Raw genomic sequence first — 57,671 nt, forward strand, 5'->3', positions numbered from 1 at the left:
TATATGGTGGAGGATGACGGGATCGAACCGCCGACCCCCTGCTTGTAAGGCAGGTGCTCTCCCAGCTGAGCTAATCCTCCGAAGTGGTGACCCGTACGGGATTCGAACCCGTGTTACCGCCGTGAAAGGGCGGTGTCTTAACCACTTGACCAACGGGCCAATATGTATGGCAGAGAAGAAGGGATTCGAACCCTCGCACCGCGTTAGCGATCTACTCCCTTAGCAGGGGAGCCCCTTGAGCCACTTGGGTACTTCTCTGTATGGCTCCGCAGGTAGGACTCGAACCTACGACCGATCGGTTAACAGCCGATAGCTCTACCACTGAGCTACTGCGGAATAATGAAGACAATTTGTATCTTATAAAAATTCTCATCGTAAGTCAAGAAGTTTTTTCACAACATCTTGCGCAAACGTGACATGTTTATAATATACTGGATTGCGTTTTCACTGTCAAGATGTTTTCACTACCAGTTTTAGTTGTCCTTTACACTTTCCACATACATATCTTTGCGTATTTATTTGACGTCTTCTTACATATTGAAACGAACACCCCATACATTCATACATAGAAACTTTCGTTTCCTCCTCACTAATCATTCGTTTACAAAAACGTGGTGCACCTACCTTCTTTAATAACTCACGAAAATCTCTATCTCGATGCTTATACCCTTTTCCTGTGATATGTAAGTGATAATGACAAAGTTCATGTTTAACAATCCCGACTAACTCTTCTTTACCATATATTTCGTAATATCGATAATTCAATTCTATATTATGATTCTTCAATAGATAGCGCCCACCAGTTGTACGTAGCCTACTATTAAACATCGCTTTATGTAAAAACGGCATTCCAAAGTATTGTAACGATACCTCTTCCACTAACCGCTGGATTTCTTTCTCATCCATTCTCATTCCTCCTAAACTAAAAAATATTTTTACACTTTTCTCCCTTCTTATACATATAGTAAATAGTACATATACCCATCCTCATTCAAGAAGCGTGATTTCTAAAAATGCAGCATTGCTAGAAATCCACTCACCAACCTCTCATCAAAGTTACCTTAACTAAAAGGTGCTACTTTTTTGAGAGCAGGATTAAACAAGGAGGGATTCCTATGCCCACGTGGCTAAAGAAACAAATGCAACGTGCATATTTTGAGAAAAACCGGTATCAAATCAAGTTACTAAATGAATGCTGGTTTTATTATAGTAAAATACATCAAAGCTCATAATCAATTAAACTTTCCAGTTCATAAAAAAAGAGCAGTTTCATCTGCTCTCTTTTCTTACTATTCAATCGGTAACATCGATAATGCAACACGACCTTTTTTCGTATCAATATCATCTACCCATACCTTTACAATTTGTCCCACGGATACAATATCTAATGGATGCTTTACAAATTGTTTGCTTAGTTTAGAAATATGTACTAAACCATCTTGCTTCACACCAATATCAACAAAGGCACCGAAATCAACAACATTGCGGATCGTTCCCTCTAATTCCATACCACGCTTTAAATCTTCTAATTTTAAAATTCCCTTTTTCAAAAGTGGCTTTGGCAACTCGTCCCTCATATCTCGTTCCGGGCTAATTAAAGCATCCATAATATCAACTAATGTTGGCTCACCAATCTCCGTCTCTTGAGATAATTTAGAAATATCTACTCCTTCTAAACTCTTTTGCAAGTTTGGTTTCCCCACATCATTCTTTGATAACCCCAGGCTCTTTAATAGCAATTCAACATTTTTATATTGTTCTGGATGAATCCCTGTACGATCTAACGGATTCGCTCCTTCTAATATACGTAAAAACCCAATACATTGTTCATACGTTTTTGCACCTAAACGCGGGATTTTCTTTAATTCAGTACGCTTCGTGAATTTTCCATCTTCCTCACGCTTAGCTACAATATTTTTCGCAACTGTTTTTGATAACCCCGAAACATATTGCAACAATGCAACTGAAGCTGTATTTACATTAACACCAACTCGGTTAACTGCCGTCTCTACTACAAATGTTAATGATTCATTTAATCGCTTTTGAGATACATCATGTTGATATTGCCCCACTCCAACAGATTTAGGGTCAATTTTCACAAGCTCTGCAAGTGGATCTTGTAGGCGTCTCCCAATTGAAACAGCACTTCTTTCTTCAACCTGTAAATTCGGAAACTCCTCACGAGCTACATCAGATGCTGAGTACACACTAGCACCCGCTTCATTTACAATAATGTAAAATACATCTCGTTCTACATTTTGTAATACATCTACTATAAATTCTTCCGTTTCCCTCGAAGCTGTACCATTTCCAATCGCTATCATTTCAACTTCATATTTATCTATAATTGAAATGATTTTCGTTTTTGCATCCTCATATTTACGAGCAGGCGGATGCGGATAAATAACATCTATGTGAAGAACTTTTCCTGTATCATCTACTACAGCTAATTTACAACCGGTTCTATATGCTGGATCTACCGCTAACACAACTTTCCCTTTCATCGGAGGTTGTAATAATAAATTACGTAAATTCTCAGAGAAAATATGAATCGCTTGTTCTTCGGCCGTTTCCATTAATTCTTTACGAATTTCTCTTTCTATTGAAGGTTGAATTAATCGCTTATATCCATCTTCCATCGCTAATTGTACATAATGCGCACTTTTAGACGCTTCATCAAGAATCATTTTTTTATGTAAAAACTGAAGAATTTCTTCAATTGGCGTGATAACAGAAACTCTTAATACGTCTTCCTTTTCACCACGATTCATAGCTAGTACACGATGCGGCACTACTTTTTGCAACGGTTCTTCATAGCCATAATACATTTCATATATATTCTTTTCATCTTTTTCTTTATCTTTTACAGATGAAGACATAATCCCTTTTCGGAAAGTAGTATTGCGAATCCAACTACGATATGCCGCATTATCCGAAACAAGTTCCGCAATAATATCTTGCGCACCTTGCAACGCATCTTCTGCAGACTCCACTTCTTTTTCTGCATTAACAAATTCCATAGCCTTCTCTGCTGGATTTTCTTTTTTATATAACAATAGCCACTCAGCTAATGGTTCTAATCCCTTTTCTTTAGCAATTGTAGCTTTCGTTCTTCTTTTTTCTTTATATGGACGATATAAATCTTCTACTTCCTGAAGTTTTGTTGCAGCAACAATATGACGACGCAACTCTTCGGTTAGTTTACCCTTTTCACCAATAAGACGAAGAACCTCTTCTTTCCTATCTTCTAGTTGCATCATATATTGCCATCTTTCTAAGATTGCACGAATTTGCACCTCATCTAGGGATCCTGTCCATTCTTTTCGGTAACGAGCGATAAATGGAACTGTGTTACCTTCTTCTGTTAATTGAATAACATGACGAACTTGCTTTTCTGCAAAGCCTAATTCTTTCACTAACATTTTCATTAACCCTTGTCGATTACCTACCATTTCCATATCCAACCGTAACCTCCTCTATAATAAAAAAAAGTTGCCCTGTAAAGAGAGCAACTTAAACTGCCGATTTAAAAATCTATTAGTCCTAAACTAATTTGTAACGCTTCATCTACACGACTCATCATCACTTCATCCAAATGAGTGATTTTGTCCGTTAAGCGTTGCTTATCGATTGTTCGAATCTGCTCAAGTAAAATAACAGAATCCCTCTCAAAACCGTACTTTTTCGCATCAATTTCCACATGAGTGGGTAATTTCGCTTTTTGAATCTGTGCAGTAATAGCCGCTACAATCACAGTCGGACTAAAACGATTTCCGATGTCATTTTGAATGACAAGAACCGGACGAACGCCTCCTTGCTCAGAACCAACAACTGGGGAAAGGTCTGCAAAATACACGTCGCCGCGTTTTACAATCAAAATATTACCCCCCGCTAACTAAGCGTTCTACTGTATGAGCTGCTTCATACTCTGCTAAGAAAGCTTCAGATGCAATACCAAGATTAATTTTTCCCATTTCAATGTACCCACGTCGCATTGATTCATGTTGGTAGCGTTTCTTCGTCTTATGTTGACGCAATAACAGTTGTGTTGCCTGGCAAATTAGTTCATGGCGATTCTTATTCTCTTGTTTTCCAATTCCGTCCAATTCCGTTACCATTTGCTTTGGCAACCGAACCACGATTTCAGTAGTTACACTTGATTCGGACACAAAAATACACCTCCACCGTCAACTACACACCCAAATATATATATGACACCTATTTTAATAATACCATTGTATGGAGCCTGTTGCAAAGACTTCCTTATTCCTTGCTTATGTTTTCCAATTCATAAACAAAACATTCATCTTCTTTTACTTTTTATCTCTTTCAAACAAGAAATAAAGCAATCCTTTCCGCAACATTTCATTGTAACTTATATTAATAACAATTATAAAAAGAAGCTCCCTAGCAAAAAAGAGCTTATTTTCCATTAGCGAAAATCCCTTAAATGACGAGATGCTGAGCAATAATACCTTCTTCTATATATCGTTCAAATAATTGATTACTTCTACAACTTTACCATGTCGTATAAATATTCTCGGTACACGAAAGCTTATCGTTGCAATAATTTCATAATTAATAGTCCCGGAATATTCAGCAACCTCGGTAGCACTAATATACTCATCACCTTGTCTCCCAATGAGTGTAACTTTTGTACCAAGTGGCACTTCACAAGGAAGATGTATCATGCATTGATCCATTGTCACTCGCCCTACAATCGGTACTCTTTCACCGTTTACAAGTACTTTAAACCCTTGCAATCTTCTAAGCCAGCCATCTGCATATCCAATTGCAACTGTCGCAATCCATTCTTCAGTTCTCGTTCGGTATGTGACATTATAACTAATCCCATCCCCTTTAATCACTTGCTTAATATGAGCAACTTTCGTATGAAGTGACAACGCCGGTTCCAATTTAAATGGTAAAAAAGGACGTATTTCTACAGATGGGGATAATCCATACATCGCAATACCAACTCGCACCGCATTAAATGTAATCCCTTGAAACCTTAACGTTGCAGCGCTATTGGCTGTATGGACAAATTTAGGATTCACTCCAAATTCTTTCAACCAACTTAACTGCTGCAAGAATGTATTATATTGCTTATCAAAGTAAGAAGTCTCAACCTCATCCGCTGTTGCAAAATGCGTATATACTCCTTCTAACTCTAAAAATGGTGCACCTTCTAAACTCTTTAAGAACCCTTTTAATTCTTTGCGTTCACGTATTCCGATTCTCCCCATACCACTATCAAAATTAATATGGAATTTCATTATTGATGAACCATCCCAGAGCTTTATCGCTTCTTCCACCCATTCTTTTTGAAAAACAGTTAATGCTACATCATTTTCAGCAGCTACATTTACATCACAGGGCGGGGAAGGGCCTAATACTAAAATCGGTGCAGTAATACCAGCCCTCCGAAGCACTAAAGCTTCATCTAAAAAAGCAACTGCTAATCTTGTTGCTCCTGCTTCTAATGCAGTTTTAGCCACCGGTACATAATCGTGCCCATATGCATTCGCTTTAACTACAGCAAAAATCTCTACATCACTTGGAATGAACTCTTTAATATGCGTAACATTGTTATAGATCGCATCTAAATCCACTTCCACCCAAGTGTCACGGTAAAACGGTGCTTCTTCCATAAATACACTTCCTTATACACAATATGCGAAGCTTATTCTTTTATATGCTTCTTTTATGAAATCCACCTTCAAACTAAGAAAAGACGCGGTGCACATATATCACCACGTCTAAGAAGTTTACTTCACCTGCTTCGCTGTAACCGAACGAGCAACCATCAACAACTCATTCGGCTCTAAACCTTTAGACACGAGCATATATTCCACTCCGTTATGCGACCACGTTACAGAGTCTTTCGTCAATGCACCCATCGTGAAACCAAGATCAACCGGCTCTCCACTTACACTTACCGCCGATGAGGCCTCTGCAACTTTTGCCTTTTCTTGTATTAAAGTAAAGGATTTCTTACCTCCAGTGTATGTGAGTATTGCACGCTTGCCACTGTCTGTCTTCAACTCTTCTTCCTCTTTCAAAGTCATGCCTTGTGGCGTATCACGTGGATACAAAATAGCAAACGGTTTGTCTTCTTTCGCTGCCGTCTGAACATCCACTTGTGCTCTAGACATATTTTGTTTCGTATCAAATGCACCTTTATCAAACTTTGCATCAAACTTTACTTTAGTGAAATCTACTTTTACAAGGACATTTTGATCATTATCCATCAGTTTCACAGAAACTGGTGTTAAATCACTTTTATTCAGCTTAATTTCTTGTTTCGGCAACATATTTTGATGTTGATAATTTGTTTTTGTTTTAAATACATAATACTTATCTGTTTTCTCGAAAGAGAGATTTTTCTTATCTTGCAAAATATCTCTTACAAGTGATTCATATAAATAAGCCTGGCTACTATTTTGCGGCCAATCACTTTGAAAACGGAAACTCTTATTAAGCGCCGGTGTTAATACAAATACACCTTCATCATTTCTTAAAATAATTTGACTCTGATCCTTTTTCGCATTCTGCAAATTCACACGATAATACGAAGGTTCTTTATGCCAAATTTCTACATTGTACTCCTGAGGCTCATTTCCTGTTTTAATAGATAATTTCGCTTCAGCTTGATAACTCTTCATACTTTTAACTTTTGCTTCTAAATCTCTCACAACATCTTCCTGTTTCTTTTCCATACAACCCGCCAACACAAAAACGGTCAATAAACCGACAAGAACTAAAAACAGACGCCTTTTCATCACTTCAGCCCCTTTGCCCCTATAAATGAATGGAAGATATGCCTTCCTTATCGCTACCTCAAATATATGAGACAAAGCTATAAAATATGCAGACTAGCGTGACGAGCTTTCCAAAACAACTTGAGCAACGGCAAATTCTTTACTATGACTAATTGATAAATGAACAATATGCTCTGTATTTGTAATGATAATCGGCTTACCTCTATCATCATTCCTTACTTCAATATCTAAAAAACTCACTTCTTTCCCGATACCGGTCCCTACCGCTTTAGAATACGCCTCTTTTGCTGCAAACCTTCCAGCTACGAATTCTGTAAGACGACTTCCTTTCAGCCCCTCGGCAACACTACGTTCTCTTTCAGTTAAAATACGTTCCATAAATTTAAGCTTTCCATCTAGCATTTTTTCAATTCGATTTAACTCAATAATATCGATTCCAATCCCTACAATCATTTCAAAATCCCCTTCTTCTATTTAGCTTTCTTCATTCATATTGTAAGAATAACAGAGAATCTTTCTGATGCAAAAGGAGTGATACTAACAACATGCTAATACCATCCACTCGCATTTCCTTACAACCGATTATCATCTCTTTACTTCTTATACAATTAGTCATGATTATATTGAGCGACTTTTCCCTCTTTCACCTGGCAGCCTACAATGAATATATCGCTAAAGGAGAATGGTGGCGTGTCATAACTTCCTTACTTGTACACGTAGACTTACAACATTTTCTTTCTAATAGTATTTGTTTATTTGTACTTGGTTCTTCTATTGAAAAACAACTAGGACACTTTTCTTTCATCATTATTTTTTTCCTTTCTGGCATTCTCGGGAATATTTCTTCTTATATTATTATGCCTCTTGAATATATTCACGCCGGAGCATCTGGTGGTATTTTCGGATTACTAGGCGCCCAATTATTTTTATTGTATAGTCGATATCGTTCTTCAAAACCAAGAGACATCGCTATTTTTTCAATAATGATACTTATATTACTGCTATTTACTTTCTTTAATCCCTCTGCCAATCCTATAAGCCATTTAACAGGATTGATCATCGGCGGCATGTGCACCCCTTTTTTAACCAAAAAAACCGATGGCGCAGAGCTTATTTAATATAGAAGCTCGCACCATCGACAATTTCCACATCTGTTTGTTTACTTAACTCTCTCATTAGTTGAAATAAAGACTCGTCCTTTTTCTTCGCCTCAATCATACAATCAATTTGCGGAACACTCCCCTTTATCTTTTTCAAAAAAGATAAGAAGGTATCTACATCAATAAAATCTGCATGTGCTCTCGGGTCTTTTCCATCTCTAGGACTGGAGATGTGCATTTTAACTGGTAACAAAGACGATTCCCACGTATGTACAACACGTGCCCAATCTTCATGCCAATCTTCCTGGTCATTATTCATCATATGATGGTGCAAATCAAACACGACTGGAATGTCTAATTTCTCACCTAAATACAATGTTTCTTCTAAAGAAAAGGTCGTGTCATCATTTTCTAATATAATCATCTCTTGAATACCTCTTGGAACAGTTGACCAATTTTCTATAAAGCGTTCTAATGCGAGCTCCTTATCTTTATAACCTCCTCCCACATGTAATACACATCGTTGCTTATGTTCAATTCCCATACCCTTTAACAATTTTTTGTGCATCTGCAATGTTTTTACAGATTGTTGGAAAACACTCTCCTCAGGTGAATTTAGTACAACAAAATGATCTGGATGGAAGTCAATTCGCATATTCATACGAATTGCATATTCACCTAATTCTTTCAGATTTTCTTTTAAAGGACGAATATAGTTCCAATCTAACAACTCCTCATGATTCGCTAAAGGAATAAGCTTGGAACTAAGCCGAAAGAAAGATATATCATGCCCTTTATTATGCTTTAATAACCGTAAGCAATTTTCCAAATTCGAATTAGCAATCCTTTCGAGTTTACGAATCGCAGCCTCTCGATCATCAATCCGCCGAAACTGTGCATATGTCATCGTTTGAGATGGAGATGCATTCTTCAAATGCACACTCATCGCAACATACCCAAGTCTTACAAGCATATAGCACCCCATTTCTATACGAGTTATTATGTAGTATGCACAATTACAGAAATAAAAAAAGAGAATGCCAGCAAAGGGCATTCTCTTTTTTATTAAGCTTGTGGACGGCTATGATGTTTTCTTTCGCCGCGTCCATTTGAAGATCCAGGACGACCTTCACCTTTACGACCACGGTTACCATCACGGCTACCACTACCACCATCACGATTGCGATCACGGTTACGACCATCGCCACTTCCACTTCCGCGTCCGTCACGGCTACCACCATCACGATTGCGATCACGGTTACGACCATCGCCACCGCCGCGTCCATCACGACTACGATTACGGTTACCATCACGGTATCCACTTCCGTTACCACCGCGTTTTTTAGAACCGCCACCTCTTGAAACAACTGGTGGTTCTGATGTTAAAGCGATTGGAGTTGTATCTGGCTCTTTTGTCATCATTTTTAAAGCAGCAGCTACTACTGTTACAGAATCATTCTCTTCTAACATTTCTTCTGCAATACGCTTGTAGTATGATAAGTTTTCATTTTGGATTGTGCTTTGAAGTTTTTCAGCGATTAAACGTTGTTGACCTTCTAATGCCTCGTCAAGTGTCGGTGCTTCCATACGATCAACCTTACGTTTTGTTGTACGCTCGATATTTTTCAATTGTCCTGATTCACGTGGTGTTACAAATAACATTGCAATACCCTTTTTACCTGCACGGCCAGTACGACCGATACGGTGAACGTATGATTCTGGATCTTGTGGGATATCGAAGTTGTATACGTGTGTTACGCCTGAAATATCAAGACCACGTGCAGCAACGTCTGTTGCAACAAGAACTTCAATAGCACCTTCTTTAAATTTGCGTAATACAGACATACGCTTCGCTTGTGTTAAGTCACCGTGAATACCTTCTGCTGCATAACCACGTAAGTTTAATGCTTCTGATAATTCATCAACACGACGCTTTGTACGACCGAATATGATTGCAAGCTCTGGAGATTGAATATCTAGTAAGCGTGTTAACACGTCAAACTTATTCTTTTCTTGCACTTCTAAATAGAACTGCTGAATGTTTGGCATTGTTACTTCTTTTGCTTTTACTTTAATGTGTTGAGGCTCAGTCATGAAACGCTCAGCAATACGACGGATTGGATCTGGCATTGTCGCTGAGAATAATAATGTTTGATGTGTTTCTGGCACATCTGTTAAAATCGCTTCAATATCTTCAATGAAGCCCATGTTTAACATTTCATCCGCTTCGTCAAGAACAACAGTCTCTACGTTTTGTAAGCGAAGTGTTTTACGGTTAATATGATCTAAAATACGACCCGGCGTACCAACAATAATGTGTGGGTGTTTTTTTAGAGCACGAATTTGGCGGTTAATATCTTGACCACCATAAATTGGTAGAATACGAACACGTTTATGTTTACCAAGTTTGTATAGCTCTTCTCCAACTTGAATTGCTAATTCGCGCGTTGGCGCGATAACAATACCTTGAACTGCTTCTTTATTTGTATTCACTTTATCTAATAGTGGTAATCCAAATGCTGCTGTTTTCCCTGTACCTGTTTGCGCTTGCCCAATAATATCCTTACCTTGCAATGCATATGGAATTGTTTCAGCTTGAATCGGCGTAGCCTCTTCAAAGCCCATGCTTTCAACAGATTGCAGTAAAGACTCACTTAATCCTAATTCTCGAAATGTTGTCAATGTTACTTCTCCTTTTCTATCCTATACTTATCATTTAAAAAAAGGCGTTTTCCGAACTTGCGGAAAAGCCCTTTTCCTGAATACTTACGTATATAACCGGGCGTATATTCTTCACGAAAATACTTCTAAACGTTATTACACTTTATCAATTATATGTTTTGTAGGTGTAAAAAGCAAACCCCAACTGTTACCTTATTTCATATTCAGAGCTTTTTTCTTTACTTTTATTTTTTTATCATTTACTGTAAGCGCTTATTATAAGTTTCCACTATTTTCGTGGCTATCATCCCTATTTATATACACCAATTATTTCAACATCGTAATTACTTCTTCTAATTTCATGCCGCGAGATGCTTTTACTAATACAACATCTTTGGTACCGACTACTGCTTGCAACTCTTTTATTAACTCTTCTTTACTATCATACGCTTTTACACGGTCTTTAGGGAAATTAATTTTTGCACCTTCAGCAATTTGAGCCCCTAATTTACCATATGTGAATACATATGAGATTTTTGCTGGATCAATTAATTTACCTACTTCATAATGAAATTGCACTTCTTGATTTCCAAGTTCTAACATATCACCAAGTACAACAATTTTTTTAGCAAATCCATCTAAACCATTCATTAGGTGGAACGCAGCTTCCATAGCTGTTGGACTAGCATTATAAGCATCATTGATAATTGTTAAACCACTATCTGTTTTTACAATTTCCATACGCATACCTGTCATTTGAAGTGTTACTAAACCCTTTTTCATTTCTTCCCACGTTACACCAAAATGTTTTGCAATTGCCATTGAAGCAAGCGTATTATATACATTATGTTTTCCTAGCACCGGTAGATAGAATGACAAAGTTTCATCCCTGTTCATCTTAAAGTGTGTCCCAGTAGCCTGTAATGTCACAGTAGTTGGATAATAATCATTCGCTCTCGCATCACCAAATGTAACTATTTCACCTGCTAAATTCATTTCTGGAACACGATTCGTTAATAGCGGCTCATCTCCATTATATACGAACACGCCACCCTTTTGTAAACCTGTAACAATTTCTAACTTCGCTTCAGCAATCGCCTCACGAGAGCCTAAATCCATTAAGTGTGCCTCACCAATGTTCGTGATAATGGCTGCATTAGGACGAGCTAACTTAGATAGAAATTCAATTTCTCCTCGGCTTGACATGCCCATTTCTAATACAGCTACTTCTGTATTTTCCTCTAAATTTAAAATTGTAAGGGGTAAACCAATATGGTTGTTGAAATTACCTTCTGTTTTTTGAACTTTAAATTTAGTCGCAAGAATACTTGTTACAATATCTTTCGTAGATGTTTTACCATTACTACCCGTTACACCAACAACTTTTACATCCAATTGATCACGATAATTTTTCGCTAACATTTGCAAAGCTGCTAGTGTATCTTCTACAAAAATAACTGGAAGATTTTCAGGTGGATTTTCTACATCTTTCATCCATAATGTAGCAATCGCCCCGTTTTCAACAGCTTTATCTACAAAAGCATGTCCATCGAAACGTTCGCCTTGAATCGGAACATATAAATTTCCGTTTTCAATTTTCCTCGTATCAATAGACACCCCTTGTATAGTAATTCCCTCATACTGCTCTGCTAATCCAGAACCATTTATCATCTGCTCTACTTGTTTTAACGTTCGATTTATCATGAAAACACTCCTTACATAGAGGAAGCACTATTCCTTTGAATAGTGCTTCCTCCTTTTTTGTTAGATTGTATATTTAATTTTTTGTTTTTCTTCGTGACGCTCAATCGCTAGGCGAATTAGCTCTTCAATTAATTCCGGATACGGTAACCCTGTATGTTGCCATAATAGAGGGAACATACTAAACGGCGTGAATCCTGGCATTGTGTTTACTTCGTTAATATATACTTCTCCATCTTTCGTTAAGAAGAAATCAGCTCGTGTTAAGCCCGAGCCATCTAATGATTGGAATGCAATAATTGCATCTCGCTTAATTACATTAGACTCTTCTTCTGTCATTTCAGCTGGAATAATTAACGCTGTATCACCATCGATGTATTTCGATTTATAATCATAAAAATCTTTTTTCGGTACAATTTCACCTACAACTGAACATTTCGGCTCATCATTACCTAATACACCAACTTCTACTTCACGACCTACAATATTTTCTTCTACAATAATTTTGCGGTCAAATTGGAATGCCTCTTCAAATGCATTCTCAAGCTCTTCACGATCTTTACACTTATTAATACCAACACTTGAACCAAGGTTTGCTGGTTTCACGAAGCAAGGATATCCTAATACTTTTTCTACTTTTTCATATGCTGTTTCACGATTTTTTTCCCATGCGCTACGGATGAAAGATGCATATTTTGCTTGTTTCAATCCAGCCTCTGCAAAGATATTTTTCATAACAACTTTATCCATACCAGCAGATGATGCTAATACACCGTTACCTACATATGGAATGTTCAGTAACTCTAATAATCCTTGTACTGTCCCATCTTCACCATTTGGTCCATGTAATAACGGGAAAATAACATCAATTGCATCTTCTTGTTTAGAATTTGCAGTTGGAATAATTTCTGTACTTAATGATACAGGAGAGATTGTATTTTCTTCTCCACTCATTTGTAATGCTTCAACAGTTGCTACTTCGCCTTCAATACGCTCACCGCGCATCCACTGGCCTTGTTCTGTAATATAAATTGGATGAATCTCGAATTTATCTTGATTTAATGCTTTAATAGCAGCAAGAGCCGTTTGTAACGAAACTTGATGCTCAGCTGATTTTCCACCGTATAATAAACCTAATTTAATTTTTGTCACTGAAATCACCCTAACCAATTGTTTTCATTTTTCTATTTTAGCACTTTTTATAAAAATAGGTAGTTCCTATTTGAAATAAAATGTAACTTCCATAAATAATTAAAAGACACCACTTATTGGTTTTCTACACTTTTTCTATTTCATTTTCTTCACAACTAAACAAAATGAAATTGCAATCTAATCTAGTTATGTACCTAAAATATGTAGAAGTCCCCTTTTTGTGTATGTCATCTATTTTATTAAGAAGATTGTTTGGTCAGTGTGTCTTTTTGCCTTTTTTCAACGAGACGATCTAAGGAAACGTATACAATACCTGCAACTACACATCCTATAGCTAAAATTGTAAATAAGAGATGACCAAGTAATCGATCTAATAAAAACCCTCCAAGAAGTGGACCGAATGCACTTCCTGTAATCCACTGCAAACTTGCCGCTCCCATATAAGTTCCTCTCAAATGCTCAGGGGCTAAATTCGCTACAAATGTCATCTGTACAGGCGACATAATCATCTCGCCTAACGTATATATTGCATAAACGAGCAGTAACATTATTAAAATCGTCGTAGCATTTGTGCCTAATCCTCCAAACCACTTCGGTAACCACCCTATAAAAAACAAACCAATTCCAAACAAACACGCTCCGTACAACATCGTTTTTCCGACAGGTTTATCTGACGCCCATTTTGAAATTTGAAATTGAAACAAAACAACTAATAGACCATTTAATGCCATTAAATATGGGTATGGATTGTTAGTTCCAAAAATATTCTTCATTTCGTTATCAAAGTGAAGAGGTAACATACCTTCTGTTTGAGAAAATCCCATAGAAATAATAATACCCGCTAATAAATAAATCATTAACGCCTTATCTCGCATTAAAATTTTCCAAACTGCTCCGGATTCTTTCTCTTCTTTTTTATCTGCGGCTTTTGGCATTGTCTCCTGAATCAGAATTAATACAAGTAATGCATAAAACAGCATTGTCGACGAGGCGATAATAAAAACAAGGTTCTTCGATAAAACAACTACCGATGCCCCCATTATCGGCCCAATTGCAGCGCCAATATTATGTCCCATCCGCAGTAAACCGTATGCCTCGGTTCTTTTCTCAGGTGCTGTTACATCCGCAACCATTGCTGATGCAGCGGGATGAAATAATGAATTACTGAGTCCTAAAAAAATAGATAAAATAGCATAAGGAATAAATCCTTCTATAAATAAAAAACCTAGCATTAACAACGCATTACTCACCATTGAAAAGATCATTATGGGCTTTCTTCCATATATATCAGCTATTCTTCCGCCTATAAGTGCACCGAAACTTGCCGCAATTGGAGAAAGTGCCATAATAACGCCTACTTCCAATAACGAATCCACCTTATCTTTTAAATATAGTGCAAAAAAAGGCATCAACATCATCATTGCAATTCCATTTAGTGTTTCGCCAATAAACCGAATCCATATGTTTCGGTCCATTTCTCGTAACTCTCGCCACGTATTTCTCATATCTTCCCCCCTAGTTCATCACACATTATTCTATAACATTTTTAGAAAAGTGTAAATTTTCAAAATAATAGGTCCACTACATCTTCCTCTTTTTTACTACTATTTAAAACACTGCGCTTTCTACAAAAGATTCACACAATCATCTATATATATCTTTTCATACCTGTTTTTGGTATTATTATACATGTCGATTCCACAAAAGAGGCATGCTCCTTTATTGAGCATGCCTCTTTTTACTTATTTCACAGTATATGAACCCTCTTCCATCCAGCTATACATATACTTTTCATCTTCCGTCTCATGTGCTTGTTTTACAATACGAAGCGGACGGAATGTATCTATCATAACAGCCAGTTCAAGTGTCTCTTTCTTCCCTATACTCGCTTCTGTTTTTCCAGGATGCGGCCCATGTGGGATCCCGCTTGGATGAAGCGTAATAGAACCTTCTTCTACACCTTTTCGGCTCATAAAGTTGCCTTCTACATAGTACAGTACTTCATCACTATTCACATTACTATGATAATATGGTGCCGGAATAGATTCTGGATGATAATCGTATAAACGCGGTACGAAAGAGCAAATGACGAAATTATGCCCTTCGAATGTTTGATGTACTGGTGGCGGCTGATGAATACGACCTGTAATTGGTTCAAAATCCTCCACATTAAAGACCCACGGATATAAATAACCATCCCACCCAATAACATCTAGCGGATGGTGCCCTAAAACATGCTTATGCATATACCCCCTTGACTTTGTCATTACGACAAACTCACCTTTTTCATCATATGTCTCCAATTTCTCCGGTCCACGCATATCTCTCTCGCAAAACGGACTATGTTCTAACAATTGCCCATATTCATTGCGATAGCGACTTGGTGTTGTAATTTGGCTATTTGCCTCTACAACAAGAAACTTAGTCTCTCCCTCATCTGGAATAACACGATAAATCGTTCCAATTGGAATTGTTACATAATCACCTTTTCTATAGTGAATCGTTCCAAACATCGTTTCAATTTTTCCTGTTCCATAATGAACAAATAACATTTCATCGCCATCACCATTACGGTAAAAATAATCCATTTTTTCTGTTGGACTCACTACTCCAATTAATAAATCCTCATTCCCAAGCATAAAGTTTCTTCCGCTTACTGCATCACCTGTTTTTTTATTTTCTTTCGTACGGAAGTGGCGATGAGCAAGAAAGGCATCCTCTTCATACTGTAACTGACAAGAATGCGATAATGCCGCATGCCCTACTTCTGTTGGCATATAATGATGATACAAAATAGACTGGGTACCAGAGAAACCTTTTGTCCCCATTACCTGCTCACGATAAAGCGATCCATCTTTTTTACGAAATTGTACATGTCGTTTATGAGGTAGCTCCCCCATGTGACGATAAAACATGCCCATCACCTGCTTCCATTTCTTTTTTGATCGTATTACGTAATGTACCTAAACCAGTAATCGACAGCTCTACAACATCTCCATCTTGTATCCACTCTTCTGTACCAAGCTCTAAAATACATCCTGTGCCTACTGTCCCAGAACCAATCACATCTCCTGGATATAACGTAACGTCTTCCGAAGCACGTTCAATCATTTCAGCGAATGTATAATAAATATCTTGGAAATTTCCTTTTGATAACAGTTGCCCATTTACATGAGCAGTCATCTCTAAATCATAACGATCACCATTACGATAAACGTCTAATTCCTCTTTCGTAACGAGATACGCTCCTAATGAAGTTGCAAAGTCTTTCCCTTTCGCTGGGCCAAGCCCTACTTTCATTTCTGTTGCTTGTAAGTCCCTTGCACTCCAGTCGTTCATAATACAGTACCCAAAAACATATTCCTCTGCTTGCTCACGAGAAATGTTTCGTCCTTCTTTCCCAATTACGCAAGCAATCTCTAACTCATAATCAAGTTTTTTAGACTTCTTCGGACCAATAACAAAATCATCTGGTCCAATAACAGCACGGTGGTTAGTAAAATAAAAAACCGGGATATCATACCATTCAGACACAACATCTAATCCTCTTCTCCCGCGAGCTGTTTTTACATGCTGCTCAAATGCATAAAAATCTCGAATGCTACTCGGATTAGGAATAGCCGCAGCGAGTTGTACTTCCTCTAGGGAATATATGCCCTTTTCCGGATTCTTAATATTACGTACTACTTCTACATACTCATCCGCTTTCTCTAAAAAGGCGAACATCGAAGAAGGTAATTTTCCATCACTAGCAAGATTCATATCGATTACTTTGTCACCTTCAAGCCATCCAGCTCGCATTTCCTTCGAAGGGAGACGAAATGTAACAAATTTCATCATGATTCCTCCCTATGAAAATGAAATTTCCACCAGCAAGGACCTCTTGCTGGTGGATACAAATTTTATAAATTCCCGCGACGCTCTTGTTCTCTTTCAATTGATTCGAATAACGCTTTAAAATTCCCTTCGCCAAATCCACGAGAACCTTTACGTTGGATAATCTCAATAAATAAAGTTGGACGATCTACAATCGGTTTCGTAAAGATTTGCAATAAGTAACCTTCATCATCACGATCTACTAAAATCTTTAATTCTTTTAATTTATCAATTTCTTCATCAATTTTCCCAACACGTGCAGTTAACTCATCGTAATACGTATCTGGCGTATCTAAAAACTCCACGCCATTTGCACGAAGTACTTCAATTGTTTTTACAATGTCACTTGTTAATAAAGCGAGATGCTGTACACCCGCTCCGTTATAGAACTCTAGATATTCTTGGATTTGTGACTTTCTTTTTCCATCTGCTGGTTCATTAATTGGAAACTTAATACGGCTTCCATTCGTCATAACTTTTGACATTAATGCCGAATACTCCGTGCTAATATCGTCATCATCAAAGTGAATCATTTGTTTAAATCCCATGACGTTCTCATAATAACTAACCCATTCTTCCATTTTCTCAACGTTACCAACGACATGATCTACAGCAATTAAACCTGATTCTTCAAATGGAATATTGAACTCTACCTTTTGAAATCCTGGCATGAATGTTCCTTTATAGTTTTTACGCTCTACAAGCGTATGAATTGTATCACCGTACGTACCAATAACCGCTTTCTTCAAGGTACCTTCCTCATCTGTTAACTCTTCAGGAGGAGCAATCGCAACAGCGCCACGCTTCACCGCTTCAGAGTAAGCTTTATCAACGTCATCAACAAGTAAAGCTACATCTTTCACTCCATCACCATGAGTCTTTACAAACTCTGCAATACGGCTATCGCTACTTAAAGCTCCAGATACAACAAAACGCATATTTTTTTGCACAAGAACATAAGATACCTTTTCACGGTTTCCTGTTTCTAACCCAGAATAAGCTACAATTTTGAATCCAAACGCTCTCGCAAGATAATAGCTTGATTGCTTTGCATTTCCTACGTAAAATTCTATATGATCTACATCACGTACCGGGAAAAAATCCTCCATTTGTGCAGCTAGCGTATCCATAGATTTTTGTTTCATAAATTCCTCATCCCCCTGTAAATAGATTAAATGGTCCATAATTAAACCTAACCGAAAACGCTTCCAATTTTCATTAATAGAAATTAGTTAGCAAGCTAACAAATTCTGACCTTTAAAATTTTCTATCTTTTCTGCCAAATTCCTCTTTTTTTCTTACATATAAAATTCGACCTTTTTCTCTTTAAAATACAGTGAAACTTTAATCAGCGGGCTTTTGCGAGATAAGGGGATAACATTAATACTTGAGGGGGTATATGAGAGGAAAACAAAAAAGACTCCAACATATTAACTATTTACTAATATGCTAGAGTCTTTATTTTTTTAGAATAATGGTACGTACGGTGTATAAAAACTTATTGTTATCAATATTCATCATACTAATACATTTGTAAGGAATATAATAAACGCTGTTAATACTGCTGCTCCACTTGCTGATCCTAAAATATCCATTTTTGTTACTTGTAATACTTGTTCCTTGTTCATATTCCTCATTCTCCCTTCTCTTATTTTGTTACAAAACTTTTATTATACTAATACACTTGAAAGAAATACGATTAATGCCGTTAATACTACTGCTCCGCTTGCTGATCCTAAGAAGTCACCTTTTGTTACGTTTAATACTTGCTCGTTGTTCATAATTTTCATTCTCCCTTCTCTTATTTTTGTTACAAAACTTCTATTATACTAATACGCTTGATAGAAATACGATTAATGCTGTTAATACTACTGCTCCGCTTGCTGATCCTAAGAAGTCACCTTTTGTTACGTTTAATACTTGCTCGTTGTTCATAATTTTCATTCTCCCTTCTCTTATTTTGTTACAAAACTTCTATTATACTAATACGCTTGATAGAAATACGATTAATGCTGTTAATACTACCGCTCCGCTCGCTGATCCTAAGAAGTCACCTTTTGTTACGTTTAATACTTGCTCATTGTTCATAATTTTCATTCTCCCTTCTCTTATTTTTGTTACAAAACTTCTATTATACTAATACGCTTGATAGAAATACGATTAATGCTGTTAATACTACTGCTCCGCTTGCTGATCCTAAGAAGTCACCTTTTGTTACGTTTAATACTTGCTCGTTGTTCATATCATTCATTCTCCCTTTTTATAAGTTATCTATATGTAATTTCTAAGAAATGATTCGTTCATAGTTTTCATGTTAACGTTACATTGAAATTAATTACGTAACGTTTGTAACATTAATGTAACATAACTATTATTACGTTGCAATATAATTACGTAAATTTTATTACACTTTTTTTACGTTTTTTTAAATAAACACTCAAAAACCTTGTTTTAATGCGTTTTCTCCTACAATCATGTTTGTAACACTAGTGTAACATTGCAGTCACAAAGCGAAATATACTATTATTCATCTCTATTTTGTTACAAAACAAAGTGAAACTTTAACCAGCGAGTGTTCCATTCCCTACTGATTATTCCCCTCACCAATCGAGCTTTTACTGGCAATTAATGCTTGATAAAATACTATCTTTCCAAGATAAGTTTATATGTTTCCTCTATATAACTATGTATAATGGAAACAAAGAGGTGGTCATTTTGAAATTAATCGCACTAGATATGGATGGTACACTACTATCATCTAATCTTGAAATCTCCAAAGAGAACTTACAAGCTATCCAAACCGCAAAAGAAGCTGGTCATATTGTAATGATTTGTTCTGGCCGCGCGAAAGAGGATGCTTTGAAATTATTGGAAGAATATAAACTATCTCTTCCAGTTGGAGCAAGCAATGGGGCAATTGTTTATGTGGACGGAAAAGTAATTAACTCGCGTTGTTTACAAAATGATAAAGTATACAAGCTTGCAAAATTACTAGAATCTGAAGGTTTCCCATATAAGTTGTACACAAATAAAGGGGTTTATTCTCCTTGTACATGGCAAGGTCAAGTCATGCAGGCATTTGAAGAAAACAAACATACACTAGATGTTACACTTGAGGAACTTGAAAGAATTACAGAAAAACAAAAGAAATCTAACTTAATTACTGATTTCCAAAAAATCGAAGATGTCGTAAATAATCCAGAATTAGAAATATCTAAATTCTTCATTTTAACATTTAATGCTGCTCATCGTTCACAGCTATTACAAACTTTACAAGAAGATACGGACATTTCAGTTACGTCATCAGCTCCTACTAATGTAGAAATTATGGATAAGCATGGCCATAAAGGCAATGGTTTGCAAGAAATGGCAGCTTATTTCAATATACCAATTGAAGATACTGTTGCAATCGGCGATAACTTTAATGACGTGCCAATGTTACAAGTTGCTGGCTTATCAGTTGCAATGGGTAATGCTGAAGAAGACGTAAAGAAATTATGTGACGTTGTTACATTAACAAATAATGAGAACGGTGTTGCTCATGCAATCGAGCAATTTGTATTGAAACAAACTTCACCAAGTAAGTAAAAAAAGGACTCTTTCACCTTTCGAAAGAGTCCTTTTCTTTTACACATGGTGACAAGCAACAAAATGATCTTCACCAACATTACGAAATTCTGGTACATTCGTTTTACAAACATCTGTAGCAAAGGGGCAGCGTGTATGAAAACGGCAACCTGACGGCGGATTTGCCGGACTTGGAATATCCCCTTCTAAAATAATCCGTTCTCGCTTAACCGTTGGATCCGGTATTGGCACTGCTGATAATAATGCTTTTGTATATGGATGAAGTGGATTCGCAAATAACTCATCACGTGGTGCTGTTTCCACGATAGTTCCTAAATACATAATTCCAATTTTCGTACATAAGTGCTCCACAACACTTAAATCATGTGAAATGAATAAATAGGACAATCCCTTTTTCTCCTGTAATTCACTAAACAAATTAATGATTTGCGCTTGAATAGATACATCTAATGCCGCAACAGGCTCATCAGCCACAATAAATTCTGGATCTAATACCATTGCCCTTGCAATAACGATGCGTTGACGTTGCCCACCGGAAAACTCATGAGGGTACCGGTCAATATGATAGGGCGCTAAACCGCATAACTCCAATACTTCTATCACTTTTTCACGAACATTTTCTTTCGTCGCTAGTCCGTGAGCCAACATTGGTTCACCAAGCGCTTCTCCAATTCTCATTCTTGGATTTAATGAGCTAAATGGATCTTGGAACACGAGCTGCATATTAGGACGATGTTTTCTCAGCTCCTCTTTTGACAAAGCATGAACATCTTGACCTTTAAACTTCACTTCACCTTCTGTTTTTTGAACGAGACGGAGAATTGTTTTCCCTATCGTCGTTTTCCCACTTCCAGACTCTCCTACAAGGCCAAAAACTTCTCCTTTATCAATTGTAAAGCTTACCCCATCTACCGCTTTCACATGTCCAATCGTTCTACTAAATACGCCGCCCTTAATCGGAAAATACGTTTTTAAGTTCTTCACTTCTAATAATGGTTCACTCATTGCCCAGCACGCTCCTCATATAACCAACAAGCTACTTTATGATCCTCATCATGCACATTAAGATTTGGCGCTTCATTTTTGCATATTTCCATGCAATGTTCACAGCGACCACTAAAGTAGCAAAATTCATCTAAGCCAACTAAATTTGGAACTTGCCCTGGAATAGAATAAAGTTTATCTGTTCTTTTCCCCATTACTGGTTTTGATTTTAGCAACCCTTGCGTATATGGATGTTTCGGATTTTGAAATATCTCTAGTACCGGTGCCTCTTCAATAACTTTTCCGCCATACATAACGACAACGTAATCGGCCATTTCCGCTACAACACCTAGATCATGTGTAATTAATAAAATAGATGTTTTAAACTCCTCTTTTACTTGTCTTAGTAAGTCTAATATTTGCGCTTGAATCGTAACGTCCAGAGCTGTTGTCGGTTCATCTGCAATTAATAACTTGGGATTACAACTAAGTGCAACAGCAATCATAATACGTTGTAACATGCCACCGCTTAGTTCATGCGGATAAGAATGTACAATTTCATCAGCACGAGCTATACCAACTTTACGAATTAATTCAATTGCTTTTTTATATGCTTCATTTTTACTAAGTAGCTCATGTTCTCTTAACGTCTCAACAATTTGCTCTCCAACAGTGAAGACTGGATTAAGCGATGTCATCGGTTCCTGGAAAATCATCGCGATATCATTTCCTCTTAAACTACGAAGTTCTTTCTCTTTCATTCCTAAAAGGCTTTTCCCTTCATAAAGAATATCACCACCAACGATGCCGCCAGATTCAGCAATAAGTCCCATAATAGATAAAGCTGTTACACTTTTCCCGCAACCTGATTCGCCTACTACACAAACTGTTTCACCTTCCCGAACTGAAAAGCTAACATGATTGACAGCCTTTACTGTACCTTCTTCCGTCTGAAAGTGTGTTTGTAGATCCTTTAACTCTACTACTGCTTTACTCATGCTTCCTCACCTACCGCTTCATCTTTGGATCTAATGCATCACGAAGTGCATCGCCAAGTAAATTAATTGATACAACTGTTATAAAGATTGCAAAACCGGGCGGAATCCATAACCACGGACGCTTTTGGAAATCGATTAATGAGTTTGCTGCACTAATCATATTTCCCCACGATGGTGTAGGTGGGACGACGCCGAGGCCTAGGTAGCTTAGTGCAGATTCACTTAAAATAGATCCTGCCACACCTAACGTCGCTACAACAATTAATATTGGAAAAACGTTTGGAATTAAATGATGGAGAATTTTACGAGAATCTTTTAATCCCAAGACGTCCGCAGCCTGCATAAATGCTTGCTCCCGCAGCGTTAAAATTTGACCTCGTACGAGGCGTGCAAGTCCTGGCCATCCTACTAAACTTAAAATAATCATTACGACATATAACCGATATTCTGATGGTAGTTTCCATTCTGATAAAATTGCCCCCATTATAATAAGCAACGGTAATCCTGGAATGGACATTAACACATCTGCAATACGCATAATTAGATGGTCTACAATGCCACGATAAAAACCAGCAATGGCTCCTAACAGAGCACCGAGTATAACAGATAGTAACATCGATGCTAAACCGATTGTTAATGAAATACGTCCTGCTTGCATAAGCCTAGTTAAAATGTCCCGTCCTAATTGGTCTGTTCCGAGCCAATGTGAAAGGTTAGGTGGTTTATTAATTTGCGTTACTTGTACTGTCCCCGAAGCATATGGTGAAAAGATTGGACCAATGAAACTAAATAAAAACATAAATATTAAAACGTATAAACCAAACAATGCCAACTTATTTCGCTTTATTTTTTTATAGGCTTGACGCCATGGTGATGATTCGTTTCTTTTTTTCGGTTCTTTCTTTTTCTTTATTGTTGTAATAGTCTCCATATCTTTCCCCCCTTACTTCAGTCGAATTCGTGGATCAACAAGCCCATATACAATATCTGCAAAAAAGTTCGCCATAATTGTTAAACAAGAAAGAAACATCGTAAATGCCATTAATACTGTATAATCACGAAAGTTCAATGCTTCTAATTGAATACTTCCAATCCCTGGCCAGTTAAATATTTGTTCAATAATAATTGCGCCAGAAAATAAGCCTGGTAATTCAAACGCAAGTAAAGTAATCGCTGGTAAAATTGCATTTTTCAATGCATGCTTATAAATAACTTTTCTTTCTTTCAACCCTTTTGCACGTGCAGTACGAATATAGTCTTGTCTTACAACATCCAACATACCTGTTCTAAAATATCGTGTTAATGACCCTACACCGAGAAGCGTTAAAATAAATACAGGCAGAATCATATGACGTAATACTTCCAATATATATGTGATACCTGTCGAATTACTTCCAATATCAATCATGCCGCCAATTGGTAATAAATTTAAATCAACTGCCAATAATTTAATTAAGAACAATCCTATAAAAAATGATGGGAATGACATTGCAGCAAAAACACCAATTGTTACAAGTCTATCAAACCATGAATGCTGTTTTGTTGCTGAAACAACACCAATTATAAGAGCAATAATCCAAGTAAAAAATAAAGCTGCAACTGCAACAATAAATGTATTCCAAATGAACTTATTAAGTAATGATGTTACTGGTTCTTGATATTGTAATGAGAAACCAAAATCACCGTGCAATGCGTTACCTAGCCAGTGAAAGTATCTTTCAATAATCGGCTTATTTAAACCATACAGTTCCCTTAATTCTTGAGCTCTCTCTGGTGTTAACTTTGGATTCGAATCAATATAATCACCTGGCAAGAGTGCAAATAAGAAAAAGATAATAATGGACGTACCAAACAATGTAGGAATCATTTGTAGAAACCTACGAATGATGTATGTTTTCACCTTTTGTCTCCCCAATCCTATTTACTTAAAAATAGAAGAACATTTTTTCAAAGCAGCGTTTATTCCTTGCTGTATGAAAAAATGTCTTCTATTATTTCAGTTAATCTTTATTTTTCAACTGATAGCACTGGTAAGTTAGAACTAATACCATCATATTTTTCTGGATTGATGCCTTGTATACGTGCATTGTGAGCGTAAAGTAGTTTACGATAGTTTAGTAAAATAACCGGTGGATCATCGCTTAACTCTTTATACAGTTCTTTATAAACTGCTTTACGTTTTTCAATATCTGTCGTCTCTATGCCTTTTACAATTAATTCATCAACTTTCGGATTACTATAACCTGTATCACTTTTTGGGTTAGTTGATAAGTAGTCACTTACAACTTCACTTGGATCACTAATTCCTGGTGTTGAAACCGCTGCTAAATCATAGTCACCTTTTCCCACTTTTGAAAGCATCGTATTAAAGTCCATTAGCTCTGGATTTATTTCAACACCGATTGCTTTGTAGCTTTCTTTTGCAATTGGAATAAAGATATCATTTGTTTTTCCTGTATTTGATGCGTAGTATGTTAATTTTAATTTTTGACCTTCTTTTTCACGAACCCCGTCAGAACCTACTTTCCAACCAGCTTCATCCAATAATTTTTTAGCCTTTTCTACGTCGTATGGATATTTATTAATTCCTTCTTCCGTATATGCCCACGAAACTGGAGCAATTGGTACGTTAGCAACAGAACCATATCCTTGTAAAGCTGTATCAACATACTTCTTACGATCTAACCCATAAGTAAGTGCTTGGCGGACTTTCTTATCTTTCAAATATGGCTTCTTATTATTCACATAAATATAAGCGATATCACTAGAAGACTCGAGATTAATATTCGCAAAACCTAATCCTTTTAATTGTTCTATATTTTCAGGATTTGCTCTAAATCCACTATAATCCAGTTCACCTGTTTGGAATAATTGGAATCCAGTATCGCCTGATGTTATTTTGTAAATAAAGTTTTTGATTTTCGGTTTTCCTGCATAATAATGTTCATTGGCAACAAAGCGAACTTCCTGACCTGGAACATATTTCTCAAATTTATATGGTCCCGCAGCAATTGGTTCCCCATATAATGCTTTTAAATAGTCTAAACTTGTATTTTGTTTATAATCTTTTCCATAATAAGCTTTTGATAACACTGACCCACCTAAAGCAGTTAATGCCTGAGAATTAACTTTTTCAGTTACAATTTTAATTGTTTGTGGATTAACAACTTGAACCCCTTCAATAGAAGTTGCTTTTCCTTCTTTATATTCTTTCCCACCTTTAATGGCATACTGAGCAATATCCACCCCACCTTCATATGCTTTATCATGGAGTAGTGTTAATGTGAATGCTACGTCATCCGCTGTTAAAGGGGAACCATCACTAAACTTTAAATCTTTACGTAAATGGAATGTATATGTTAACTGATCAGCAGAAATATCCCATTTTTCTGCAAGGTCTGGAGCAGGTTTACCTTGTTTGTCTGTTGTTACTAATGATGCAAAAATAACAGACGTTACGTTTCCATCCCAACCATTCTCTTGGAAATATGGTAAGAAAACGCCTCCTGGCTTAGAAATAGCCGTGATAAAAGTGTCCTTCCGCTGATTTGCTTTTTCTGGACTTTTCTTCTTATCTGTAGCTGGAATTGTTTCAATCTTAGAGTCTTTTAAATCCTGTTTTTGCACTGGTTCTGTAGAAGCCGTATCCTCCTGTCCCCCGCAAGCAGATAACACAAACGAACTACTCAGTAATACTGAAAATAAACCAGCCCATTTTTTTGTTTTTTTCTTCATTGTCCCCACCCTAACTTTTTTTAATAATTACAACTTATGAACTGCTTGCCTTATGTATGCCTCCCACAGCAACATTTTATAGCCAATCGGAAAAGTCGGTTTTGAACGTAAAAAAATAGATGTTTTTGAGGGGTAACAATCTTATTCCGACCTTTCCGGTAGACTTTATGGTTATTAGCTTATATCTTTCAGTATATTTTGTCAATTATTTCTATATAAATATTTTGAGAATTCTTTCGAAATTATTGATCAATCTTTAATTTAAATAAACTTAGCAAAAAATTCATTCTATTACCTAATAGCCCCACATAGAATAATAACAATCAACTACCAAGAAGGGGGCGAAAATATGGACAACCTATTCCAATATGTCCTGCACTATGTATTATTAACAATCATGATAGTCGGGGCGTTATTACTATTCCCTTTCTTCCCAAAGTTCGTCCTCTTTTTAGCTTTTTTCGTTATGCTCGGAATTGCAATCACAATCTCAATGAGGGAAGAAGATACACAAAAAGAAAGCCGAGTTCAGCACGTAAAGCTGTAACTCTGCTTTCTTTTTTTCAGTCATAACGTATTCTCGTTAAACCAATTACGAAAAATACTCCCGCAAATAAAAGGAGTATACCAATATATCCTCCTATATCTGCTAATGTGCCTCCCCTTACAATTAACTCCGTAAAGCCACGCATCGCCCACGTTTGCGGAACAAAGTTTGCCGCCGTTTGCATCCATGTCGGCTCAATTTCGATTGGCCAATAAAGACCACTAATCATACATGTTGAAATTACAACGATATTACCTAGTGCAGACTGCTGTTCTGTTGTTTTCACGATACTTGCCAATAATAAAGCTAGACCAATGGCGGCTAATAACAATACTGAAACGAGTGTAATAACCCCCAACAAATTCCCCCACTGCACATCAAATAATGAATACGTTAATATCATTAAAACACCAAATTGAATCCATCCTATTAAAAAGAAGGAAAGGATATATCCTGCTAGTATTTGAACTTTTGAAACTGGTGCTCCTAATAAACGAGACCAAACACCAAGTTGTCTAGCTTTCAAAATAGTTCCCGTCGCACTTAACATGACAATCATGACGAATAGAATTGAAAAACCTGTAGCTCGCCCTGTAACGTTATTTAACTTTTGATCATCGTGTAAAATCGATTCTTTTTGAATCGAAACAGGATCTATCTTTGTATAAATTGTTTCATACATCGTTTCCCACGAAGTGTTACTTTTCTTCTCAAAATCTCTTGCTGCACTAACTTCTATCTCCATCTTTTTTAATGCACTTGCTAATACTTGCTCTACAGAAGTTCCACCCGTAAAATCAGCACTGGCTTGAAATTGAATATTTTCTACTTTTCCATCTAGCATACTCTTTTGAAAATCTTTCGGAATGATGATTATACCAGATGATTTCTTGTCTTCAATCCTCTGTGTCCCTTCCCTATACGTTACCTTTTCTATAGAAATTAAATCACTTTTCTTTATTTCCTCATAATACTTGCCAGATAATACAGAACCATCCTTATCTACTAAACTAACATTTACTTTCTCATTCCCACTTCCGCCTAAAAGTCCACCGAAAATGAGTGTGAAAATAATAGGCATTCCAAACATGAGTATATAACTTTGTGGCTTAATTAAAATTTGTTTTAATTCTAGCCAACAAAGTGCCCAAACCTTCTTCATCATTTCCCCTCCTATCTCGTACGTAAACGTAACGTTCCAATCATAACGGAGATAATTCCTGCACTACATAAACTTAAAATGACAGGGAATAGCACATCCCAAGATGTTCCCGACATAATATTTAAGAAGCTCGTAAGTGCCCATTTATTCGGAGCAATATTCGCAACTGTTTGAAGTGTATCGGGAAATACGTAAATCGGTAACATTGATCCTCCTAATATAGCTAGTATTTGAATACCGATTCCCCCCATTAAATCTGCCGTTTTTTCCTCACGAATAAAAGCTGCGATTAACATAGATAAACCAGAAACACAAATTGCATAAGAAATTCCCAACACTACTATTTGAGACACATCTTCGCCCCATTCCACATGAAACATAAAGTTTGTAGCAACTATAAATATTCCAAATTGTATACAGGCAAATAGTAATGTACCTAAAAACTTCCCGAATAAAATTGAAAATGAGCTCGTCGGTGTACTGAACAAACGCGCCAACGTTTCAGTTCGTTGCTCTGTTACAACTGACTTTGCACCTACTGTTATGTTATATAGTAAAAACATGACTAACATTGCTGCTGCATAATATTGCATCGCTGCAACTGTTTTTTTACCTATCGTTCCTTTTTGGATGTTATCCACACTTGCAGTTGCTATCGTCTGTAAACTTCCACTTACTTCTTTTGCAACTTGTGCTACATCACCATGCTGAGATTTCGCTAATTCTGTTACAACACTTTTAGTAGATACTGCGACTGTTTGAACACGTTCTGAAAAAGAACGAATCATTGATTCAGCAATTTTCGCTTGTATATCTTTGGATGGGTCTATAAGCACCTTTGGTTCTTTTAATTTCCCATCTTGCACTTGTTCGCTCCATTTATTTGGGATGACAATTCCTACATCTATTTTCTTTTCCTTTAACATATCTTCAAGCTCTTCCCGAGAGTTAGCTACCTTTACTTTCACATCATCTTTTATTTCTTTAGATTGTAATACGTCTTTTTGAAAGACATCTGCAAACTCATCCGTTCCTTCTTGATAATAACCAACTACTGTTTTCGGTAGTCCACCACTATCAAATACATTACTTAACGCTGAACCTAAAATGGCTGTTAATACAAGCGGCATAATTAACATCATCATAAATCCGCGCCGATCAATTAAACGGATTTTTAAATCTTTCCATGCAATAATGAAACTTTTCATCTCGTACTCCCTCCTTAATCACGAAGTGAACGTCCTGTTAATTGTAAAAAGAGTGCCTCTAGATTCGGTTCTTTTACTTCCAGTTTTAAAATTTGAGCTTTGTTTTCAACAACTTCTGAAACAACTATGCCAACTGCCTCGCCACCATTTAGTCCAATATCAATCGTGCCAGTATCTTCATCAACAATAATCCGCTCAACAACAGATAGCGCCTTCAGTTTTTGCAGCAATTCCGTACTATAGCGATTTAATTGTAATTTCACCATAAACCCATCTGTTAGACGATTACATAACTCTCTTTTCGTTCCTAGTGCAATTACCTTTCCATGATCAACGATGGCAATTCGCTCACATAAATATTCAACTTCTTCCATGTAATGACTCGTATAAATGACTGTCATGCCTTTTTCGTTTAATTTTTTAACAGTCTCTAAAATATGATTTCTCGATTGTGGATCAATTCCGACTGTCGGTTCATCCATAATTAATAGCTCTGGTTCATGCATAAGTGCTGCGCCAATATTAATACGCCGTTTCATTCCACCTGAAAATGTTTCAATTTTATCCTTCCCCCGGTCCTGTAAACCGACGTAAGCTAACACTTCCTCTGCCCGCTCTTTTGCAACTTTTCCATTTAAACCGTACATCTTTCCCCAAAAAACCAAATTTTCCTTTGCTGAAAGTGTCGGATACAGCGCAATGTCTTGCGGGACAATACCGATTTTCTTTTTCGCTTCTAATGGATACTCTTTTACAGATTTTCCACCAACTTTTATATCACCACTATCGTATGGAATTAACCCGCAAATCATTGATATCGTCGTTGATTTCCCCGCTCCATTTGGTCCAAGTAATCCAAATGTTTCACCTTTTTTCACTTCAAAAGAAACATTCTTTACGATTTCCTTCTTGCCAAATGATTTCGTAATATGATCTATGACTAACATATTGATTCAGCCCCTTTGCATTCATCTACACTTTCATTGTAGAAAAATTTCTTCTTCTCTCCATCACCCTTGAGATAGAAATCCAAAATAAAAAAGCAGCAAATTCCGCTACTTTTTCACACTTATATATGCCAAAAGTCATGTGTATGTCGTAACACCATATCTTACTGCGTATATTGCTGCTTGTGTTCGATCTCTCAGTTCTAGCTTACTAATCAAATTAGAAACGTGATTCTTTACAGTTCCCTCTGTAATGAATAACTTTTCAGCAATCTCTTTATTATTTAAACCAAGCCCAATTTCCCTTAAAACACCTACTTCACGCTCAGTTAATTGTTCTAGTTGTTCTGGCGGGGAGCACTCTACTGCTACTTTTGTCTTTTTTAATTCCTTTACAATTTGTGCTGTTATATCTTGAGGAAGCACAGCACCTCCACCGTGTACCGTTAAAATGGCTTGAACGATTGCATCCGTCTCCATGTCCTTCAATAAATATCCGCTCGCCCCTTGCTCTAATGCTTCAAAAATAAGCTCACTATCACTAAAAGTCGTTAACATAAGAACCTTTATATGAGGAAATTTGTCTCTAACTAAACGAGTTCCTTCAACACCATTCATACGAGGCATCCGAATATCCATCAAAATAAGTTCAGGCTGTAATTGTTTCACCTTTTGTACGACTTCATCCCCATCACTAGCCGTCCCCACCACTTCCAGTTCCGGACGCAAATTTAATATCATTGCCAATCCATCACGAATCAGTGCTTGATCATCAACAATCATAATTCGAATCATAACGCTCCCCCTATTATCCATGTTTTTTCTCGGAGTGGGAATTCGACTTTTAGGCGAAACCCTTTTTCTATTTCACTCTCAAATTGAATGATTCCACCATGCTCCTCTACACGTTCTTTCATATTAAGTAACCCAAACCCAGGGCTTACTTCATTGACTCCCATACCATTATCAGAAATACATAACTTAACTTGTTCCGCTGAACAAACTAAACTTACTTCACATAAACTAGCTTTCCCGTGACGTTTTGCATTCGTTAACGACTCTTGCATAATACGAAGCAACGTAGGCTGTAATGACAACGGAATCACAACCGGATCCCCTTGTAATTGAAAAGATACTTGTACTTTCGTCGCTTTAGAATATCCATGTAACATTTCTCGCATATTCTCTATTATATTCCCTAGTTTACTTTCCTCTTTTAAGGCATGCACAGAAGCTCTCACTTCTTGAAGTGATTTTCTAGCTAACCCATGACATGTATGTAAAACCTCTTCCGTAGCATCCGATTTTTGTTTCCATAAAGCTTCCGCTAGTTGTAATTGGACAAGTAAGGCCGTCATATTGTGACCAACTGTATCATGAATTTCTCGGGCAATATCGTTTCTCTCTCGAACCGCAGTTAATTCTTCTACCTCTTTAGCATATAGCCGTAATTGTTCATGTGCCTCTTTTAAAGCCGTATGAGATAATGCTAATTCCCCATATTGCTCATCTACCATTTGCCGAGCAGCCGTAAGTTTTTTTATTAAGTTTCCAGCTAAAGCACTGAAAACGATGAACATAAAGTTAATTGCGTTACTCTCCAATTCCAGACTCCCTGTATGTTGGTACGTATGCATTATATTTATAAACCAACAAAGAAAGAAAAAAGCGATAAAAAAATAAGTCATACTTTTACGCCAATCATGAATAAATAATCCTACCGCATCAATTCCAAATATAATTAAATACAAACACGTCTCGGGAAATAAAAAACCTAATAATGCTGTGACAATACCGTTTGCGAGCAAGGTATAAAAAATGAGTTTCCTACTCTCTTTTTCTTTTACAAGCAAAATATGATTCACAATATAAATGAAAAGTGCAATGCCGACAAAAATTTGTAAATTTGCTGTTTCACGTGAAACATGATTTACGTAAACGAAACAAATCATAACGATTGTAGCAATCCGCGCGTATCCTAACATAAAATTCTCCTCACGTTTTCGTTGCATAAAGCTCATTTTCTTATCATGACAACAAGAAAATTATACCAATTTTTATCCCTTCGTTACACAAAAAAAAGCAAGCCCTCCCTCAAAATATGAGAAAACAACTTGCTCTTTTTCATTCCATCTTCTTTACTCCACAATATTCTCTAACTCATTATATAACTCCGCTCGTAAAAACTCTTTTTTCGTTTTTTCTTCATACAATTGTTCAAGCATTTCAACATCAACTACATGTTCCATTTTACATTCAAGTGCATATATATCTTCTTCTATATGCATCAACTCGTTTTCAACTTCCTCTAAATCCCTAGAATTTTTCTTTTTTATAGGTATTACTTCTACCGCTTTACTCCCTTGCTGTTTCTGTTTTACTACTTGTTTCTCAATTCTTTCTTCCCATTTTTGACGAGCCCATGCATAATTCCCTGCAAACTCAAATAATTTGTGCTCATCAATCCAATATGTCTTTTCAAATAATTTATTTAAGAAATAACGATCATGTGAAACAGCTAAAATCGTCCCGTTATATTGTTCAAGGGCTTCCTCTAAAACTTCCCTTGATTCAATATCAAGATGATTCGTCGGTTCATCTAAAATAAGAAAGTTAACATCTTGATACATAAGTTGTGCTAGCCTCAACCTCATTTTTTCCCCACCGCTAAGTTGCTCCACCTTCTTAAACACAGCAGGTCCGTAAAATAAGAATCTAGCTAATATATGTCTTGCTTCTCCCTCTGTTACAGCTACACAATCTCTGAAAGCTTCCAATACATTGTTCTTCATATTCCCGTACGCATGTTGCGATAAATAACCGATTTTCACACTACTACCAATCCGAATTTCACCAGCATCTGGCTGCATTTCTTCTAGTAGTAATTTTAATAACGTAGTCTTTCCTGTACCATTACGTCCAACGATAGCTGCGCGCTCCTGAAAACGAATATGCAAATTTACTTTCTCGAATAAAGATCGTTCAGCAAATCCTTTACTCACTTCTTTCATTACAACAACATCTTTCCCGCTTCTCTCTTGCCCTTCAAACTGAAGTCCCATCTGTTTTCTATCCAAAATGGGTCTCTTTAGTTTCTCTATGCGCTCTAATGCACGTTCCATATTTCTCGCTCTCTTATGCAATCCTTCATTCGGCGGATTCGCTTGATTTGCCCATTCTCGCAAGCGCTTAATTGCTTCTTTCATTTTCTTTATTTTCTTTTGCTGTTCTTGATACGCTTGAAATTCTTGAAGCAGCCTTTCTTCCTTTTCCTCAACAAACTGAGAATAATTCGTATGATACACGTGAATCTCTCCATCTTCCAAATCAAAAATCTTCGTTACAACTTCATCAAGGAAATAGCGATCATGCGAAATGACCACAACTGTTCCTGTATATTCTTTTAAAAATTGCTCTAACCACTCGACTGCAAATAAGTCCAGATGATTTGTTGGTTCATCTAGTAGAAGTAAATCTGGTTTCTGCAATAGCATGTACGCAAGGCTTACTTTTGTTTGTTCTCCACCACTTAACTCCATAAATGATCGGGGAAATAGTTCCGTCACCTGTAGACCATTTGCCACCTTCATAATATTCGCTTCTATTTCATAACCACCGAGAAACGCGTATCTTTCTTGAATCACTCCGTACCTCTCCATCAATTTTTGTAAAGCAGACGGTTCCCGTTCTCCCGCCATATTCTTTTCTAAAGCATGCATTTCTATCTCCAACTCTTTTTCCTTTTTAAAAGCGGAGCTTAATACATCATATACATTCACTTCATTATTGAATTTCGGAATTTGTGCTACATGACCGATGCGTATACCTTTCTTCATATGAATGGCTCCTGCATCCACACTCTCCATCCCTGTTAGAAGCTGAAAGATTGTTGTCTTTCCACTACCGTTACGACCAACTAATCCGACACGTTCGCCATTCTTTACTTCAAGCGATATATTTTCAAATATGATGTTTCCACCAAAAGATTTCGTTACATTATTTACACTACAAATTGTCATTTTCCGTACTCCTTTCAATATAAAAAACCATGGGAAAGAAACATTCCCCATGGTTTTTGGCATAGAAAAAGGAAGCCACATAGCTCCCTTTTCACACGTTTATCAAAAATGGGTGAAGAGATTTCTATCGTTCAATAGCTACTATGCAATTGTTAAAAAAGGGCATACGTATCCCGTTAACAACTACATCATGAAAAATCGCACGACAAAAGTAGATATAATCTAAAAATTTGGCACGCGCAGCTAAAGAACGTTTCATCTCATTCACCCCTTTCGTACGGAATTTAATACTTACTTCTTTATTATACTTTCCCATTCCATGTTTGAATAGTCATTTTTCTGAAAATAATGAAGATAGACTAAACATTTCAATAAGTGACATCAAATCTTACAACACTGTTATGTTCACGTAATGGAAAGCGATAGTACGAAAAGACGCCTCCCTATACAATAAAGATGCAAACAAGAGAGACAAATAAAGGAGGAAACAATCATGATGAAAGAAATCGTAAAAGCAATCTTTGAGGTATTAGTGAACGGACAAGCAGTTGTAAAAGAACTAAACGAATTATAAAAAGGAGTGAAGGAATATGATGAATATGGTAAAAATGGTTTTACACGCTTTAATCGATGCAAAAGCAGTTAGCCAAGAATTAAACCAACAATAAAAAGGGGTATATGAATATGAAGAAAGCCATTATTGTAATCGCAAGTACAGCAATTGCCTTATACACAATAAAAAATAGAAAAAAGAAACAAAATAAAAATGCTCTATATTATCCATACACACTATTAAAGAAAAAATAAAAGACAAGGTACCCTATTGCAATGAGGATATCGTGTCTTTTATTTTTCCCTATTCCCTTTAAAGGATTTTCTTCTCCTTTTCCCGAATGTATTAAGCGGGATTTTTACATATATTTTAAAGGGGCATATATACAAATGGATACACAACAACTATATTTCTTAAACGATATCGGTAAACAAAAACCAGAAAGCATTCGGAATAGAAGCTCCGCATGTCCTTTTTGTGACAGAGAAAATTTAACGGATATTTTAGCAACTGAGGACTCTATTATTTGGTTGAAAAATAAATTCCCTACATTAAAGGATACCTTTCAAACCGTGCTAATCGAAACAGATAATTGTGAAGATCATATCGGAACATATACAGAAGAACATATGCGAAAACTAATTCGTTTCTCTATTCACCATTGGTTAAACTTACAGAATAACGACGAATTTGCATCTGTGATTTTATACAAAAATCATGGTCCATTTTCAGGTGGAAGTTTGCACCATGCACACATGCAAATTATCGGAATGAAACATGTAGACTATCTTGAAAATATTGATGAAGCAAATTTCCAAGGGGTAATTGTTCAAAAAAATGAACGCATTGAACTCAACATTTCAGAGCGTCCTATTATCGGCTTTACTGAATTTAACATAATCATTGAAGATATTGCATGTATAGATGAAATGGCAAATTATATTCAGCAAACTGTACGTTACATACTGACAGATTTCCACAAAGGATGTAGTAGTTATAACTTATTCTTCTATCACCTAAATGGAAAAATCATTTGTAAGGTTGTTCCTAGGTTTGTAGTTTCACCGTTGTATGTAGGATATAAAATACCTCAAGTTTCTACAAAACTAGAAGATGTGAAAATACAATTAGCGCAGTATTTCATGAGAGAAAAGGATGAAATTATTCATAAAAAAACAGAGTAGGTATCGAAACCCTACTCTTTGATTACACCTTTATTTCGATAATATACATCCTCTAATCCGATGTTATACTTCATATTGTTATCCGTCCACTCTGGTCCTAAGTTCCCTGGCCATCCAGATGTATTCGCTATATATTTCAGTAATGCAAAATCAGTCAAACCTTTTTGCACCCCGCGTTTATACCCTTTCATTAAATGCGGCATTGCAATTTGCGCATTTGTACGCGGATCTTTCAACTCTTCATCAGTTAAATGATCTGGTGCAAGCCCACCGCCGCGGTGCAATTGAAACAATCCGAATGAAGTTCCGTTATCTCCAATACTTCTTGGATCTAACCTACTTTCATGTTCGGCAATTGTAAGAGGTATCCATTCTGGAAGGTTTACTTTCTTTGCTTCCTCTATAATAATTTGTTTCATCTGTTTTGCTTCCTCTGAATCAACATAGCTTGTCTCATTCATTAGTTTATCCATTCCTTCAGACTTTCCTTGGAAATATAAATACACCCCAAGAACAACTAAAAATCCTACAAAGAATTTCTTCACTACCTCTACCTCTTTCTCCGCTGAAATTTGTCCCCTTTCAGCCTTCCCTTTACAATTACCTGCATTCTATCATTCTCTTACTCTTTCATCATAGCAAATAACTATAGGTATTATCATCATGCTTTAGACCGATTTTGCGAAAAAACAGTTGGTAAATACGTATAAAAATGTAACTTACATGGACTACAACTTATTTTTTGTATATAATTGTAAATTGAATTCTATATAGACTAGGAGCATATATAAATGAAAAAATTCCTACTACTCTTTTTTAGCATTTTACTACTCATTCCTATACACACATCTGCGCAAACATCATCCAAGCCAAAAGTACTTATTTTGTATAGTACAGAAGACAACAAAATTACAAACAATGTACAAATCCTTAATACTCAGTTAGGACATTTCACAAATGATATAACAGTAAAAAGTTTAAAAGAGGTAAATGAAACCACTAACGCATCCTCTTATACACATATTGTTTATATCGGAGAGAAAAAAGAAGGTCTTTCTACTGAAGCAAAACAATTTCTAGAAAACTTCTCAGGTCCAGTATTAGTTTTAGGACAAAATGTTGAACAATTATCTAATCGTTTTTCTTTCATTACCTCGAAAGAAACCGATATACGAATTCAAACTATAGAATATCCGACTCACCAGTTAAAAAATGAATTACATGAAGAACGCTTAATGAAGAGGGTTGAAACAAGAGGCACAGTTCTTGCTAATGCTTTAAATTCAAGTGGCACTCACCCGTTAATCATTCAGCAAGGAACATCGTATTATGTCGCAACTCCGAACCTTTTTGATTGGATGTCCCATTACGTCGGTGAAATGTTATTTTCTTACTTCGAACAGAAGCCTATGACAAATAAAACTTCAGCTTATTTACGTCTTGAAGACGTTCACCCAGCTATAGATGTAACGCAATTACAAGAAATTGCTGAATTACTAAAAGAGAAAAAACTTCCTTATATGATTACCGTTATCCCTGTTTACAAAGATCCCAACACAGGAAAAACAGTACATTTAAAGGATAACTCTGAATTAGTCAATGTTTTACGCTTTATGCAAGATAACGGCGCTTCCATCGTTATGCATGGTTACACCCACCAGTTTTATGATAGTGAAACTGGCGAAGGTTTTGAATTTTGGGATGTAAAAACAGATCAACCCATTCGTCAACCGAACCATGAAAAACCAAAGACAAAAGAAGATTTTCAGTCTACAGAAGAATATAATAAATACGTAGAAAAGGGAAAATCCTTCGAAGAAAAATATACTAAAGATCATATTGAAAAAGGGATTACAGAGCTTGTAGAAGCGAAATTATATCCAGTTGCCTTTGAAGCTCCGCACTATACAATGTCTCAAAAAGGATATGAAATACTATCACAATATTTTTCAACTTATGTAGGACAAATACAACTAAACGATACAACTTGGAAATCAATGCACTCACCGGCTTATATAAGTACACCTTCATTTTTACATGGGATGAAATTAATCCCTGAAACTGTTGGCTTTATTGAAGAAGATACGCCACAAGCTATAGCAAAAATGAAAGAACGTGCTTTATCTGTCGAAAAATTATCCGATGGAATTATCGGTGCATTTTATCACCCTTACTTAGGTGTTCAACCATTAAAAGAAGTATTAAAAGAACTAGAAAGTATTCCAAACATAGAGTGGATTGATTTACAAAAAGAAACGAATGAAGTAAAAATGAAAGATATTCATATTACTACTAATAAAGACGGCATTCACGTTGAACAGCCAACAAGTGCGAAGGACATAATTGATTATATAAAACAATATGGGTTCTTCCTTATAATTGGGTTCATTATAATTGTCTTTCTTTTATTATTAAGACGTGCGAAAAAATTAGAGTCATAAAAAAAACACCAAGCGAGATGCTTGGTGTTTTTTTTAACCTAAATCGAAACGTGGCATTTTATTAACAACCCATTGATCATTCTCATAAATAAATTCTACTTCTACTTCTTCCGTTACATTATCATAATCGTTATATGTTTCTACCTGCGCTTCTATCTTGCCGTCCTTTAACTGGGCTGAAAGAATTTTTGTATATTTAGTCCCCGCTTTCGCCCCTGGATCTCCAATAACATAATGCATCGTTCCATTTAATTCTTTAATATACTCACTCTTCATATATTCTGCTACAAATGGTTTTGAGAAGTACGTAGATAACGTAGCCTCTAAAGCAGCCTTCGTATTATAAGTAGGATTCACTAATTCTCCATATGAGAAATTCCCCATTCGTTTTGGGCTTCCTGTTAGTGCCGCTATTTGAATATTAGTAAGTTCCTTTTGCGCATTTAATACTTTCTTTAACATAACAGAATCCGCTAACTTCTTATCTTTTTCTTCGTTTGATTTCTTTGTATCTAGATTCATAATAGTTCCATTATCCGTATAGAGATACATATCTCCTGCTACAAAATATAAATAGGATTTAGTTGGTTCGATCGCTTTATTATAAATTACCTTTTCATTTCCACCATTAATTTTCTTCTTATACACTCCATCATTTTTCAAGTAATAAAAAGTATCACCTTTTACATTCATCTGCAAGGCATCCTTTACCAATAACTTTTCATTATTTTGTTGAGTGTCTATCTCATATATACCATGCTCAGCCTGATTTGCTTCAAAAGGTAACGAAAAATCCACAGCAGCGTATAATTTTTCATTATTATAAGTCGCACTAGATATTGTTGCATAATTTTCTTTTGACCAAGTTTGATTGTCTTTTGTCACTTGTGTTCCACGATTTTTATTCCAATGTAGAATACTATCGTCTATCGTTTGAGACCAGCCAGAGTTTTTAAATGCAGCTTCCTCTTCTTGTCCTGTTTTCAAATCCATTTTTACAATCCCTACAATATCAAAACCACCATGTTCAGAATACTTTTTCGGGTAAAATAACGTTTGTTCTTTTATATAAACATAATTTGTATCTGCTTTTAACGTGTCCAGCTTTTTAGAAGATATATCATACTTCATTAAAGAAGATACTCCCGCATTTCCCTCTTCATCCGTATGAATAAAATATAAAGATTTGTTTTTTATATTTATGTAAGAAGCATTCACACCTTTTACTACATGCTCTGATGTTTGAAATTGATCCTTCGTACGATAAATGCCTCCTGTACTTTTATCACCATTTACCGCATAGTAAATCCATCCATTACTCTCTGCCATTTTTCCTTTGTTAGAATTATTCCCAACCGTATTCCCATTTTTTTTATTTTCTTTCATCTGTTTTTCAATTAATGGATCAATTTTTTCTTCCTTATTTTCTTGCGCTACGTTTGTATTTGTCGCCTTTTTTTCTGATTCGCACCCAAACATTACAAGCGAAAGCGCCCCGGTCATAATCGTAATAGCTATCTTTTTATATGCTTTCCCCATTTTCTCCCCCTACTTCCTTCATCTAATTAAACACAACATAAATTATAGAAAATATTAGAAGAAATATCCATAATAAAAAGGATAAGAATAACTCTCCTATCCTTTCAAGTAAAATTGAATTGTATTTTCATATATTATTTCTGCAACCTTATCAATGGATATATTTTTTATAATACTGATTTCTTTTAGCACTTCTCGAATCATCTTTGGGTGCGTCATAACTTCTTTTTGAAATTCCCATGGCCCATCTGTCTCCACCATCATATATTTTAAAGGATAATACGAAACGATCTTTCTAATGTTCTCCTTATGTAAAACATCCGGTGTGATAGAAATATAATAACCATTCCTCATCATCCGTTTCATTGTCGCTTCACTTCCTTTAAACCAATGGAAGTGTGCACGTGAAGCTTTATATTCCTCAAGTAAATCACATACGATGTCAGCATCTTCATAAACTGCGTGTAATACAATTGGCAAATCATATTTACTAGCTAGTTCTATAAATCTTTTCAATACTGCTATGTATGGATTTAGAGCAATATTTTCATCTTCTTTCCTTAAATAATATGGGAGTCCCACTTCACCAATCGCAATGATTTCCTCAAAATCATCTTCAATTAATTTATAAATGTGCTCACATTCCTCTTTATGAATCGGTTGCTCCGGATGAAAACCTATTGCTGGATGTATAAAAGGATATCGCTTTGCTAAAGATAGAGTTTCTCGGCATGATTGATAATTCATAGACACTGCAATAAGCCCTTGTATCTCTTTACTGTTTTCCACATCTATAAGTAATCTACTTTTCTCTTCATTCTTATATTGATCAACATGTATATGGCTATCAATCCATTTCATCTTTATGCCCCCATAAAAAAAACAAGAAAGGGTCTCCCTTCTTGTTTTATCATCTATATTAGTTAACAATTAAATTTGTTATTATATCAAATAATCCAATACATACTACAGCAACAGTAAAGTAGCTACAGAAATCTTTAATTGGAAACTTCACTACTTCTTCTTTACGCATCCCAGTTTTCTCCCTTCTTACTATATCCCTAATTATTTTTTATCTATTTGTATCTATTATGCAAAAAATATGACAAAATTACTATCGAATTAACTTACGTAAACCTTACAATGTTGTAAGGTTAAAAAAAGAACCCCATCTAAATAAAGATGAGGTCTATTAAAAATTAGTTGGTTTTTCATTCTTCATTAACATTACAAACAGAAAGTAATACAGTGAGACTTTCTAGTTATAATATATTATATTCACTATCTTCTAACTATCGAATTACATTACAGGATACTTACATGTTTGTAAGATATGTGTAATGTAATTCGATAGTTTCCCTTACTTATGTTTCGTACAATAAGGTTAGAAAGTAAGCCAAATAAGAAGAATACTCACATAACCAAATTACATTGCTAGTAACCCAATCTTCTTATACTTTCATTTTTGCTACTGCAATGTGTCCCCTTCCCCTTTATATAAAAAATGCCCTAGTTCATATGAACTAGGGCATTTTTTTATGCACCAAATAAATACCCCCGTCTAGTATTTTTCATTTCGACAAAAAATAGATGGGGGTATATTTTACTATCTCATCGCCAAAAGTTTACTCTTCGCATTTATAGGAATTCTTGTAGTCTCAATCTCTTCAATTGACTCACCGTAACGCCCTTTTGCGAACACCTTTAACGCTTCGTCTCTCTTTAACATATGTTTAACCGTTTTCTTTATTTTTTGTTCTCTTCCACGTTCATCAAATGCAATAAATTCATATTCATACCATTCGTCACCGACATGCTGACCAATCGTATCCACAATTGTATAGTATTCTTTCGTCGTATAAAGCGGATTATATTTATCAATAACTGGCCCAAGTTTCGTAGGTAGTAATACTACTACTATCGCTACCATAGCTATTACAGTAGTAATCATTTTTTTCTTCATGATACTGATTTTCCTCCTCTGCAGAATACTTATACATCCATTCTAAAGAGCAGGAATTTGATCTACCATTCAATCCCATTACATTACCCTTACATTTTTGTAAGAATAAAAAAAGATGAACGAATTTTCTCGTTCATCTTTTAGCTTGCTTTAAAGCCACCGCCAAGTACATCACGCACATCGTGAATGACAACGAAGGCATCTTCATCAACTCGGCCAATAACTTGCTTTAACTTAACAAGCTCTTGTTTATTAATAACGACATATAATACTTCTTTATTTTTACCAGTATATCCGCCGCGTCCTTCTAATACAGTAACACCACGTGTCATGTTTTTCGTAATAGCCTCACGAATTAAGTCTGGTTGATTCGAAATAATCGTAACAGCAGTCTTTGTATCCATTCCTTCTACAATAAAATCAATTACTTTCGCTCCGATGAATACAGCAACAAGTGTATACATTGCCTTTTCTTGTCCTATTATAAATACAGAACCCGCAATTACAACGATATCAATAATAAGTACGCCTTTACCAACGCTCCAACCTAAATATTGATTTGCTAGTCGAGCTAAAATTGCTGATCCTCCTGATGTACCTCCAGCTTTGAACATACATCCTAATCCAACACCTACAAATACACCAGCGAATAAAGCCGCTAGTAACGTATCACTATTCACTTGATATTCGATATGTTCTGTAACATATAAAAACAAAGATGTTTCCACAATACCTATAATTGTGTAAACCATCGTTTTCTTATCAAAAAATTTATAACCTACAGCTAATAAAATTGCATTCAAACCAAAGTTCACAATTCCTGGTGACCAATCAAATAAATAATAAGTAACAACCGTTAAACCGATGATTCCACCCTCTGATAAACGGTTTGGAATTGCGAAGTAATTAATACCAATTGCAAATAGTAATGAACCGATTGTAATTAATGCGATTTCCTTTATACGTTGATTAACCATAGTTCATCCCTCCCCCCATTTGACATTGTATCACTATCTCCTAGAGGTTTAGAAGTGGTTTTTATTACGCATTCTTTCTCATAATGACCATGATATTATGTTTAAACAAAGGGGTGATTAATTATTCATATTTGCTCTAACTGCACGAACAAATTGCTCCACATTCCCTTTCTGAATATACTTAGCTCTAACGGTTTCATGATTACAAGTAAACTCGAAACATGGACGGAAATCTATGTCATCTATATGCAAATATGAGTAATCTTTAAATATTGCGGGATAGTACGGAAATTTCCCGTAAAAGAGGAGACGTCTAGTAGTGGCAGCAAAAATTCCATGTTGATAACATAGCGTAAAATTATCCTTCTCAAATATCCCTACCATAAAGGCTAAAATCTCTTCGTCATCCTCTACATACTTTTTCATACTCGATAAAAGTTCATTCATGCATATTCCTCCAAATTCTATTCATTGTTTTAACACTCGAAAAGAATCCATGGATTATTACAGACCGGTGTAACTCTTTTATAAAGTATGAAACGCGTTTCCTGTCAAAGACATTTCAAAAAAAATAATCCGTTATGCGATTATACACATAACGGATTAAGGCTAAACTGTAGAACGCTCCACAAGTTCATACGGAATTTCCACCTTTTCTTGTCTAGAAAAATTCTCATCGCTTACTTGTCGATAAAACATTTCAAAAGCTGTTTTACCTATCTCCTTTAAATTTTGATCAATAGTTGTCAACTGTAACACTTGTGAAATGGGTTGATTATCAAAGCCAATAATCGCCAAATCCTCAGGAACTTGAATACCTAATTTTTCAACTTCTGTCATAATCCCAATCGCAACTTCATCTCCCGCTACTATTAACGCTTCCGGGATATCTTGCATCTCCTTTAACTTATGAGCCACTCTTACACCATCTTCTAATGTAAAGCATTCTGTAAAAATCCATTCTTCATTAACTTCTTCATCTATAGATTGCAATTGCTGTTTATAAACATCAAAACGCTTTTGACTACTTGGCCCTAACTTTCTTCCCGTACAATAACCGATTTTTTTATAACTTTTTTCAATAAGATAATTCATTCCTAATTGAAAAGCTGCTGAATGATTTGTATATACACTTGAGATATTTGAAATATCATTATCTTCACAAGCAACAATTGTCCCATAGGAAGCATAAGGCTCGATTGTTTCCCAATCATTCGCACGAGAACAAATAATAAGACCGTCCAATTGTTTTGTTTTTAGCATATGTAAACTTTTCATCTCTTCTTTTTTATTGTAATTCGTTTGGCAAAGTAGCACCCTGTAATTATGAGCTAACGCCACCTCCATCATTCCACCTACCATCGCATCAAAACACGGATGATTAATATACGGTAAAATCACACCAACAATATTCGTTTTCCCTTTTGATAAATGAACAGCATTTGCATTTTGTGAGTAATTCAATTTCTCAACTATTTCTAAAACAACTTTCCTTTTTTCTTCACTTACGTATGGATGATCATTTAACACCCTCGAAACAGTCGTAACTGAAACCCCAGCCATCTTTGCAATATCTTTAATATTAGCCATACACTCACCTCTACTTTTAACTTAATGAATCACATGAACATATGTCAAATCTTCTTATCATTACACCTTCATTCGTTTTTCTTACAAAAGTGTAATTTTCCTGTAAGCTAATTCGATAGTAGCTCTGCGCAATATTTCATACAATTAAGTCAGAAACAGGGCAACAACTAATCGAAAAGGAGCGGATCTATATGATGAACAAAATGAAATCAAACAATTTTATGAATACAATGGGCATGGTATTATCCACTCTTATCGACGCAAAAGCTGTTGCTACTACATTAAACAAGTAAGGAGAATGCATAATGAACAACATCACTTTTAACAAATTAGATTTTTTAGGACTAGCAAGCGGCTCTCTTCTTCTTACTACTTTTATTTATGCCGCAACACTTGTATAACTTTGTGTCCCCTTTCCCCTTTATATAGATAGTAATAGAAAAGACGACCGTCTATGCCCGGTCGCCTTTTCTTATTTTTGATTTGGCTGCAAAACTTCCTTTAGTTCTTCAAACTTTGCATTTAATTCATCTGTCATCATTTTCATAGCCGTTTTTCGATCTATTTGTTCTTCAGCATCAATTTGAATTGGGTCTCCAAAAACTAATTGCGCTTTTTTTCCTTTTATCAATTCTTTTACACTTGACGGACCAACATAAGCTGCCGGTATTAACGGGACGTTAGAACGCATTGCAATTGTAACAGCCCCAGCCTTTAATGAAACGTCTTCTGATGACCTCGTCCCACTTGGGAAAATCCCTACTACTTTTCCTTCTTTTAATAAGCGCGATGGAATTTTCAATGTGCTTGGTCCTGGATTCGCACGGTCTACAGGGAATGCATTTACATTTTTAAAAAACCAGTTTTTAAATTTCCCTTCAAACAATTCTTTTTTTGCCATGTAATGAATTTGGGTTGGGTACATTCCTGCCGCTAACATTAAAACGTCCATAAAACTTGTATGTGTGCAAGCAACAACGTAAGGGCCACCTTCTGGTAATTTCTCTCTCCCTTGTACTTCTACTTTCCCAGCCGTTTTAAATATATATTTCAACGAAAATGTAATTAGTTTATACATTCATTTCGTTCCTTTCTAAACATCCGAATTAGAATCATATTCTTACAACGATTATAACACTAAGTTTTAGGAGTTGGTAATAAAAATAAGTATTTATTGTTAAATTTCAATTCTTACAAAAGTGTAATTTTCTTGTAAGCTAATTCGATAGTGACTCCCTCCACTATCTTATACAATTAAATCAGAAAGTAACAACAACCATTTGAAAAGGAGCAGATATATATGATGAGCAAAGTGAAAACGAACAATTTCTTAACTACAATGAGCATGGTATTATCCGCTCTTGTCGATGCAAAAACTGTTGCTGCTACATTAAACAAGTAAGGAGAATTTATAATGAATAACATGACTTTTAACAAATTAGATTTTTTAGGGCTAGCTAGCGGCTCTCTTCTTCTTACTGCTCTTATTTACGCTGCTACGCTTATATAACTTTGTGTCCCCTTTCCCCTTTATATAGAAAAAGACGACCGTCTATGCCCGGTCGTCTTTTTAAATTTTTCTTTCCTGCAACTCTTTTAAAAGCCCTATCAGCTCAGCCTGCTGTTCTATCTTCTTACGACCATTTCGATTAATTGCTGCAAGCTCGCAGGCAACTCCAGCAGCAAAGAAAAACAATAAACTTTCTAACATATAAAATCCTCCAGTTGCCTATTAAACAGCTTGACGCAATTGTTTTTCTTGCAGAATTTGTTTATCTATATTTTCTTCTTTTCTCTGACAAACATTATTACGAATAAGCGCTGCAATAACAAATAATGTTCCTAATACATCAAACATTGTTATTTGATATCCTTGCATCATCATAATAACTAAAGTAGTAATTGGTACAAAGTTAATAAATAAAATGCCATTAATAGACGATAAGATTTTCACACCGTAGTTCCAAGCAAGTAGTGCTACGATACCTGGTAATGTCATCATAAATAACAAGTCATACTTCACAATAGAGATCGTTTCCATACTTGGAATTGATACATATCCAAGCGCCGTAATGATTACCGTTATAATCCCTGTGACAGTTGTACCAAATACACATGTCAACGTAGAATAACGTAATGTTGACCAATCGCTACACGTTTGACCACCCATCGTATAAATAACCCATCCTACAACACCAACAAATATAAATGCTAGTGAAAACATGTTATCTTTCAATGTTAAAAAGAAACTCATGTCGCCTTTCGTAATAACAAATATAGCCCCTACAAACGCGATAATCATGCTCGTTATCATATACTTCTTCGGCTTTATATGTTTATATCCCCATAAAATACAAATTGAAATCATCGGCATAAGTGCCTCCATAATAGAAGCTACCATTACACCTGATTTCCCCATTAACATTTGTCCTAGAAAAATTAATACATTATATACGGTAAACGCCATTGTTCCAAAAAAGACGAGTAACTTTCCTCTTCCTTCTAACCGAAATGCTTTCTTTCCTTCTTTCATTAACAATAATACAATCAGCACTATTGCTACCGCTCCATAACGAATAAACGAAAAATAAAACGGATCTATGTATTCTAGCGCATGATCAGCAACCGGAAACATCGCTCCCCATGACATACTTGCAATTAAACATGCCAAAGCACCTATTATCATTTGACCTTTTCTCACCACAATCCCCCGCTTCTTTCTATTTGCATAAGGAGAATTGTAAAAGAAAAAATATATCACGTAAAATGATTCAAAATGATGTTAACTATCATTTATAATGATAGTTAACATCAAGGGGGATCATAAAATGGAATTACGAGACTTACAAATCTTCCAGAGCGTTGCCGACCGCGGTAGTGTAAGTGGCGCAGCAAAGGAATTAAATTACGTACAATCAAATGTAACCGCACGTATTAAACAATTAGAAAACGAATTAAAAACACCGCTCTTTTACCGTCATAAACGAGGCATGACTTTAACAGCTGAAGGAAGAAAAATGCTCGTTTATGTTCATAAAATTTTGCAAGATGTTGAAGAGCTAAAACAAGTGTTTTTAGATAGTGAAACACCATCTGGTATATTAAAAATCGGTACAGTCGAAACAGTAAGTACATTGCCTACCATTTTGTCTTCTTACTATAAAAGCTATCCAAATGTCGATTTATCATTACAAGCCGGTCTAACGGAAGAGCTTATTAGAGAAGTGCTTGATCATCAATTAGATGGTGCCTTTATATCCGGTCCTATTAAACATCCACTAATTGAACAATACGATGTTAGTACAGAACAATTAATGCTTGTGACACAAAATAAAGCTTTTCATATAGAAGAATTTACTACGACGCCCCTACTCGTTTTTAATCAAGGATGTGGGTACCGTTCCAAGCTAGAACGATGGCTTAAAGATGAAGGTTTGCTACCAAAAAGAATTATGGAATTTAACATATTAGAAACAATATTAAACAGTGTTGCACTTGGCCTGGGAATTACACTCGTACCGCAGTCTGCCGTCCAGCATCTTTCCAAAGCAGGTAAAGTTCATTGCCATGCAATCCCTGAAAAATATGGTAGTATTTCAACAGTTTTTATACGTCGTAAAGATAGCTATATGACGAATTCAATGCGTAGCTTTTTAAAAAAAATTGAAGAACATCATCATATCAATATGCTTTGAAGGACATTCTTACATGAATGTCTTTTTTTCTTACAAAAGTGTAAGTCTTACGTAAGCTAATTCGATAGTTGCAGGCGGCTATATTTCATATAATTAAGACATAAAGCAGGGCAACAACAATTCGAAAAGGAGCGGATACGCATGATGAACAAAATGAAATTGAACAATTTTTTTAACACAATGGGCATGGTGCTATCCGCACTTGTCGATGCAAAAGCAGTTGCAACTACATTAAACAAATAAGGAGAGATTATTATGAACAACATTACATTTAACAAATCAGACTTTATCGGACTTGCAAGTGGAGCAGCTCTTCTTACAGCTTTCATTTACACACTTGCTCAAAGTCTCGTTTAACAATTCGTTTCCCCAACCCCCTTTATATAGAAAAGGCTGCTCGTCTTATAGACAAGCAGCCTTTTAGTTTGTTTCATATATAATTTGGCCTGTTTTCGTAATATCGTATCCGCCAATCGCTTTTAACTCATTATGAAATTCTTCGGATTGCAGAATGTCTTTCATAACTTCAATAAGCTCTTCGTTTTCTTTATTCTTCAAAATTACTAAATCATACTGTTCTTTCATTATCGGAATAAAGTCTACATTTACAATTTGCGAAACCTTTTCTGACCCTACTCCAACATCAGCTTTTCCATTCGCAACTTGCGAAGCAACACCAAGATGATTTGATTCTTCCCATTCATATCCACTAATATGTTCTTTATTTAACTTTTGAATTCGTAATTGTTCATCCACTAGCACCCTAATACCAGAGCCTTTTTCTCGATTCACAAATTTTATAGAGGATTGGGATATATCAGCCCATGTCTTTATTTTCTTTGGATTTCCTTTTTGAACATAAAAGCCCACATTTCTTGCCAATAAATTGATCATAATACATGGTTGTCCAACTAAAATACGTTTTACGTAAGGAACATTATATGCACCCGTTTCACCATCAAATAAGTGTAAACTAACGACGCTTCCTTCTCCTTGGTACATCTTCACTAAACTTGTTAAACTACCTTGATATGCTCTTAATATATTAGAATTTGGCAGACGATTTTCTATATGTTTTGCCAACATATCTAACGTTAGTTCTTGACCACTAATGATGCGTGTATTCGAACTACTAATTTCGTCCTTCTTTACAGGAGTAAATTGTACCTTACCTGTTTTCATTTGTTTTATATATTGTTCTAAATCCGCTGCATCAATGCGCATTTGTCTACCAACCCTATATGAAGGAAGTTCTCCTTTTTTAATTAGGTCGTATACAGTTAATTTTGATACTTTTAATCGCTTTGCTACTTCTTCCGTTGTGTAGGAATGATGATCCATAGACGATTCCTCACTTTCTTCCTTCATTGTAACAAAGAAAAGAATATTTCTCCTAGTTTTTAAAAACAACTATATCGTTCAAATTATATTCAATTATAACTAGTTATAATTAGTTATATTTAGTTATAATTAAATATGTCAAAACGAAAGGGGATTTTTTTATGAACAAATTTACATTACGATCTATTGGGGCACTTATACTTTCTTTCCTTCTTATCTTTAGTGTTGCTTGTACAAACGGGGAAAAGAAAGAAAAGTCAGCTGCTAAAGAGGCAAAAACAGTCGAACTGACTATATCAGCTGCTGCTAGCTTACAAGATGCATTAAAAGAAATTGAAAAACAATATAAAGAGAAAAAGCCTAATATTAAACTTTCTTTTAACTTCGGTGCTTCTGGTGCACTTCAACAACAAATTGAGCAAGGTGCACCTGCTGATTTATTCTTCTCTGCAGCAGAAGATAAATTCCAAACTCTTGTTAAAAAAGGATTTATTAATGAAAAAGAAGGGAGAAATCTTCTTGGAAATGAACTAGTTTTAGTCGTACCAAAAGATAGTTCTCTTACGAAAATTCAAGATTTAAAAGATGAAAAAATCAAGAAAATCGCACTTGGTACACCTGAATCTGTACCTGCGGGAAAATATGCAAAGGCTTCTCTCACACATGAAAATCTTTGGAATGATATTCAAAACAAAATCGTATTTACAAAAGATGTTCGCCAAGTGTTAACATATGTAGAAACGGGTAATGTCGATGCTGGTATTGTATACAAAACAGATGCTCTCATTTCAGACAAAGTAAAAATTGGCGAGACGGCAGCAGCTACTTCTCATGAGCCAATCCACTATCCTTTAGGCGTTATAAAAGAATCAAAGCATAAGAAAGAGGCGACTTCATTCTATGAGTATTTACAATCAAAAGATGCGCAATCTATCTTTAAGAAATACGGATTTACTGTCCTATCATAATTGCTATGAACTTTGATGCTATTTTGTCACCAGTCTTTCTATCCTTACGAGTAGCTGCATGCGCCACCATTATCGTTACAATTTTAGGAACGATTATTGGGCGAGCGCTAGCACGCTCCTCATGGCGATATAAAGTAATATTAGAAACTATTTTCTTATTACCAATGGTACTTCCACCAACTGTAATCGGTTTTTTTCTCATTATCATTTTCGGAAATAACAGCCCTATCGGAAAGTGGATTGAATCATTATTTCAGCAGTCCATTATGTTCACATCTACTGCTGCTATCATTGCTTCTACCGTTGTCGCATTTCCGCTTATGTATCAATCGGCGAAAACAGGATTTTCTATCGCAAATGTACAAATTGAAGAGGGTGCTCGCGATCTTGGCGCCAGTGAATATCAAGTTTTTCTACACGTTACACTTCCGCTTGCATTTCCTGCATTACTAAGCGGTATGATCTTGAGCTTTGTTCGTGCACTAGGAGAATTTGGTGCTACACTCATGTTTGCTGGGAATATTCCTGGTAAAACACAGACAATCCCAACAGCCATTTACATGGCCATTGATGCAAGTAATATGCAACTTGCTTGGACGCTTGTAGTTATCACTATCAGTATGTCACTCCTATTTCTGCTCTGTATTCAGCTTATTAATAAAAAAACTACTAACCCCTAAAAACAGCTTTCGACAAAAGCTGTTTTTTTATTTCCTAAGAAATAAAATATACTGTCAAAAAATTACTGAATTTTACCTTTTATTTAAATATACATTCTATTTGAATTTACTTTCTAAAATAGGCAATTTCCTGTTATTATATGGAGGTGTTTGAAAAAATGAAGAAATGAAAACGCATTTATATCGTGAATTCTTCATCCTGTTTTAGCGATCGGTAATCTTCTACTCTATTAGTGGGGCATTACCGATCGTTAGAACGATATGTAATTATATTGGTATAGAAAACCGAAGGGAGTCTTGTAATGGACATTTTATTAGCGCTTCTTCCTGCAATTGCATGGGGAAACATCTTATTAGTAAGCGTAAAAATGGGCGGTGGTGCATATAGCCAAACGGTAGGTATGACAATCGGTGCTCTATTCTTCGCAACAATTATGTATGTATTTACTCAACCAGCTTTAACAATGACAGTCTTGATTGTTGGCTTTATTTCAGGTTTATTCTGGGCTTTAGGACAAGTAAACCAATTAAAAACAGTTGAAAAACTAGGTGTTTCAACTACTGTAACTATTTCTACTGGTATGCAACTTGTTGCAACTACTATCTTTGGAGTTATCGCTTTTCGTGAGTGGACTACTACTACAACGATTGTTCTGGGAACGATTGCAATCCTATTAATCGTAGTTGGTGTTGTATTCACATCATTAGATGATAAAGAAAATGCACAGCCACCAGGACAATTGAAAAAGGGACTTCTTACTTTAATTGTTTCTACTTTCGGTTATCTTGTATATGTAATTATTATTCGTTGGTATAACATTGATGGTTGGTCTGCTATTTTACCACAGGCAGTTGGTATGTTTTTTGGTGCAGTTGTACTGACGTCTAAACATAAACCATTTAACAAATATGCAATGCGTAATGCTTTATCTGGTTTACTATGGGGAACAGGAAACTTATTCTTACTTCTTTCATTACCACGTGTTGGAGTAGCAACAAGCTTCCCATTATCTCAAACTGGAATCGTTATCTCAACATTCGGCGCAATTGTCTTCTTAGGTGAAAAGAAAACAAAACGTCAATTGATCTTTATTGCACTAGGTAGTGTTTTAATTATCGGCGGCGCTGTATTGCTTGGTATGACGAAAGCATAAGCTTATATTCTATTAATAAACCCCTGAGGCATATGTGCTTCAGGGGTTTTTTGATTACAATTGTTTTCTAAATATAATTTTTTACACATTCTCGCTCTTTATAGTTTTTCTTCCACTCTAGCAAACCATCTACGCATAAAAATAGATTAATAATAGCTAATATTAGCATGACGTATAAACCAGTTGAAATATAAATCACAATGCTAACTATGTTATACAAAATCCATAAATGCCAATTTTCTAAGATTTTTCGACTTAGCATAAATTGAGCTACTAGTCCTAATACAGCGTTTAAAGCATCTAAATATGGACTTGTTGATTCTAAATAACGGACTTGATAATATCCCCAACCAATCCAAGTAACGAAAATAAAAAGTATATAAATAGTCCATCCTTTCAAATCTAAGCGCACTGTCGGTTTTACCTCTTCCTCCCCACTACGCGCAATCCAGTAATACCAACCATATACATTAAATATGAATTGAAAGACTGCTAATACTGCCATTGCGTATAAGCCTTGTGTGATGAAAATATACAGAAATACAGCAACTGTAATCATCCCAAATAAAAAGTTGGATACCTTTTCCCTTGCTAATAACCAAACATTAATAATACCCATAACCGATGCAAAAATTTCAATATAACTTGATTGAATATAAAACCCAACCAATATGCAAATAATACTAGAAATGAGTAAAAAAAGTGGACTTCTGACCATATTCATCTCTCCCCAGATGTGTAATAAACTCCCTATCAACAGTATAAGGAATAGCCCTCTCTTTTACCATGAATTCCCTTACTTGAAAATCCCCTCATTATCCATTCTACTTACGATAAGTCTTTTCTTTTTACAAAAATCTCTTAAAAATGGTATCGTTTTTTATAACATATTCTCATCAGAAAGGAATAAAGGATATGCCTAATAAACATCGAATTTTATTTATTGGTGCCGGTCGTATGGCAGAAGCTATATTTGCTGGACTACTTACAACAAGTAAAGAATACATCGAAGAAATTATTGTTTCCAACCGAAGCAACGTAGAAAAACTGAATCAATTACAAAAGCAATATGATATATCCATTACAACGGATTGGAAACAGCATATTACATCTGTAGATACCATTGTTTTAGCAATGCCACCTGTTGCACATGAACAGTTATTAACGGAGTTATCTCCTCTTCTAACTAATCAATTTGTCGTGACTGTTGCTGCTGGAATTGGGCCATCTTATCTAGAAGAAAGACTTCCCCAAGGGATACCTGTTGCCTGGATTATGCCAAATACAGCTGCTGGAATTGGAAAGTCTATCTCCTTATATACGACTGGACGTTCTGTAAATGAAACACATCAAGAAACGTTACAACTTCTTTTAAAAGGTATCGGTACCTCGCAACCTTGTACCGAAGAGGAAGTTCACCAACTTACCGCAGTTACTGGTAGTGCACCTGCTTTTCTCTATCACTTTGCTGAAGGTTTAATTGAAGCAACGAAAAGTTATGGTATTGCTGAGGAAACAGCAAAACACCTTGTCATCCAAATGATTGCTGGCTCTGCTGCTATGCTCCAGCAAAATCAGGATCCAGCTATGCTCCGCGAACAAGTAACAACACCAGGAGGTTCAACGGCTGAAGGCTTAAAAGCTCTATATGAAAATAATTTTTCAGAAGTCATTCAACAAGCAGTTGAAGCAACCAATAAAAAAGCTAGGGGGAATTAATATGACTTTAACAAGTTTAAACGACTATACAACATTACATAACGGCGTGAAAATGCCTTGGTTCGGCTTAGGTGTTTTTAAAGTGGAAGATGGTACAGAAGTAATTGATTCTGTAAAAGCAGCTATAAAAAATGGATACCGTAGTATCGATACTGCTGCGATATATAAAAACGAAGAAGGCGTTGGACAGGCAATTCGCGAATCTGGTATTCCTCGTGAAGAGTTATTCATCACTTCAAAAGTGTGGAATAGTGATCAAGGTTACGAGTTAACATTACAAGCATTTGAAACTACATTAGAAAAATTAGGTCTAGAATATTTAGATCTATATTTAGTACATTGGCCTGTAAAAGGAAAATACACTGAATCATGGAAAGCTTTAGAGCAGCTTTATAAAGATGGTCGTGTGCGCGCTATTGGTGTGAGTAATTTCCATATTCATCATTTGCAAGACGTATTTGAAATTGCTGAAATTAAGCCAATGGTTAACCAAGTGGAATACCATCCACGTTTAACGCAAGAAGAATTGCATACTTTCTGTAAAGAGCATGGTATTCAGCTTGAAGCTTGGTCACCATTGATGCAGGGGCAACTACTTGATCACCCAACATTACAAGAAATTGCTACAAAATATAATAAATCGACTGCACAAGTTATTTTACGCTGGGATTTGCAAAATGAAGTTGTAACGATTCCTAAATCAATTAAAGAACACCGCATTATTGAAAATGCGAACATCTTCGACTTTGAATTAAGCCCTGATGATATGAAAGCAATTCAAGTTTTAAATGAAAATCATCGCGTTGGTCCAGATCCGGATAACTTTAATTTCTAGTAGGATAACCACTGTACATATGCAGTGGTTTTTTAAAAATAAAAAACTGAAAATTTAAACTATATTTCATTTGATTGACACTTCATTCTTCAAGGTGTAAGATTTTGAATTATCAAAGAAAAACAAAATTTAATAAAACTTATTTGTTTACTCATTGTATCAAGAGAGGTGGAGGGACTGGCCCTTTGAAACCTCGGCAACAGGTTCTTTTTGAACACTGTGCCACTTCCTGCAAGCTTTGTGCTTGAAAGATAGAATGAGGGACTTCGTTTATATACGGGTGCATAACTTGTACGTAAAAATCCCTCTTTCTCAATACGAAAAGAGGGATTTTTATTTTTCATTCCCTCATCATCATCCAATCTTATTAACTATTTAGGAGGAAAATCAAATGAAAAAGAAGTTTGTACCCGGTATTGCATCAGTTGTAGGAGTAAGTATTTTATTAACTGGTTGCGGTAGTTATAAAAACGAAGCTAGCGGAGCCAACGCAAAAGACAAGACGCCTAACAAGCAAGTTTTAAACTTATCTTCACCTACTGAGATTCGAACAATGGATACGGCTCGCGCTACAGATACTGATTCTGGTCAAGTAATGAGAAACGTATTTGAAGGTTTGTATAACCTTGGTGAAGGTAATAAACCTGTCCCTGGTGTAGCAAAATCTCATGAAGTAAGTGGTGATAAAACAAAATATACATTCCATTTACGAGATTCAAAATGGTCAAACGGTACTCCTGTTACAGCGAAAGATTTTGTCTTCGCTTGGCAAAGAGCTGTTGACCCAGCAACAGCCTCTGAATATGCATTTTTATTCTTTGATATTAAAAATGCCACAAAGATTAACAATAAAGAACTTCCAGCCGATCAACTTGGTGTAAAAGCAGTTGATGACCATACGTTTGAAGTAGAATTAGAGCGTCCTGTTCCGTACTTTATTAGTTTAACAGCGTTCCCAACATTTCTACCAATTAACGAAGAATTCTTTAAAGCACAAGGTGATAAGTACGCTTTAGAAGATAATACAATTTTGTACAACGGGGCTTTTACACTAAGCGATTGGAAGCATGAACAGAGCTTTAAATTCAAGAAAAACCCTACCTATTGGGATAAAGATAATGTCAAACTCGAAGAAATCAATTTCAACGTTGTGAAAGAAAAATCAACAGAAGTAAATTTATTCGAATCAAAACAATTAGATCGTATCAAACTAACATCTGACTTTGTTGATAAGTATAAAAAAGAGGCAAACTTTAAAGAACGTCCAAATGTAGGCGTACAATTTTTACGTATGAACCAACAAAACAAAGTGCTTCAAAATGTCTCTGCACGCCAAGCAATCGATAAAGCAATTGATCAAAAATCCTTTGTAAATACGCTATTGAATGATGGATCTACACCAGCGTATAGTCTCGTTCCGAAAAATTTTGCAAAAGGGCCAGATGGAACAGACTTCCGCTCTGCGAATGGTGATTTAACGAAAACAGATACAAAATACGCAAAGGAATTATGGGAAAAAGCAAAACAAGAACTTGGTTCTGACAAGATTACATTAGAACTATTAACAAGTGATGGTGATCTTGAGAAGAAAACAGGAGAATTTTTAAAAGAACAACTAGAAAAGAACTTAGAAGGATTAACAGTAACTATAAAACCGCAACCGCGTAAACAACAAGTTTCACTCTTATTAAAAGGTGACTACGAAATTGGAATTGACGGTTGGAGCCCTGACTTTGCTGATCCAATTACATTCCTTGAACTATTCACAACGAATAACCCTTACAATTTAGATCATTACTCTAATAAAGAGTTTGATGACACAATTGAAAAAGTCAAAACGACTTTAGCCGGTGATGAAAAAGCCCGCTTTGATGCATTACTAGCATCAGAGAAAATATTATTTAAAGACTCTGTTATCGCCCCTCTTTACCAAAAAGGAGAATCTTATTTAGAGCGTTCTTATGTGAAAGGTATCGTACAGGTAGACTTTGCAGGTCAATTAAACTTCAAATGGGCAAAAATTGAAAAATAAAGTGAAACTTTAATCAGTGGGGGGTTCTTCATCCCCCACTGATTATCAGCCCTCACCAATCGGGCTTTTACGGGCAGTTGATCTCCCGCCTAACTTCTTTGCTTTCACTGAATTTTGAGGTGGGGATCTTACTGCCCGTTAATGCGGGATAAAATGCGACTTTAATCATCGTGTTTCCACCAACTCCCATTGTTTTTTCGGAAAAATATATTAAAAGTAGATTCCTTAATATGAGTGAATCTACTTTTTTAATATATTATTCCAAGAAATTAACATTCTATTTTTATTATTGACATATAGTTCTTTCTAATGTTAATATTCTAAATAATCAAAGAAACAAAATATTTCACCATCAAAATGTAATGTCTACTACGTTGAAACATATAACGATAGATTATAGTTCAACATGTATATACATATAGAACACCTGACTACCTACATACACATATCCATAATAGGTTTTCTCTTCTATAGCTACACTTCAAGACATGGACATTATGACGTTACGAACAACACATTTAGGGAGGAAAGAACAATGAA

Annotated in this window: 62 protein-coding genes, 4 tRNA genes and 1 riboswitch (1 of these 67 running past the window's edge); of the genes, 18 read left to right on the forward strand and 48 right to left on the reverse strand. The window is 35.7% G+C overall.

Features of this window, described 5'->3' with window-relative positions; all coding sequences use genetic code 11:
- Positions 1-4 precede the first annotated feature (4 nt).
- From FT637_RS23380 to FT637_RS23400, 5 genes are all read right to left on the reverse strand, one after another.
- Positions 5-80 (reverse strand) — tRNA-Val (locus FT637_RS23380).
- Between the two features lie 4 nt (positions 81-84).
- Positions 85-159: transfer RNA gene (locus FT637_RS23385), tRNA-Glu, on the reverse strand.
- A gap of 8 nt (positions 160-167) precedes the next feature.
- Positions 168-258: transfer RNA gene (locus FT637_RS23390), tRNA-Ser, on the reverse strand.
- A gap of 3 nt (positions 259-261) precedes the next feature.
- Positions 262-336: transfer RNA gene (locus tag FT637_RS23395), tRNA-Asn, on the reverse strand.
- Between the two features lie 114 nt (positions 337-450).
- Positions 451-906, reverse strand: coding sequence for a SprT family protein (locus tag FT637_RS23400; RefSeq protein WP_193648319.1), 456 nt, complete (start codon positions 904-906; stop codon positions 451-453).
- A 209-nt stretch (positions 907-1,115) separates the two neighbouring features.
- Between FT637_RS23400 and cmpA the strand changes: the two genes are divergently transcribed.
- Complete coding sequence (gene cmpA, locus FT637_RS23405; protein WP_001143642.1) at positions 1,116-1,232, forward strand: cortex morphogenetic protein CmpA; 117 nt, start codon at positions 1,116-1,118, stop codon at positions 1,230-1,232.
- A gap of 57 nt (positions 1,233-1,289) precedes the next feature.
- Here cmpA and FT637_RS23410 read toward each other — a convergent pair whose 3' ends face one another.
- From FT637_RS23410 to acpS, 6 genes are all read right to left on the reverse strand, one after another.
- Positions 1,290-3,458, reverse strand: coding sequence for a Tex family protein (locus FT637_RS23410; protein ID WP_193648390.1), 2,169 nt, complete (start codon positions 3,456-3,458; stop codon positions 1,290-1,292).
- Positions 3,459-3,526: 68 nt separating this feature from the next.
- Positions 3,527-3,877, reverse strand: coding sequence for a type II toxin-antitoxin system endoribonuclease NdoA (gene ndoA, locus FT637_RS23415; RefSeq protein ID WP_000635965.1), 351 nt, complete (start codon positions 3,875-3,877; stop codon positions 3,527-3,529).
- A 4-nt stretch (positions 3,878-3,881) separates the two neighbouring features.
- Entirely contained in the window at positions 3,882-4,169 is a 288-nt protein-coding gene (locus tag FT637_RS23420; protein ID WP_000004570.1) for an antitoxin EndoAI, read from the reverse strand.
- A gap of 312 nt (positions 4,170-4,481) precedes the next feature.
- Positions 4,482-5,651 carry an alanine racemase gene (alr, locus tag FT637_RS23425; RefSeq protein WP_193648320.1) on the reverse strand — a complete coding sequence of 390 codons (1,170 nt, stop codon included), beginning with the start codon at positions 5,649-5,651 and terminating at the stop codon, positions 4,482-4,484.
- 117 nt (positions 5,652-5,768) lie between these two features.
- On the reverse strand, positions 5,769-6,719 hold the full coding sequence (locus FT637_RS23430; RefSeq protein ID WP_193648391.1) for a LolA family protein: 951 nt from the start codon (positions 6,717-6,719) through the stop codon (positions 5,769-5,771).
- Between the two features lie 156 nt (positions 6,720-6,875).
- Complete coding sequence (gene acpS / locus FT637_RS23435) at positions 6,876-7,235, reverse strand: holo-ACP synthase (protein WP_193648321.1); 360 nt, start codon at positions 7,233-7,235, stop codon at positions 6,876-6,878.
- 92 nt (positions 7,236-7,327) lie between these two features.
- Between acpS and FT637_RS23440 the strand changes: the two genes are divergently transcribed.
- Positions 7,328-7,900, forward strand: a complete 573-nt coding sequence (locus FT637_RS23440) for a rhomboid family intramembrane serine protease (protein ID WP_193648322.1) — start codon at positions 7,328-7,330, stop codon at positions 7,898-7,900.
- On the opposite strand, the gene uvsE is transcribed toward FT637_RS23440, so the two are convergent.
- The 13 genes from uvsE to FT637_RS23505 form a co-directional block, all read right to left on the reverse strand.
- A complete protein-coding gene (gene uvsE / locus FT637_RS23445) occupies positions 7,893-8,855 on the reverse strand; it encodes a UV DNA damage repair endonuclease UvsE (protein ID WP_193648323.1) in 963 nt (320 codons plus the stop codon). The genes FT637_RS23440 and uvsE overlap by 8 nt on opposite strands.
- 92 nt (positions 8,856-8,947) lie before the next feature.
- Complete coding sequence (locus FT637_RS23450) at positions 8,948-10,564, reverse strand: DEAD/DEAH box helicase (protein ID WP_193648324.1); 1,617 nt, start codon at positions 10,562-10,564, stop codon at positions 8,948-8,950.
- A gap of 306 nt (positions 10,565-10,870) precedes the next feature.
- Positions 10,871-12,247, reverse strand: coding sequence for a UDP-N-acetylmuramoyl-tripeptide--D-alanyl-D-alanine ligase (gene murF, locus FT637_RS23455; protein WP_193648325.1), 1,377 nt, complete (start codon positions 12,245-12,247; stop codon positions 10,871-10,873).
- Positions 12,248-12,307: 60 nt separating this feature from the next.
- Positions 12,308-13,396 (reverse strand): D-alanine--D-alanine ligase, encoded by a 1,089-nt coding sequence (locus tag FT637_RS23460; RefSeq protein ID WP_193648326.1) that lies wholly within the window; start codon positions 13,394-13,396, stop codon positions 12,308-12,310.
- Positions 13,397-13,635: 239 nt separating this feature from the next.
- On the reverse strand, positions 13,636-14,901 hold the full coding sequence (locus FT637_RS23465; RefSeq protein WP_193648327.1) for an MDR family MFS transporter: 1,266 nt from the start codon (positions 14,899-14,901) through the stop codon (positions 13,636-13,638).
- 237 nt (positions 14,902-15,138) lie between these two features.
- Entirely contained in the window at positions 15,139-16,311 is a 1,173-nt protein-coding gene (locus FT637_RS23470; RefSeq protein WP_193648328.1) for a homogentisate 1,2-dioxygenase, read from the reverse strand.
- On the reverse strand, positions 16,277-17,233 hold the full coding sequence (locus FT637_RS23475) for a fumarylacetoacetate hydrolase family protein (protein ID WP_193648329.1): 957 nt from the start codon (positions 17,231-17,233) through the stop codon (positions 16,277-16,279). Before FT637_RS23475 ends, FT637_RS23470 begins: the two co-directional genes overlap by 35 nt.
- A gap of 65 nt (positions 17,234-17,298) precedes the next feature.
- Complete coding sequence (gene hppD, locus FT637_RS23480) at positions 17,299-18,417, reverse strand: 4-hydroxyphenylpyruvate dioxygenase (protein ID WP_193648330.1); 1,119 nt, start codon at positions 18,415-18,417, stop codon at positions 17,299-17,301.
- 372 nt (positions 18,418-18,789) lie between these two features.
- Positions 18,790-18,900: a DUF3948 family protein gene (locus FT637_RS23485; protein WP_105587145.1), complete on the reverse strand. Its 111-nt coding sequence runs from the start codon at positions 18,898-18,900 to the stop codon at positions 18,790-18,792.
- Between the two features lie 42 nt (positions 18,901-18,942).
- Complete coding sequence (locus tag FT637_RS23490; protein ID WP_002074222.1) at positions 18,943-19,062, reverse strand: DUF3948 family protein; 120 nt, start codon at positions 19,060-19,062, stop codon at positions 18,943-18,945.
- 34 nt (positions 19,063-19,096) lie between these two features.
- Positions 19,097-19,216 carry a DUF3948 family protein gene (locus tag FT637_RS23495; RefSeq protein WP_002074222.1) on the reverse strand — a complete coding sequence of 40 codons (120 nt, stop codon included), beginning with the start codon at positions 19,214-19,216 and terminating at the stop codon, positions 19,097-19,099.
- 33 nt (positions 19,217-19,249) lie between these two features.
- The gene (locus tag FT637_RS23500) at positions 19,250-19,360 is read right to left on the reverse strand and encodes a DUF3948 family protein (protein WP_001058532.1); all 111 of its coding nucleotides are present in this window, start codon (positions 19,358-19,360) and stop codon (positions 19,250-19,252) included.
- Positions 19,361-19,403: 43 nt separating this feature from the next.
- Positions 19,404-19,523, reverse strand: coding sequence for a DUF3948 family protein (locus tag FT637_RS23505; RefSeq protein ID WP_002009865.1), 120 nt, complete (start codon positions 19,521-19,523; stop codon positions 19,404-19,406).
- A gap of 464 nt (positions 19,524-19,987) precedes the next feature.
- On the opposite strand from FT637_RS23505, the gene FT637_RS23510 reads away from it, so the two are divergent.
- Positions 19,988-20,860 carry a Cof-type HAD-IIB family hydrolase gene (locus FT637_RS23510; RefSeq protein WP_193648331.1) on the forward strand — a complete coding sequence of 291 codons (873 nt, stop codon included), beginning with the start codon at positions 19,988-19,990 and terminating at the stop codon, positions 20,858-20,860.
- Between the two features lie 39 nt (positions 20,861-20,899).
- Here FT637_RS23510 and FT637_RS23515 read toward each other — a convergent pair whose 3' ends face one another.
- From FT637_RS23515 to FT637_RS23535, 5 genes are all read right to left on the reverse strand, one after another.
- A complete protein-coding gene (locus tag FT637_RS23515; protein WP_033706327.1) occupies positions 20,900-21,865 on the reverse strand; it encodes an ABC transporter ATP-binding protein in 966 nt (321 codons plus the stop codon).
- On the reverse strand, positions 21,862-22,842 hold the full coding sequence (locus FT637_RS23520) for an ABC transporter ATP-binding protein (RefSeq protein ID WP_097831222.1): 981 nt from the start codon (positions 22,840-22,842) through the stop codon (positions 21,862-21,864). Before FT637_RS23520 ends, FT637_RS23515 begins: the two co-directional genes overlap by 4 nt.
- A 10-nt stretch (positions 22,843-22,852) precedes the next feature.
- A complete protein-coding gene (gene opp4C, locus FT637_RS23525) occupies positions 22,853-23,773 on the reverse strand; it encodes an oligopeptide ABC transporter permease (RefSeq protein WP_193648332.1) in 921 nt (306 codons plus the stop codon).
- Positions 23,774-23,785: 12 nt separating this feature from the next.
- Positions 23,786-24,742, reverse strand: coding sequence for an ABC transporter permease (locus FT637_RS23530; protein ID WP_061689743.1), 957 nt, complete (start codon positions 24,740-24,742; stop codon positions 23,786-23,788).
- A 107-nt stretch (positions 24,743-24,849) separates the two neighbouring features.
- Positions 24,850-26,577 (reverse strand): ABC transporter substrate-binding protein, encoded by a 1,728-nt coding sequence (locus tag FT637_RS23535; RefSeq protein WP_193648333.1) that lies wholly within the window; start codon positions 26,575-26,577, stop codon positions 24,850-24,852.
- A 349-nt stretch (positions 26,578-26,926) separates the two neighbouring features.
- Between FT637_RS23535 and FT637_RS23540 the strand changes: the two genes are divergently transcribed.
- Positions 26,927-27,124, forward strand: coding sequence for a hypothetical protein (locus FT637_RS23540; RefSeq protein WP_193648334.1), 198 nt, complete (start codon positions 26,927-26,929; stop codon positions 27,122-27,124).
- 16 nt (positions 27,125-27,140) lie between these two features.
- Here FT637_RS23540 and FT637_RS23545 read toward each other — a convergent pair whose 3' ends face one another.
- From FT637_RS23545 to FT637_RS23575, 7 genes are all read right to left on the reverse strand, one after another.
- Entirely contained in the window at positions 27,141-28,286 is a 1,146-nt protein-coding gene (locus FT637_RS23545) for an ABC transporter permease (protein WP_193648335.1), read from the reverse strand.
- An 11-nt stretch (positions 28,287-28,297) separates the two neighbouring features.
- Complete coding sequence (locus FT637_RS23550) at positions 28,298-29,494, reverse strand: ABC transporter permease (protein WP_193648336.1); 1,197 nt, start codon at positions 29,492-29,494, stop codon at positions 28,298-28,300.
- A 14-nt stretch (positions 29,495-29,508) separates the two neighbouring features.
- Positions 29,509-30,441 carry an ABC transporter ATP-binding protein gene (locus FT637_RS23555; RefSeq protein ID WP_193648337.1) on the reverse strand — a complete coding sequence of 311 codons (933 nt, stop codon included), beginning with the start codon at positions 30,439-30,441 and terminating at the stop codon, positions 29,509-29,511.
- A 138-nt stretch (positions 30,442-30,579) separates the two neighbouring features.
- Entirely contained in the window at positions 30,580-31,236 is a 657-nt protein-coding gene (locus FT637_RS23560; protein WP_193648338.1) for a response regulator, read from the reverse strand.
- Positions 31,233-32,426, reverse strand: coding sequence for a sensor histidine kinase (locus FT637_RS23565; RefSeq protein ID WP_193648339.1), 1,194 nt, complete (start codon positions 32,424-32,426; stop codon positions 31,233-31,235). Before FT637_RS23565 ends, FT637_RS23560 begins: the two co-directional genes overlap by 4 nt.
- 153 nt (positions 32,427-32,579) lie before the next feature.
- A complete protein-coding gene (gene abc-f, locus FT637_RS23570) occupies positions 32,580-34,460 on the reverse strand; it encodes a ribosomal protection-like ABC-F family protein (RefSeq protein WP_193648340.1) in 1,881 nt (626 codons plus the stop codon).
- A 124-nt stretch (positions 34,461-34,584) separates the two neighbouring features.
- Positions 34,585-34,719: an RAxF-45 family protein gene (locus FT637_RS23575; protein WP_079999070.1), complete on the reverse strand. Its 135-nt coding sequence runs from the start codon at positions 34,717-34,719 to the stop codon at positions 34,585-34,587.
- A 419-nt stretch (positions 34,720-35,138) separates the two neighbouring features.
- Between FT637_RS23575 and FT637_RS23580 the strand changes: the two genes are divergently transcribed.
- Both FT637_RS23580 and FT637_RS23585 read left to right on the forward strand, forming a co-directional pair.
- Positions 35,139-35,267, forward strand: coding sequence for a spore coat protein B (locus tag FT637_RS23580; protein WP_193648341.1), 129 nt, complete (start codon positions 35,139-35,141; stop codon positions 35,265-35,267).
- 21 nt (positions 35,268-35,288) lie between these two features.
- Complete coding sequence (locus FT637_RS23585) at positions 35,289-36,197, forward strand: DUF4931 domain-containing protein (RefSeq protein ID WP_193648342.1); 909 nt, start codon at positions 35,289-35,291, stop codon at positions 36,195-36,197.
- 11 nt (positions 36,198-36,208) lie between these two features.
- Here the strand turns inward: FT637_RS23585 and FT637_RS23590 are convergent, their stop codons facing one another.
- A complete protein-coding gene (locus FT637_RS23590) occupies positions 36,209-36,742 on the reverse strand; it encodes a transglycosylase SLT domain-containing protein (protein WP_193648343.1) in 534 nt (177 codons plus the stop codon).
- Between the two features lie 246 nt (positions 36,743-36,988).
- Here FT637_RS23590 and FT637_RS23595 point away from each other — a divergent pair, with 246 nt between their 5' ends.
- Entirely contained in the window at positions 36,989-38,638 is a 1,650-nt protein-coding gene (locus tag FT637_RS23595; RefSeq protein ID WP_193648344.1) for a DUF2334 domain-containing protein, read from the forward strand.
- 33 nt (positions 38,639-38,671) lie between these two features.
- On the opposite strand, the gene FT637_RS23600 is transcribed toward FT637_RS23595, so the two are convergent.
- From FT637_RS23600 to FT637_RS23625, 6 genes are all read right to left on the reverse strand, one after another.
- On the reverse strand, positions 38,672-40,177 hold the full coding sequence (locus FT637_RS23600; protein ID WP_193648345.1) for a DL-endopeptidase inhibitor IseA family protein: 1,506 nt from the start codon (positions 40,175-40,177) through the stop codon (positions 38,672-38,674).
- 96 nt (positions 40,178-40,273) lie between these two features.
- Entirely contained in the window at positions 40,274-41,038 is a 765-nt protein-coding gene (locus FT637_RS23605; RefSeq protein WP_193648346.1) for a TatD family hydrolase, read from the reverse strand.
- Between the two features lie 745 nt (positions 41,039-41,783).
- Positions 41,784-42,140, reverse strand: coding sequence for a YxeA family protein (locus tag FT637_RS23610; RefSeq protein ID WP_193648347.1), 357 nt, complete (start codon positions 42,138-42,140; stop codon positions 41,784-41,786).
- Positions 42,141-42,280: 140 nt separating this feature from the next.
- On the reverse strand, positions 42,281-43,117 hold the full coding sequence (locus FT637_RS23615; protein ID WP_105587162.1) for a YitT family protein: 837 nt from the start codon (positions 43,115-43,117) through the stop codon (positions 42,281-42,283).
- A gap of 117 nt (positions 43,118-43,234) precedes the next feature.
- The gene (locus FT637_RS23620; protein WP_193648348.1) at positions 43,235-43,564 is read right to left on the reverse strand and encodes a PH domain-containing protein; all 330 of its coding nucleotides are present in this window, start codon (positions 43,562-43,564) and stop codon (positions 43,235-43,237) included.
- Positions 43,565-43,726: 162 nt separating this feature from the next.
- On the reverse strand, positions 43,727-44,707 hold the full coding sequence (locus FT637_RS23625) for a LacI family DNA-binding transcriptional regulator (RefSeq protein ID WP_193648349.1): 981 nt from the start codon (positions 44,705-44,707) through the stop codon (positions 43,727-43,729).
- 305 nt (positions 44,708-45,012) lie between these two features.
- Here FT637_RS23625 and FT637_RS23630 point away from each other — a divergent pair, with 305 nt between their 5' ends.
- The gene (locus FT637_RS23630) at positions 45,013-45,108 is read left to right on the forward strand and encodes a DUF3948 family protein (protein ID WP_070805086.1); all 96 of its coding nucleotides are present in this window, start codon (positions 45,013-45,015) and stop codon (positions 45,106-45,108) included.
- Positions 45,109-45,179: 71 nt separating this feature from the next.
- Here FT637_RS23630 and FT637_RS23635 read toward each other — a convergent pair whose 3' ends face one another.
- A complete protein-coding gene (locus FT637_RS23635) occupies positions 45,180-45,785 on the reverse strand; it encodes a lysophospholipid acyltransferase family protein (RefSeq protein WP_193648350.1) in 606 nt (201 codons plus the stop codon).
- Positions 45,786-46,121: 336 nt separating this feature from the next.
- Here FT637_RS23635 and FT637_RS23640 point away from each other — a divergent pair, with 336 nt between their 5' ends.
- On the forward strand, positions 46,122-46,217 hold the full coding sequence (locus FT637_RS23640) for a DUF3948 family protein (protein WP_193648351.1): 96 nt from the start codon (positions 46,122-46,124) through the stop codon (positions 46,215-46,217).
- A 60-nt stretch (positions 46,218-46,277) separates the two neighbouring features.
- On the opposite strand, the gene FT637_RS23645 is transcribed toward FT637_RS23640, so the two are convergent.
- Both FT637_RS23645 and FT637_RS23650 read right to left on the reverse strand, forming a co-directional pair.
- Positions 46,278-46,418 (reverse strand): YrzO family protein, encoded by a 141-nt coding sequence (locus FT637_RS23645; protein ID WP_193648352.1) that lies wholly within the window; start codon positions 46,416-46,418, stop codon positions 46,278-46,280.
- 21 nt (positions 46,419-46,439) lie between these two features.
- The gene (locus tag FT637_RS23650) at positions 46,440-47,408 is read right to left on the reverse strand and encodes a DMT family transporter (RefSeq protein ID WP_193648353.1); all 969 of its coding nucleotides are present in this window, start codon (positions 47,406-47,408) and stop codon (positions 46,440-46,442) included.
- A 127-nt stretch (positions 47,409-47,535) separates the two neighbouring features.
- Here FT637_RS23650 and FT637_RS23655 point away from each other — a divergent pair, with 127 nt between their 5' ends.
- Positions 47,536-48,402 carry a LysR family transcriptional regulator gene (locus FT637_RS23655; protein ID WP_193648354.1) on the forward strand — a complete coding sequence of 289 codons (867 nt, stop codon included), beginning with the start codon at positions 47,536-47,538 and terminating at the stop codon, positions 48,400-48,402.
- Between the two features lie 255 nt (positions 48,403-48,657).
- The gene (locus FT637_RS23660) at positions 48,658-48,759 is read left to right on the forward strand and encodes a DUF3948 family protein (protein ID WP_002091422.1); all 102 of its coding nucleotides are present in this window, start codon (positions 48,658-48,660) and stop codon (positions 48,757-48,759) included.
- 63 nt (positions 48,760-48,822) lie between these two features.
- On the opposite strand, the gene FT637_RS23665 is transcribed toward FT637_RS23660, so the two are convergent.
- Positions 48,823-49,770: a substrate-binding domain-containing protein gene (locus FT637_RS23665; protein ID WP_193648355.1), complete on the reverse strand. Its 948-nt coding sequence runs from the start codon at positions 49,768-49,770 to the stop codon at positions 48,823-48,825.
- Positions 49,771-49,904: 134 nt separating this feature from the next.
- On the opposite strand from FT637_RS23665, the gene modA reads away from it, so the two are divergent.
- The 3 genes from modA (at position 49,905) to FT637_RS23680 (ending at position 52,545) form a co-directional block, all read left to right on the forward strand.
- Complete coding sequence (modA, locus tag FT637_RS23670; protein ID WP_193648356.1) at positions 49,905-50,711, forward strand: molybdate ABC transporter substrate-binding protein; 807 nt, start codon at positions 49,905-49,907, stop codon at positions 50,709-50,711.
- Between the two features lie 5 nt (positions 50,712-50,716).
- Positions 50,717-51,391 (forward strand): molybdate ABC transporter permease subunit, encoded by a 675-nt coding sequence (gene modB / locus FT637_RS23675; RefSeq protein ID WP_193648357.1) that lies wholly within the window; start codon positions 50,717-50,719, stop codon positions 51,389-51,391.
- A 302-nt stretch (positions 51,392-51,693) separates the two neighbouring features.
- Complete coding sequence (locus tag FT637_RS23680; RefSeq protein ID WP_193648358.1) at positions 51,694-52,545, forward strand: GRP family sugar transporter; 852 nt, start codon at positions 51,694-51,696, stop codon at positions 52,543-52,545.
- A gap of 67 nt (positions 52,546-52,612) precedes the next feature.
- On the opposite strand, the gene pnuC is transcribed toward FT637_RS23680, so the two are convergent.
- Positions 52,613-53,263, reverse strand: a complete 651-nt coding sequence (pnuC, locus tag FT637_RS23685; protein ID WP_193648359.1) for a nicotinamide riboside transporter PnuC — start codon at positions 53,261-53,263, stop codon at positions 52,613-52,615.
- A gap of 197 nt (positions 53,264-53,460) precedes the next feature.
- On the opposite strand from pnuC, the gene proC reads away from it, so the two are divergent.
- From proC to FT637_RS23705, 4 genes are all read left to right on the forward strand, one after another.
- Positions 53,461-54,264, forward strand: a complete 804-nt coding sequence (proC, locus tag FT637_RS23690) for a pyrroline-5-carboxylate reductase (protein ID WP_193648360.1) — start codon at positions 53,461-53,463, stop codon at positions 54,262-54,264.
- A gap of 1 nt (position 54,265) precedes the next feature.
- Positions 54,266-55,099 carry an aldo/keto reductase gene (locus FT637_RS23695; protein WP_193648361.1) on the forward strand — a complete coding sequence of 278 codons (834 nt, stop codon included), beginning with the start codon at positions 54,266-54,268 and terminating at the stop codon, positions 55,097-55,099.
- Between the two features lie 153 nt (positions 55,100-55,252).
- A riboswitch (SAM riboswitch) is annotated at positions 55,253-55,357 on the forward strand.
- Positions 55,358-55,490: 133 nt separating this feature from the next.
- Positions 55,491-57,131, forward strand: a complete 1,641-nt coding sequence (locus FT637_RS23700; RefSeq protein WP_193648362.1) for a peptide ABC transporter substrate-binding protein — start codon at positions 55,491-55,493, stop codon at positions 57,129-57,131.
- Between the two features lie 535 nt (positions 57,132-57,666).
- On the forward strand, positions 57,667-57,671 hold the start of the coding sequence (locus FT637_RS23705) for a peptide ABC transporter substrate-binding protein (protein ID WP_193648363.1). It continues 1,636 nt past the right edge of the window; only the first 5 of its 1,641 coding nucleotides appear in the window; the start codon lies at positions 57,667-57,669; the stop codon falls past the right edge of the window.

The sequence above is a fragment of the Bacillus cereus genome (assembly GCF_015071065.1).
In the GTDB taxonomy this organism is placed as follows: domain Bacteria; phylum Bacillota; class Bacilli; order Bacillales; family Bacillaceae_G; genus Bacillus_A; species Bacillus_A cereus_BA.

What these genes read in the sequence shown, in the direction of transcription:
- FT637_RS23400 (WP_193648319.1), bottom strand. Translation starts at nt 906, where the DNA reads ATGGATGAGAAAGAAATCCAGCGGTTAGTGGAAGAGGTATCGTTACAA.
- cmpA (WP_001143642.1), top strand. Translation starts at nt 1,116, where the DNA reads ATGCCCACGTGGCTAAAGAAACAAATGCAACGTGCATATTTTGAGAAA.
- FT637_RS23410 (WP_193648390.1), bottom strand. Translation starts at nt 3,458, where the DNA reads ATGGAAATGGTAGGTAATCGACAAGGGTTAATGAAAATGTTAGTGAAA.
- alr (WP_193648320.1), bottom strand. Translation starts at nt 5,651, where the DNA reads ATGGAAGAAGCACCGTTTTACCGTGACACTTGGGTGGAAGTGGATTTA.
- FT637_RS23430 (WP_193648391.1), bottom strand. Translation starts at nt 6,719, where the DNA reads ATGGAAAAGAAACAGGAAGATGTTGTGAGAGATTTAGAAGCAAAAGTT.
- acpS (WP_193648321.1), bottom strand. Translation starts at nt 7,235, where the DNA reads ATGATTGTAGGGATTGGAATCGATATTATTGAGTTAAATCGAATTGAA.
- FT637_RS23440 (WP_193648322.1), top strand. Translation starts at nt 7,328, where the DNA reads ATGCTAATACCATCCACTCGCATTTCCTTACAACCGATTATCATCTCT.
- uvsE (WP_193648323.1), bottom strand. Translation starts at nt 8,855, where the DNA reads ATGCTTGTAAGACTTGGGTATGTTGCGATGAGTGTGCATTTGAAGAAT.
- murF (WP_193648325.1), bottom strand. Translation starts at nt 12,247, where the DNA reads ATGATAAATCGAACGTTAAAACAAGTAGAGCAGATGATAAATGGTTCT.
- FT637_RS23465 (WP_193648327.1), bottom strand. Translation starts at nt 14,901, where the DNA reads ATGAGAAATACGTGGCGAGAGTTACGAGAAATGGACCGAAACATATGG.
- FT637_RS23470 (WP_193648328.1), bottom strand. Translation starts at nt 16,311, where the DNA reads ATGTTTTATCGTCACATGGGGGAGCTACCTCATAAACGACATGTACAA.
- FT637_RS23475 (WP_193648329.1), bottom strand. Translation starts at nt 17,233, where the DNA reads ATGAAATTTGTTACATTTCGTCTCCCTTCGAAGGAAATGCGAGCTGGA.
- hppD (WP_193648330.1), bottom strand. Translation starts at nt 18,417, where the DNA reads ATGAAACAAAAATCTATGGATACGCTAGCTGCACAAATGGAGGATTTT.
- FT637_RS23485 (WP_105587145.1), bottom strand. Translation starts at nt 18,900, where the DNA reads ATGAACAAGGAACAAGTATTACAAGTAACAAAAATGGATATTTTAGGA.
- FT637_RS23490 (WP_002074222.1), bottom strand. Translation starts at nt 19,062, where the DNA reads ATGAAAATTATGAACAACGAGCAAGTATTAAACGTAACAAAAGGTGAC.
- FT637_RS23495 (WP_002074222.1), bottom strand. Translation starts at nt 19,216, where the DNA reads ATGAAAATTATGAACAACGAGCAAGTATTAAACGTAACAAAAGGTGAC.
- FT637_RS23500 (WP_001058532.1), bottom strand. Translation starts at nt 19,360, where the DNA reads ATGAACAATGAGCAAGTATTAAACGTAACAAAAGGTGACTTCTTAGGA.
- FT637_RS23505 (WP_002009865.1), bottom strand. Translation starts at nt 19,523, where the DNA reads ATGAATGATATGAACAACGAGCAAGTATTAAACGTAACAAAAGGTGAC.
- FT637_RS23515 (WP_033706327.1), bottom strand. Translation starts at nt 21,865, where the DNA reads ATGAGTGAACCATTATTAGAAGTGAAGAACTTAAAAACGTATTTTCCG.
- FT637_RS23520 (WP_097831222.1), bottom strand. Translation starts at nt 22,842, where the DNA reads ATGAGTAAAGCAGTAGTAGAGTTAAAGGATCTACAAACACACTTTCAG.
- opp4C (WP_193648332.1), bottom strand. Translation starts at nt 23,773, where the DNA reads ATGGAGACTATTACAACAATAAAGAAAAAGAAAGAACCGAAAAAAAGA.
- FT637_RS23535 (WP_193648333.1), bottom strand. Translation starts at nt 26,577, where the DNA reads ATGAAGAAAAAAACAAAAAAATGGGCTGGTTTATTTTCAGTATTACTG.
- FT637_RS23540 (WP_193648334.1), top strand. Translation starts at nt 26,927, where the DNA reads ATGGACAACCTATTCCAATATGTCCTGCACTATGTATTATTAACAATC.
- FT637_RS23545 (WP_193648335.1), bottom strand. Translation starts at nt 28,286, where the DNA reads ATGAAGAAGGTTTGGGCACTTTGTTGGCTAGAATTAAAACAAATTTTA.
- FT637_RS23550 (WP_193648336.1), bottom strand. Translation starts at nt 29,494, where the DNA reads ATGAAAAGTTTCATTATTGCATGGAAAGATTTAAAAATCCGTTTAATT.
- FT637_RS23555 (WP_193648337.1), bottom strand. Translation starts at nt 30,441, where the DNA reads ATGTTAGTCATAGATCATATTACGAAATCATTTGGCAAGAAGGAAATC.
- FT637_RS23560 (WP_193648338.1), bottom strand. Translation starts at nt 31,236, where the DNA reads ATGATTCGAATTATGATTGTTGATGATCAAGCACTGATTCGTGATGGA.
- FT637_RS23565 (WP_193648339.1), bottom strand. Translation starts at nt 32,426, where the DNA reads ATGTTAGGATACGCGCGGATTGCTACAATCGTTATGATTTGTTTCGTT.
- abc-f (WP_193648340.1), bottom strand. Translation starts at nt 34,460, where the DNA reads ATGACAATTTGTAGTGTAAATAATGTAACGAAATCTTTTGGTGGAAAC.
- FT637_RS23575 (WP_079999070.1), bottom strand. Translation starts at nt 34,719, where the DNA reads ATGAAACGTTCTTTAGCTGCGCGTGCCAAATTTTTAGATTATATCTAC.
- FT637_RS23580 (WP_193648341.1), top strand. Translation starts at nt 35,139, where the DNA reads ATGAATATGAAGAAAGCCATTATTGTAATCGCAAGTACAGCAATTGCC.
- FT637_RS23585 (WP_193648342.1), top strand. Translation starts at nt 35,289, where the DNA reads ATGAGGATATCGTGTCTTTTATTTTTCCCTATTCCCTTTAAAGGATTT.
- FT637_RS23595 (WP_193648344.1), top strand. Translation starts at nt 36,989, where the DNA reads ATGAAAAAATTCCTACTACTCTTTTTTAGCATTTTACTACTCATTCCT.
- FT637_RS23600 (WP_193648345.1), bottom strand. Translation starts at nt 40,177, where the DNA reads ATGGGGAAAGCATATAAAAAGATAGCTATTACGATTATGACCGGGGCG.
- FT637_RS23605 (WP_193648346.1), bottom strand. Translation starts at nt 41,038, where the DNA reads ATGAAATGGATTGATAGCCATATACATGTTGATCAATATAAGAATGAA.
- FT637_RS23610 (WP_193648347.1), bottom strand. Translation starts at nt 42,140, where the DNA reads ATGAAGAAAAAAATGATTACTACTGTAATAGCTATGGTAGCGATAGTA.
- FT637_RS23615 (WP_105587162.1), bottom strand. Translation starts at nt 43,117, where the DNA reads ATGGTTAATCAACGTATAAAGGAAATCGCATTAATTACAATCGGTTCA.
- FT637_RS23620 (WP_193648348.1), bottom strand. Translation starts at nt 43,564, where the DNA reads ATGAATGAACTTTTATCGAGTATGAAAAAGTATGTAGAGGATGACGAA.
- FT637_RS23625 (WP_193648349.1), bottom strand. Translation starts at nt 44,707, where the DNA reads ATGGCTAATATTAAAGATATTGCAAAGATGGCTGGGGTTTCAGTTACG.
- FT637_RS23630 (WP_070805086.1), top strand. Translation starts at nt 45,013, where the DNA reads ATGAACAACATCACTTTTAACAAATTAGATTTTTTAGGACTAGCAAGC.
- FT637_RS23635 (WP_193648350.1), bottom strand. Translation starts at nt 45,785, where the DNA reads ATGTATAAACTAATTACATTTTCGTTGAAATATATATTTAAAACGGCT.
- FT637_RS23640 (WP_193648351.1), top strand. Translation starts at nt 46,122, where the DNA reads ATGAATAACATGACTTTTAACAAATTAGATTTTTTAGGGCTAGCTAGC.
- FT637_RS23645 (WP_193648352.1), bottom strand. Translation starts at nt 46,418, where the DNA reads ATGTTAGAAAGTTTATTGTTTTTCTTTGCTGCTGGAGTTGCCTGCGAG.
- FT637_RS23655 (WP_193648354.1), top strand. Translation starts at nt 47,536, where the DNA reads ATGGAATTACGAGACTTACAAATCTTCCAGAGCGTTGCCGACCGCGGT.
- FT637_RS23660 (WP_002091422.1), top strand. Translation starts at nt 48,658, where the DNA reads ATGAACAACATTACATTTAACAAATCAGACTTTATCGGACTTGCAAGT.
- FT637_RS23665 (WP_193648355.1), bottom strand. Translation starts at nt 49,770, where the DNA reads ATGAAGGAAGAAAGTGAGGAATCGTCTATGGATCATCATTCCTACACA.
- modA (WP_193648356.1), top strand. Translation starts at nt 49,905, where the DNA reads ATGAACAAATTTACATTACGATCTATTGGGGCACTTATACTTTCTTTC.
- modB (WP_193648357.1), top strand. Translation starts at nt 50,717, where the DNA reads ATGAACTTTGATGCTATTTTGTCACCAGTCTTTCTATCCTTACGAGTA.
- FT637_RS23680 (WP_193648358.1), top strand. Translation starts at nt 51,694, where the DNA reads ATGGACATTTTATTAGCGCTTCTTCCTGCAATTGCATGGGGAAACATC.
- pnuC (WP_193648359.1), bottom strand. Translation starts at nt 53,263, where the DNA reads ATGGTCAGAAGTCCACTTTTTTTACTCATTTCTAGTATTATTTGCATA.
- proC (WP_193648360.1), top strand. Translation starts at nt 53,461, where the DNA reads ATGCCTAATAAACATCGAATTTTATTTATTGGTGCCGGTCGTATGGCA.
- FT637_RS23695 (WP_193648361.1), top strand. Translation starts at nt 54,266, where the DNA reads ATGACTTTAACAAGTTTAAACGACTATACAACATTACATAACGGCGTG.
- FT637_RS23700 (WP_193648362.1), top strand. Translation starts at nt 55,491, where the DNA reads ATGAAAAAGAAGTTTGTACCCGGTATTGCATCAGTTGTAGGAGTAAGT.